This window comes from Anthropogastromicrobium aceti, assembly GCF_020687335.1.
GTDB classification, from domain to species: domain Bacteria; phylum Bacillota; class Clostridia; order Lachnospirales; family Lachnospiraceae; genus Anthropogastromicrobium; species Anthropogastromicrobium aceti.
Map to the genome: position 1 here is coordinate 1 of NZ_JAJEQN010000028.1, position 53,430 is coordinate 53,430.

A 53,430-nucleotide genomic window follows, 5' to 3' on the forward strand; every position below is an offset into this window, starting at 1 on the left:
ACAGGTCGGTGCTTTCTTTTCTACCTTTTTAAGGGCATGGCCGTTTGCATTTATCTCTACTGGGTTAATGATTTCATGTGTTCCGGCTTCATCTGAAAACAGCTTTGCACAGTTCTTGCACCTCCAGTATGCTTCATATCCGTTTTTTGTACATGTAGGAGCTTGTGCGGCATGATACAAATTTTCATGCTTCTTAAAGTCTTTTTCACCATATTCCATTCCGCATTCTGTGCAAACTGCCTTCTTAGTACAAGTCGCGGTTCCTCCTGTATGATTGCAACTATATTGGCACACGCTACAAATTCCATTTTCCCACTCATGCGTTTTTTTTACAACTGTCACTACTCCACAATTATTACACTTCTTTTTATGTGTCTGTGCTGTCTGAATCCATTTCTCTGCTCCTGTATGCTTACAAATATATCCACACTCGCTGCAGATTCCATTTTCCCACTCATGATCTTCTTCTGCAACCGTCACTAAATCACAGCAACTCCACTTCTTTTTATGTGTCTGTGCTGTCTGAGTCCATTCCTCTACTCCTGTATGCTTACAAATATATCCACACACGCTACAAATTCCATTTTCCCACTCATGCGTTTCTTCTACAACCGTCACTACTCCACAGTTATTACACTTCTTTTTATGTGTCTCTGCTGTCTGAATCCATTCCTCTGCTTCTGTATGCGTACAAATATATCCGCACACTCTGCATTTTCCATTTTCCCAATCGTGCAAAGCATAGCTATCTTGTGCTTGTGGTTCATCTTTTACAGGACATTCCTCATCTGTACACTGATGCCAATGATACGTATCATTATTCGACCAAGCAGTCCCAGGCAAATGCTCATGAAATTTTACATTATTTAATAATGCATCGTTGCCATTTCCAATATTCTTATTATTCCATTGTTCAGTATTTCCAAGATAAATAACACTTGTAAGACAAAAACAGTCATGAAATGCATTTTTTCCAATACTTATTACATTATTTGGAATTGTTATACTTTTTAGACGAGTACAGCTTTCGAATGCACTTTCTGCAATACTTGTTACACTATTCGAAATCGTTATACTTGCGAGCATACTACATCCACAAAATGCATATTTTTCAATATTTGTTACACTATTTGGAATCGTTATACTTGTTAGACTACTACAGTAATAAAATGCTAGTTCTCCAATACTTGATATACTATTTGGTAACGTTATGCTAGCCAAACTGCTACAGTTATTAAACGCAGCAATTCCAATACTTGATATACTATTCGGCAGCTTTATGCTAGCCAAACTGCTACAGTCAAAAAACGCATACTTTCCAATACTTGTCACACCATCTTCAATCATCACTGATTCTATTTTATCTTTGTTTGCATACCATGGCGAGCCCCTCCTATTCCAATTCGCCATCGCGCCTGTACCGCTTATGGTGAGCACACCTTCATCATCCAGTATCCAGGTCAGGTTATCCCCGTTATTTCCTTCTGCTCCGCAGGTTCCACTATCCACAATATTGCTACTGTATAATACAATACCATTATCCACACAATCAACCATGACATAGATCTCTGGCAAAATTGCTTCTTCTGACAGAATATAGTAGTTGCCATTTTCGTCGGTTTCTGGGATAGTTGGCGTGTATATATAAACTGCACCAGCAGACTCTTCACTGCTGTCAAATTCTGTAAGTGAGCTTTTCTCTGCATCTAATTTCCATGTAATATGTTCGATAGTCCACTCTTCGCCTTCTTGACTATCTTCTGCACCGTTGCCTTCACCTGCGTTGTAGGTAATATGTTCCTCTGCCGCATATACTTCCACCGGTGTAAAGAGACCTTTGATGCTATCTATCAGAGAAGCCACAATACTACTTTCCTCTTCTGTAGTATCAGACTCTAGCTGTTCGGTAGATTCTGTCTCAGATTCTGATACTGTTGTCTCTGGTACTTGTGTTTGAGGTTCTGATGCCGCTGTTGTCTCAGGTACCTCTGTTTCTGTCATCGGTACTTCCGTTTCAGACTCACTTTCCAAAGTTTCGTTTTCTACTTCTGTCTGTAACTCTGATTCTATCTCAGTCTGTGACTCAACTTCCGTCTGCGGCTTAACTTCCGTCTCGGTCCCTGATTCCACCTCTGATTCTGCTTCAGTCTGGGATTCTGCCTCTGTCTGAGATTCCAGAACTTTTGAAGTCGTTTCCTCCTCCGCTTCTGTACTAGCTTCCTCTTCAACTACTTCTGTACTCGATTCCTCTTCATCTGCTTCTGTACTTGGTTCCTCTTCAACCTGACGAATCACTTTTACCTTTAATGTATCAGGAAAGTTGATTTCGCTTTCTTCTGCACCGATTGACAGCGCTTGATACGCAATCTCTTCGTTCAACTCATCAAATGAAGTAACCATATAAGTTGGATGCATGTTCTCTGTCTGAACCTCTTCTGCATGCAGCATCATTGGAAGATTGCATGTAGAACCTGCCATAATGCATGACATACCAATCGACACCATTTGCTTTATTTTATTCAAACTTCTCTTCTTCATACACAATACCTCTCTTTTTTTGAATTTTCTTAATACTATTCTTATATCTTTTCGCTTTCTTTTCATCTTCTTTAATATAATTATAGCACAAACAGCTGTACTGCATAACCGCCATTTCGACACAAAAAAGGCGGAACCGCACAGCACTTTTTGCGATTCCGCCAAACTTTTTTCTTTAATTTTTAAGCCTCAAAATCATGAAAACAGGGCTAAATGTCAACCAATACTATTAAAATAATGGTTGAAGGCCATATTTTTCACTTTTAATGGTTTATTTTACTTATATTGTTTCTTTTGTGTATAAATTCTTATTTTCCTATTATGCCTATTTTTCTTTTCCAAGTTTGGAAAAAGCCTCTCCTATTGATTCGAGTGTCCTTATTAGGCATTTTCTTGGCGTTGCCATGCACACGCGAGTAAACAGCGGACTGTCGTAGTCACTTCCCTCACCTAGGCACACATGAGCTTTTTTAACTAGAAATTCGTTTAATTCGTCACCACTTGAAAAATATGCTGACCAGTCGATCCACAAAATATAGGCGCCTTCGCCGCCGCACACTCTTGCTTTTGGCAGGTGCTTTGCAAAATAGTCGCGAAGCACACACATATTTTCCCAGACATACGCATTTGACGCATCGACCCATGCCTTGCCATCCCTTGTATAAGCAGAGAGTACACACTCATACACACACGGATCAAGACTTCCGTAGTGGTCACGAGTCCGCCTGTCTGTAAAGCGCGCGCGAAGCTCATCATCTGTGATTATAATGTTTGCATGGTTTACTCCTGTAAATCCAAATGATTTTCCCAGTCCTGTCGCGACAATCGCATGTGACTTTGCACCTTTAATATCAAGGTAGCACGGACATGTCAGTCCCTGATAGCAGTTATCTGCAAAAATCTCATCCGAGTAAACAATAACACCGTAGCGATTTGCTAACTCTGCCAGACGCACCAGATCTTTTTCTTTCCAGATCTGACCAATTGGGTTATGAGGATTGCAAAGCACAAACAGCTTATTATTTGGATTTGCCATAGCTGACTTGATTGCGTCAAAATCCATTTGATAACGGCCACTCACACTGTCGTATAGAAGCGGACATTCCACTGTCCTTTTATTAAGGCGATCAGCCGCCTGACGATAGCGATTATAAACAGGTGTTGTCACTATTATACCATCATCAGGATCCGTACATACAAGACGAATCGTAGTTGCAAGCGAATAAATAGTTCCGAGCGTTGTAACGATCCACTCTGGCTTAATTTGTGTTTTTCGGCTCATCTGCATCCATTTTGTTACTGCACTTTTGTAAGCTTCATCCGGCAGTGTAAAACCGTATAGTCCATTCTTTGCAAAACGAATGACTGCCTCCTCGATGACAGGCGCACTTTTAAAATCTGGCTCTGCACCATCCAGACTGATATTTCCTGCTTTGACGACTTCTGGCGGCGTCATCATCAGCTTTAAATTTGCGCCAGAGCGCTCCACAAGTGTTTCAAAATCAAATTCCATTACAAAGCTGCCCTTTCGTACACATATTTTGCGCTTGCCACATCCTCAATAGCAAGACCTAGTGCATCAAAGATGGTGATTTCATCATCAGCTGTTCTGCCTTGTGCTTTGCCTAAAAGCACTTCTCCGATAGATCCAACAATATGATCTTCTTTAATCAGCCCTTCTTTAAGCGGAATTAGATATTCGCCGCTCTCGCGCTTTGCTGCTTCTGTCTGATCGGAATAAAGACGCGCTGCTGCTACCAGATCAGAGGAAACCTCTCTTGTAGTTGGTGTAAAGGTACCCACTGCATTGATATGAGTTCCAGGCTTGACCATTTCTTTTGTCAAAAGTGGCTCTTTTGACGGTGTTACGGTGCAGATGATATCTGCATCTTTGACTGCTTCCTTTACGGTACTGCATACAACAACTGGAATCTTGTACTTTTCATGCATATCTTTTGCAAAAAGCTCTGCTGCCTGTGGGAACAGATCGTAGACTGTTACAGAAGTAATATCACGAATCTCGCGGATTGCAGCCAGATGCGAGCGCGCCTGTGCTCCGGCTCCAATCAGTGCCAATTTATGTGAATCCTTTCTGGCTAACAAATCTGTTGCGGCTGCACTGACGGCTCCAGTACGAATCTCGGTGATGCTTCCAGCCTCTATCATACCTGCTACAGTGCTGTGCGCTGACTCAAACAGCATAACATAACCTATATGAGACGGATATTTTGTTCCCATATTCGGTGCAAATGCAGAGATCACTTTTGCACCAAAATAGTCACCTACATATGCTGGCATGAAACCAAATTTTGCTGTATTCGGCATAACTGTGATCAGACGTGCCGGCTGAGCATACTCGCCGCTTTCAAGACCTTTTAATGCCTCTGCCATTAATTGAATGCAGTCCTTTGGCTGCAGAAGCTTTCTTACTTCTTCCTGCTCAATAATCTTCATATATATTAAAACCTGCCTTTCTGATTTTCCTAACCTTTTTTATCAGCCGCTAATTTTCAGTGATTTTACAAGCATCGCAGGGCCAGACACAGTATAACTGTCATACATAACAAGCGGATTGATAACTCGGTCACTTCCGACTTGCTCTACTCTGGCAAACAGCTCTGCCACATTTCCTGTCATCGTCAGTCCTTCCATAATGCCAACCGGCTTTCCTTCCTTAATGCGCACTGCCTTGCACGGGAATGAGAAATCGCCTGATACAACATTTAATGCATGAAACTGGTCATAATTTTCAAACACATACACACCATCATCGCAATCATGAATCAGTTGTTCTAAGCTTGCCGTTCCTGACTCGATAGTAAAGTTTTTCGGCATGATTGCCATATCAGTATGAATATTTCCGCTTAAAAGTGTCTTTCGGCCTGCATTTCCTGTAGAACGAACCCCGGCTGCTGCTGCACTTGAAAGATTATGCATCCAGCCCTTTAACACGCCATTTTCAACAAGTGTTAAGTCACGGCTTGGCACACCCTCGCAGTCCATTTTCCATGAAAAGCCACACTGTACGCTGTTCTTTGAATCAGCGCCGCCCTTGTAATCACGTATCGTAATGCAGTCTGAAAAGATCTTTTTGTTTTCCTTTCCAGCAAGTGGTGTCGCACCGCTTCTGGCACGCTTTGCGGTAAACATCTGCCACGCTGTAATCAAAATGTTATTTACTGCCTGTGATGAAAGCACAGCGCGGTACACACCAGGCTCAGCCAAAATTGTCGGCACATCTAAGAATCGACGATTTGAAAAATCATGAATAAAAGGCTCTGGTGAAAGCTCATCAAGCGTGAGTGCACACGCATAACCCTCATATCCATCTGCTGCTGCCTCTGCCGCAAAGCGACAAACTGAAGCTGTTTCTTCTATATTATTGGTGTTCACAATGCCCATAGTAAGGATTGTCTGAGAAAGATTAAGACGCACTTGACACCCAAAGCTTTCCTCTAACTGTCCGGCAAGTGTTTTTGCCTTATTCTTTAAGGTTTCGATAGAGACAAGTGTTTTTGCCTGATCATAATTTGAATCCTTTGCCTCATCCATTTCCCAGTAATCTGCTGCCGCCATCGGCTCTGCCTTTTTTGCAGCAGAATCCTCACTATTTGTAAGTGCCTGTGCAATCACATCACTTGCGTTTGCATCCAGCTTTTGCGTATAAACCATACCTGTCTTTTGACCTGATGCACGCACAAAGAGCTCCGTCTGTTCGCTGCAGCTCATAGGACCAGTCTGTGAACCTATCATCTCAACAGAAAGCTTTTCCTGCTTTTCTGCCTCGGCCTCAGCTGCCAGACATCCACTAGGAAGAAACTGCATAGCCGCCTTATATGCTTTTAGTTCTCTCATACATTCTTTCATATGTTTGCCTTTCCTCGTTATATGCTCTTTAACTCAAAATCACCCAATCGCCATATGGGAAATGCGCACCATTGGCTGCGGTGTTGTCGTTGGAATCAGACCTGAGCTTGCACCGCAGAAGCCGCCTTTTTCATATTTCATCTTTTTTCCAACGCGGTCAATGCGCTTAATCACATCAATTCCATTTCCCGTCAGCATAATGTTTTTTACCTGATGATCACGGTCGATCTGGCCATTTTTAATCCAGAAGCCTTCTTTTACTTCAAGAGAAAACTGCATACCGCCGAAGCCTCCTCCGATGCTCTCAACATACAGGCCATTGTCCACACTGCGCACAATCTCATCCTCATCGTCACTGCCCTCTGCCAGACATGTATTCGTCATTCTTGATACTGGCGCATATGTATAATTTTGTCTTCTTCCGCTTCCTGTACTTTCCATTCCAAGAAGCTTTCCGTAATAGCGGTCACACATGTAAGATTTTAAAACACCATTTTCAATTAAAATATTTCGCTGCATCGGATGACCCTCATCATCAATCGCAGCAGAACCATACTGACCTGGCAGCGTTCCATCATCTACAAGTGTAACCTTATCACTTGCTACCTTTTCTCCGATCTTATCCACAAATGCACTTGAACGGTGGGCAATCGCAATGGCCTCAAGTGAGTGGCCGCAGCTCTCATGCCACAGCGTTCCGCAACCGCCTGCCGCCAACACAACTGGAACTGTGCATGGTGAAATGCTTCCAGCCGTGCGGATGCGATCGGCTCGCTTTACCATATCCTTTGCAAAGCTCGTATAAGAAAGCTCATCATCATAAGCCTCAAAGCCGGAAGCCTTTGTATAATCGTCCCATGTGCCATATGCACTGTCACCATCTGCGACAACTGCCTGCATGCGCATTCTCGTTGTGACACGGCGGTCTGTCGTGTAAAGGCCTTCGGTGTTTGCGATCAGCACGCGCTGATCCGTATCAAAATAGTTTACATTTAATGAACGCACATTGACGCCTGCACTTCTTGCGGCTTTATCTGCCTCCAAAAGCACATTGATTTTGTCCTGATTACTAATCTGTGACGGGTACTTTACAACAGGGCAGGGATTATGGTAGGACTTCTCTGTTAAAACAATTCCAGCGGCAGCTGCTCTAGCTTTTATCTCAAGCATTTCTGCTCCCTTTTTAACTAAATCAAGAAGTGCTTCCTTTGTCACCTGATTTGTATAAAGATAGACATTTGAAAGTCCTTGTATAAGATAGAGACCTGCTCCGCATATGCGAAGACTCTTCACGCCTTGGATCACAGTTTCTATGCAGGGAATGTTCGTCTCCTCTCTATCTTCAAAAAACAGCTCGGCAAACTCGATTCCAAGCGCCTTTGCAGACTCTAATACTTGTCTGATCTCGTCCTTTTGAATCATCACTTTCTCCCTTCTTTTACAGCGTATTCTTCTTTATCTCACCGCCGATCATTACGAGGCGCACATGATCTGCGTTTGCAAGCAACATGATATCCTCTGACGGATCACCATCTACTACAACAAGATCAGCCAGCTTTCCTGCCTCTAGGCTTCCGAACTTATCATCAGACTTCATCAAATACGCACCGTTAATAGTTCCTGCTTTGATGGCTTCCATATTGGTATATCCGCAGCGCGTCAGGCTGTAAAATTCTTTTCCGATTTCATGAAACGGTGTATTTGGTGAGTTGGAATAATCTGTTCCAAGTGCAACTCGAATGCCATATTGATGTGCAAGTGCAAATGAATGCTTTGATGCATCGCCAAGTGCTTTTGCTTTTTTCGTCATAAAATCTGGCAGCCCCTTCATATCAGCAAGGCCAAGTGATACAGAAAGCGTGGTAACAAGCGGAATGTTCTTTTCTGCCATCATCTGTACGCACTCCTCATCTAGTAGAACACCATGCTCAATACATTTAACACCGTTTTTAATAGCCTGCTTTGTGCCCTCTGTTCCTGTGCAGTGTGCAGTAACGTATGTATTGTGACGCGCTGCCTCTTCCACGATTACACGAATTTCCTCTGGTGAAAATTCAATATCATTAAAATCATCGACTGCCGATGATACACCGCCAGTTGCACAAATTTTGATAAACTGTGCACCCTCACGAAACTGCTGTCTTGTCTTTCTATAACAATCCTCCGGACCATCCACCAGGCAGCCAATAAGATCACGCTGATTCGATTCCTCTGGTGACAGCATCGGATTCATATCGCAGTGGCCTGAAGAAATGCTCATAACTCTTCCGCCCGGCATGATACGCGGTCCCTTGATCAATCCAGCTTCAATCGCACGCTTTAATGAAGCACCAAATGCGCTCATGTCACGCACACCTGTCACACCGGCATCCACCAGATCTTTAAGATCACAAACAGTCGTCAAAAGCAGATCATATGGTGTGTCACCAGTCTTATGAATGCTCTCGCTTCCACAAAGATGGGCGTGTGCATCAATAAATCCAGGCATAACAGTCTTTCCTTCTAAGTCAAAAATCTGTGCATCAGAGTCGGTGCTTTCACGCTTTTCTCCGACATACACAATATGGTCATCTTCAATCTCGACCATTCCATTTTCAATTGGTTCATCCGATACTGAATTGATAACTCTCGCGTAAATTACTGTTTTCATGTCATTCTCCTCCCTAATCTATTGAAATTTTCGCAGAAATCACTTACACTTGTCTGACAAGGAGGTTTACTTTATGACTACTGCAAAAGATTTATTATCGCTGCCTTCTCTCTCCCACATGAAGCTGATTGGCGGAGCTGCGGGACTGTCTAGGACTGTCACTTGGCCTTACGTGATTTTATGTCCTCCAATCGGTGAATGGGTAAGCGGCGGTGAATTTTTAATTTATTATGGTGCCAACGCTGTTGTTGAAAAGGTGGAGCTTGCTCAGCTGATTCGCGATGCGGCACAAAACGATGCCGCTGGCATTTTATTTCTTGTCGGCCACCATTACATTCTTGAAGAAAATCTTGATGATGAGATCCGACAGCTTGCTGATGAGCTTAAGCTTCCAGTCTTCTCTCATACAAGTCTTGCCTATGTAAACTCCATCACAAAAGACATCATAAATCTGATTCAAGATCGCGAAAAGGACGTAGCAATCGCTAATACCTTCTGGTACTCACTCTTTTTCCAGAATACAAATGTAGATGATATCGCAACACTCAATCAGGCATTATTTCTGGGATATCTGCCAAGCTATAACTACTGTGTGTACATATTTGAGATGATGAATGCATCTGCTTATTTTCAAAAGCTTGAAGCGATGCACGGACCTTCCTTTACAGAGACACCATCTGAATTTTTCCGTATGCTTGCGACAAAGCTTAGCTATATCACGCAAAAAGAAACTGGAAGCACATGGCATGTTGCAAGAAACAGCGCTAACGTATTTGTACTTCCCATAAATACCAACTCACAGGAGCAATCAGCTGATCATTTCTTTGAATCACTGACGATACGTATGGAACAACAATATCCCGGCACAAAATTTTGTGTTGGAAAAGGCAATGTACGTTCACGTCTTTTTGGCATTCGCGAATCATATATTCAGGCAAAACGAAGCTTGCTTTCATGGAAACTTCTTGGTGACAATCGTCACTTAATCTCTTACAGTGATCTAGGCTTTTATCAGCTTCTTTTTGAAATTCCGACGGCCTCTGTTATGCGCGAATATACTGCTCGTTTTCTTGATCCGATCCGCGAATATGACAAAACACACGATGCACATTTATATGAAACTCTATGCACGTGGCTCGACTGCCGCTGCAATAAGGTACAGACTGCAAAAGCACTCTTTCTTCACCGAAATACACTTTTGATGCGCTTAGAAAAGCTTGAAAAGCTCCTTGGTGTATCGCTCGATGATGCCGACATCACCTTCCAACTGCAGGCCGCCGTCAAGATCGATAAATTCCTGTCGGAGACATAAGATATCGTGCTCGTTAACGTAGTGGGCGTTGAGGTGAACTACTTTACGAGGCGATTCCCGTGTGGAGCGGGCTTTCAAAATACACTATATTTAGAAATAATGTAAAAGGCGCCGCGAGAACAAGGGTCGCCGACAAAGTTTCACCGAAGCGCCCTTCGTAAACTCAACCGCACGATCAAGAAACTTACATCTCCTCCGCACGATGACACGCCGTAAAATGTCCAGGCTCGATCTCGCGAAGCTGCGGTTTTCTCTCCTTGCAAAGCTGTGTCGCATATGGACAGCGATTGCAGAAATTGCAGCCCTGCGGCAGATTGACCGGGCTTGGCACATCACCTTGAAGAAGTATTCTTTTTCGCTCACGCTCAATTGTCGGATCGGCAATCGGAATAGCAGAAAGAAGTGCTTTCGTGTATGGATGACGGTTTTTAATATAAATATCCTCGCTGTCTGCAATCTCAACAAGTGAACCCAAATACATTACGGCAATACGGTTTGATATCTGGCGCACCATTGACAGATCGTGTGTGATAAACAAATAAGATAATCCCATCTGCTGCTGAAGACGCTTAAGTAAATTTACGACCTGTGCCTGAATAGAAACATCCAGTGCAGAGATCGGCTCATCACATACGATCAGCTTTGGTTCAAGCGAGAGCGCTCTGGCAATTCCGATACGTTGACGCTGTCCGCCTGAGAATTCGTGCGGAAACCTGTTTGCATGATCCTTATTTAAGCCGACCATTTTAAGAAGCTCCAATACACGCTCCTCTAATTCTGGTCCTTTATACATCTTGTGGATCTTCATGCCCTCTGCAACAATATCACTTACTACACTAAGAGGATCAAGACAAGCATACGGGTCCTGAAAGATCATCTGCACATTTTTGGTGTACTCTTTCTTTTCCTTTTTGTTGTAGCGCCAGATATCTTGTCCCTCAAACATTACCTGTCCTTCATCTGGGCGATATAATCGCATAATTGTTTTTCCAAGCGTACTTTTTCCACATCCTGACTCACCAACAAGTCCTACTGTCTCGCCCTTATAAATAGTTAGATCTACACCATTTACAGCCTTTAAAATACCCTTTGGCACCTTGAAGGTTGTTTTTACATTTTTCAATTCGAGGATTGGTTCTTTTGTCGTTCCCATCATTCCTCCTCCTTTATGTTCTGTGCTTCAACAGGACTCTTTGGTGCGCCATTTTTCTTAATGCACGCTGGATGATTGAGCCAGCAGTATGCATAATGGTCTGGTTCTGAAAAATCAATACACGGCGGCTGACTTGTGCGGCATATGTTCATTGCATATTTGCATCTGGCAGCAAACGCACATCCGACAGGCGGTGCCAACAAATCCGGCGGTGTTCCCGGAATTGAATAGAGGTCTTCGCTTACTCTTTTATCAAGACGCGGCACACTGCTTAAAAGTCCCCATGTGTACGGATGCTTTGGATGATGAAAGATAGTATCGCAGTCGCCATGCTCTACGATTTGACCAGCATACATAACGTAGATTCGGTCTGCCATATTTGCAACAACGCCCATATCATGTGTGATTAAAACAATTGACGTATCAATCTTATCCTTCAAATCATTCATTAGTTCAATGATCTGTGCCTGAATCGTCACATCAAGCGCTGTAGTTGGCTCGTCAGCAAATAATACCTTTGGATTACAGATGAGTGCCATTGCAATCATGATACGCTGGCGCATACCGCCTGAAAGCTGATGCGGATAGCGCTTCATATTTTCCTCTGGTGACGGAAGTGAAATCATCTTTAAGATCTCGACTGCCTTTTTTCTTGCTTCTTCTCTGGAAACCTTGTAGTGCTGCATGTATGGCTCCATGATCTGCTCCCCAACTGTCATTGTCGGATTTAAAAATGTAAATGGATCCTGAAAAATTATTGAGAGCTGATTGCCCTGCAACTTTCTCATCTGTTTAGGTGTCAGATCAAGCAGATTTTCTTTGTTAAAAAGGACCTCTCCGCCCTTAATACTGCCGTTTTTCTTTGGATTTAATCCGATAACTGTCTGAATTGTAACTGTTTTTCCACAGCCAGACTCACCTACGATTGCAATCGTTTCTTTTTTATTTAAATGCCAGGAAACGCCGCGCACTGCCTGAACGCTTCCCTGAAAGGTCTGAAAGGATACTTTTAAATCCTTTACCTCTAAGATTTTTTCCTTTTCCATGATTCCTCTCATTCTGCCGAAATACAAAAATACTGCGGCTCTGCTCGTTTCACTTTTTCTATGACGAATGCATTATCTATTTACGCACGAAGCTTTGGATCAAGTGCATCTCTAAGTCCGTCTCCAATCAGGTTAAAGCAAAGCATTGTGATGCTAACGCACAGACACGGAATGATAAATTGGTATGGATAATAACGGAAGGTCTCTCCTGCTGCCTTTATTAACTGACCCCAGCTTGGCTGCGGCGGTGTCACGCCAAGTCCGATATAGCTTAAAAATGCTTCGTAGAAAATGACGCTTGGAAGCGACATTGTAATGCTGACTACGCGAATGCCGAGTGTGTTGGGAATCAAACGTCTTGCAATGATCCATCCAGACGATGCACCAAGCGTCTCTGATGCTACTACAAACTCACGAGTCTTTAGCTGTAAAACAAGACCTCTTGTACTTCTTGCGGCACCCATCCAGCCGGTAATACTCATTGCAATTACAAGCGTTGCAATATTTCCGCTTCCCATTACAACCATCAAAAGAATCATGTAGATTAAGCTTGGAATTCCCATTAACACATCGATTGTGCGCATAATTACTGTATCTGCCCAGCCGCCAAGATAACCCGAGATGCCGCCTACTGCCATTCCAATAATCTCTGGAATAAGCGTAGCTAAAATCGCAATAATAAGGGATACTCTTCCTCCTGCCCACACGCGTGTCCAAAGATCACGTCCAAGATTATCTGTTCCAAACCAGTGAACGGCATTTGGTCCTTGATTTGAACAGCTGTAATCATTAGAATAATAATCAAATTTTGTCATCATCGGTCCAAACAGGACAAAAAATATCATGATGGCAATAACCACTAAGCTGATTACCGCCGGCTTATTCTTTTTGAAATTTCTCCATACATCCTTAAAATAGGTTGTCTTTTTCCTTGCAATCTGATCCTGATCAAGTGCTCCCTCTGGAAGTGGAGAAAACGCATCATCTGCAAATGTTACCTCTGCAGCTTGCACTTTTTTTGTTGTATCAGTATTCATCTTTTCTCCTTTACTTTACGCGGATTCGCGGATCGATTAATCCATACAGTACATCAACTATTAGATTCATTGTAACTAGAAATGCACCATAAAATACTGTAAGACCCATGATCAGCGGGTAATCAAGATTAGTGACTGAATCGACAAAATATCGTCCCAGTCCAGGAATTAAAAACATGCTCTCTACGACAAATGAGCCCATCAAAACGCCTGCGATCTGCACACCAAGATTTGGAATGATTGGAACAAGTGAGTTTTTAAACTGATGCTTTAATACGACGCGAATTGGCGAAAGACCTTTCGCTCTTGCCGTCTTTACATAATCCTGCGTTGTTATGGCTAACATGCTCGCTCTCATATTTCTTGTATTTCCTGCAACTGTTCCAAGACCAAGAACAAGTGCCGGGAGTATAATCTGATTTGGTTTTCCCCATCCTGTTACCGGAAGGATGCCAAGCTTTACACCAAAAATCATACGAAGAATCGGACCTAACACCATACTTGGAAGGGCAATTCCTAAAACTGCCACTACCATCAACAGATAATCTGGCCATTTTCCTCGAAACTGAGCACATAAAATACCAAAGAAAAGACCAACTGCTTCTGCAAAAAGTAATGAAATCAAACCAAGCTTTGCAGACACAGGGAAGGCTTCCTTAATGATATCCACTACTGTTTTTCCTGTCTTTTTGATGGAATAACCAAGATCTCCATGCAGCAAGTTATTCATATAAGTCAGGTATTGCTGCGGTACTGGCTTATCAAGACCATAAAACGCTCTTTGCTTATCCTGCACGGCCACCGGGATCTTATCATTTAAGAATGGATCACCCGGAATCAGCTTCATTAAAAAGAATGTTGCCGTTGCCAACACAAAGACTGTCGCGATTGCAATCAATACTTTTTTTCCTATATATTTGAGCATATTTCCTCCTAAAAAAATAGACGCCTCTCTTTGGAGTTTCCGCAGATCGGCGTCTTTTATTTTATAGCTGTCTCTTTAATTACTCAGCAAAGTCCAGATAAGTAAAATCAGTCTCAACGGTATTGTAGAAACCTGTGTAGCCGCTCTTATACTGGAAACCACCGTCTGTCCATCCAAGGATCAGATTCAGTGTATTATCACAGAAGAATTTTTCAACCTCGAAGTAGTTTGCCTTTCTATCCTCAATAGTTGGGGAAGCAATTGCCTCATCATACAGCTTATCATATTCCTCATTTGAATAGCCTCTAAGTGCAGACTGCATTGCGCTCGTGTATCCACTTAAAAAGCCAGTCAATGCATCCGGAATCTCAAGACTGTTTCCGCCATACCAGAAATCGTAGTCACCGCTCATTGCATTTGATACCATCACCTGAATTGTCTGAGAGTTGATAGTTGTCTCAATGCCAAGATTTTTCTTTAACATATCCTGAACAGCTGCCAATACATCGATGCTTCCCTGTGACTCATAGCAAAGAAGCTCGAATGTTGGAATCTCATCAGCTGTCTTTCCAAGCTCATCAAGTGCTGCATTTAAGTATTCCTGTGCCTTCTCTACATCTGCACTTGCCGGCCATCCCTCGTATTCAAACTCCTCGTCAAAGGTACCATTTACACCTGCCTCTGACGGTGCTGTCAGACGATTTGCCGGCTCATCACTTGTCATAACAGATGCGCAAAGTGCTGTACGGTCGATTGCATAGCTGACTGCCTTTCTAAAGTTTGCATTGCCAAGGAATAATCCTGTTTCCTCTGTCTTTCCTGCATGGTTGATGTTCAGGCAGCGATAAGAGGTGGTGTACTTGCTGCTCTCAAAGCCTGCATCTGTCAGTGTCTGCTGCTGCATAGCACTTCCAGTCGGAACAAAATCAAGCTCATCTGCAAGCATCATATCTACGCCAGTATCACCTGTTACGTTAAATTTAAAATCCATCTCGTCCATATTGATACTGTCTGCATCCCAGTAGTTCTCATTCTTTACAAGTGTCATGGTAGAATCAGATACCCAGTCTGACACGATGAACGGTCCATTTGTCAAAATTTTATCTGCTGAAGAACCATACTCTGTTCCAAGTGAATCAACAAAGGACTCCTCAAGTGGTGCAAATAAGCTTGTGGATGTAAATGTGCTCTCATACTGCGGATTCTTGAAGGTATACTCGATTGTCAGATCATCTACTGCCTTTATACCAACCTCGTCCCACTCACACTCTCCTGCGTAATATTCCTCGCCATTCTCCAGAATATATCCGCTCTCTGCATTATAGTGACCTGCCTCTGGATCCATCAGACGCTTTGCTGCATAAACAAAATCCTCGGATGTAATCGGTGTCTCTCCATCACTGTATGTTAAGCCTTCCTTCAGTTTAAATGTCCAGGTCTTTCCATCCTCGCTTGTCTCCCAGCTCTCTGCTGCTCCTCCAATGTACTCACCCTGCTTACTGCGAATCAGGGTATCGCTGATTAAAGTATCAATATATGTTGCCGGATCTACATTTAATTCTGCGTAATCCATAGTAACCGGATCATATGGTGCTCCAATTCTTACACTCTTTACATCTGCCTCGTCTGCCAGTACGGCTGCCGGAAATGATGCTGCTGCCAGCACTGCTGTAAGTCCCATTGCTGCATATTTTCTCATATCTGATTCCTCCATTTCACCATTGTGCTGTTTTGCTTTAATTCATTAAAGTATTTTGACTATAGAAATAGATCGGCAGGGAAATGTTCCTCATCGAACTTTGCTTTCCTTTAAATGCCTCTCTTTCCTCTGTCAATCTTGAATGTAGTTTATCATAAAATCAGTATTGTATCAATGTGCACACTGTACCTATATTAGATATTTTCAGTGTGCACATTGTAATGTTATAATTTATTTCGTCAGCATTGTCCTGCAGCTTCCCGTCTTTTCCATCTGCACAATACCCTCTATGCCACAGCGCACCATGCTCTCTACTGCTTCTTTTGTGTAGAATGCCATGTGCTGTGTCATGATGACATTGCGAAACTGATGAAGATAAAACCAGTTGCGGTTGGAGATGATATCTGTTCTTCTGTCTTCATGCACAATACCTTCTTCGCCCTCTACGGTATCCATGCCAAGCGCACCAATCTTCTCTGATTCAACACCATCTACCAATGCATCAATGTCAGTCAGTCCACCTCTTGCGCAGTTAATTAAAATTACGCCATCTTTCATCTTTGCGATTGTCTCATGATTAATAATGTGATACGTAGAATCAAACAGCGGCATATGAAGGCTTATGACATCGCATTCCTTATAGATTGTATCCTGATCTACATATGTCGCAATTTTCTCTGCCTCTGGATTTTTATAAACATCATAGGCAAGCAGACGACAGCCAAAGCCTGATAAGTTTTTTAATACTTGAAGGCCAATTCGTCCAGTACCCATGACACCTATTGTAAGTTCATTCATATCACGCCCCTGCAGTCCCTGCAAGGAAAAGTCATTGACCTGGCCTCTCCATAGTGCCTGCTTATACTGGCGAAGGCACATTAAAATCATCATTACCGTAAAGTCTGCAACACCGTTTGGCGGGTAGGCTGCATTGCAGACTTTAATTCCAAGCTCTTTTGCTGCCACCAAATCAATGTGGTTATAACCGATAGTTCTTGTAGAGAGAAAACGCACACCATTCTCGCTGTAGCGACTTAATAAATCCCTGTCAATATTTCCCATGCCAAGCGCTGTAACACCCTCATATCCCTTTACAAGATCGGCATTCTCAAGTGATGGTGTCTCATCTGAAAGCGTAACCTCTACACCACACTGATCAGAAATCTGCTCAAATGCCTGTTTTTCATCATCTCTCACTCCAAATGCATAAATTTTCATAATTCTTGCCTTTCTTTTTACAAGTATTTTTCAAACCACAAAATCATCTCGTGATAATAATGCTTTAATAGTCTTGGGTCAGTTGGTTGCTCGTGGCCTGTATGCGGATACGCTACCATCTTAACCGGCAGATCTGGATGCAGATCCTTTATAGCCACATAAAACTGGTGCGCTCCCTCAATTGGTGTGCGGTAATCGTCCATTCCATGAAGAATCAAAATTGGCTTGTCCACACGCTCTGCATACGATACAGCTGACTCTTTAAGCTTAGCCACCATGAAATCCTCATAGCTTTTATAGTCTGTACTCTTGCCCTGCATATCAGAATTAGCATACATGATTAATTCATTCGAGATGCTTCGCTGCGTGACATATGCCTTGAAACGCTTTGCATGAGTCGCAATATAATTTGTCATATAACCGCCGTAACTTCCGCCTGTGACACCAATTCGCTGTTCATCAATCATATCAAAACGTCTGCATGCTTCATCAACAAATTGGAGAAGGTCATAGTAAGCAGATCCATCAATACTTCTTTGATAATTTTCATGTGTCCAGCCGTAGCCGCTGCTGCCTCTTGGATTGCAATAAAGAACTGCAAAGCCCTTTGCTGCTAACATCTGAAACTCCATTGTCAAACCATATGTGTAAAACGGATGCGGACCTCCGTGGATGTAAAGAATCGCCGGATATTTTTCACCTTTTTTTGCATCATGCGGCATCATGACAAAGCCATGAACATGACTCTCACCATCAAGTGTTGAAAAGAAGAAATCCTCTGGCTCGCTTAATTTTACCTCATCCAAAAGTTTCTGTGCTGACTGCACCGCAATATCAAGTAATTCTCCTGTCTTTGCATCAAGAACTGCATAAAATTCCGGCACTGTCGATTTTGCTGCCGCCGCCATGATACGTCCATTTTGTACCTTACTTATTCCATGGCAAACCTGCTTGCCGCCCCAGAAAAGCTTTGCATGACCATCACCCTCTAAATCTAGTCGGTACAAATTTCCCTGACCCTTAAATCCACTAATAAAGTATACGTAACGTCCGCTCTCATCAATCTGAAGCTTATCCATGCCTCGTCCACAGCCTGCATTGTACGGAAACTGTACACACTGATAGCAATTATCATCCTGAATAAATATTGGTGTTGCTTTGCCATCACAAACATCAAAGCGGTAAAGATAACCCTCTGGGTAGCCCATCTCTGACTCATCATCGGCATATTCTGGATTTAAGACTACAGCGATGACTGATTTTCCATCTGGCGTAAATACTGGGCGCACTGGATTTGGATAAGAAACAAGCCAATATCCTTCTGTCAGTCTGCGAAGCTTTCCGGGCTCCTTGTCCACATCAATCAGCAGAAGATCATAGCCAATTACTTCCTGTCTTTTGCGGAAACGGTTGCTTACGCAGACGATCTTTTTGCTGTCTGGCGCCCATGCGGCATGAAGATAATCATACTCGCCGTCTGTTAACTGAGTCTCACTTGTGCCGTCAGCAGATGCAGCAAACAAATGCCAGTGTGTATCTGGACGAATAAATCCCATACCATCAAATTTGTAGCCAAAATCCTCAGTAGCAACAGCATCGTCGTCATGAACAAACTGCTCCTGCGTTGCAGATGCAGCAGACGATGAAGCGCTTACAGCATTGGACGCATCCGATGCATTCTGTGATGCTCCGGAGGTGATCACGGAAAACAACACCTTTGTTCCATCCGGTGACCACTGCGGCTCCATGACGGCACCTTTTACATGAGTAATCTGTGTTATACTCTTGCTCTTAATCTCATAAACAAATGCCTGACGTCCCACACCTTTCTTTGATGAGACAAATAAAATTTTATCTCCATCTGGAGAGAAGGACGGACCTCCCTCACCTGTGCCGCCTGCTGTCACTGTCACACTCTCATTTGTCTTTAAATTTTTTATCACAATACCGTTTGTGTGGTTGGAGGCATAGCAGACAAGCTCCTTTTGTGGAAAATAATCGCCTCCATTTAACTGCTCAAGATCACGGCAATCCTCAAATTCAGGTAAACGCATCATCCCTTCACCTCCTGTGTTTTCATAAAATCAGTATCTTTCTCACTCTTTTCATCTGCTTTTGTCTTCCAGTCAGGCTCTTCTATCAGATATTTAACAAACCAGTTAGTCATCTCCTGCAGATGGCGAACCTGATGATACAGCTTTCCGTTTCTTGTCATTCCATGATTTTCATTTGGAAACATGACCATGCGGCATGGAATCTCCGGATTTCTCTCTTTCATTGGAATAAATACCTGTTCTGCCTGTTCAAATCCGCAGCGATAATCCTGATAGGCATGAAGTATGAGAAGCGGCACCTTAAAATGATCAACATAGGAAATGATATTTCCTCTTGCGCGGTCTTCTAAATAATCAAGCATATGAAAATGTTTCGGAATCTGACGCGATGAGACAAAGCCCATGTCGCCTGTACCGTAGGAAGTTGCAGTGTTTGCAAGACAGCGCTGCGTGACAGCTGCCGCAAAGACATTTGTTCTTCCGATCAACTTGTTTGTCATGTAGCCGCCGTAGCTGCCTCCTGTGACACCCACTCTCTTTTCATCAATAAATCCCTTTGATATGGCATCCTCCACAAACTGCACAAGATCATCCATCGCCTCATTTCCCCAGCAGACGCCTCCGGCACAATATGCACGTCCAAAGCCTGTGCTGCCTCTTGGATTTCCAAAAATAACTGCCATCCCCAAAGAAGCAAGTGCCTGAAACTCATGCCAGAAGGTCAGTCCATACATGGTTGTAGGGCCACCCTTTATATCAAGTACTGCAGGATACTGCTTATTTTTTTCAAAGCTGACTGGCTTCACAAGAAAATATTGAAGATCTGCCTTGCCGTCCTTACTCTTTACCCAATGTTCTTCAACATCAGCAAGCGCATATTCAGACAGCCACGGATTGCTGTCTGTCAGCTTCTCTCCATTCATCCAAAGTTCAGCCGGATGAAGCCAATCTGCCTGAATTGTCACGATCTGACCATTTTCATTCATAGAAAATTCCTGAATGTCGGTCTGACCTTCTAGAACCATCTCAACTGGGCTTGGCTTGATCACTGAGTCCGTCACCGAAGATACTTCTGCTGTCTCTGACTTTGCCGCGTCAATTCTTACACGGCAAAGGGAAAATCGTCCGTGACGTCCTGTCTGGAAATATAGATACTTTCCATCCTTTGTGAGTCTGAAGTAAGGAGAATGATCACCGTACTCAAGAGAACCGGCGCGAAGCGGATGAACACCATGGCAGATGGATTCGTCCCACTCGTCGATCAAATATCGATACGTATTGTTTATTAAATCAAACAGCATTGGCAGCTGTACGCAGCTTCCATCTTCAAAATCACCAAACACCATCGTTACGATGCCAGTATCGTCTGCTGTAAAGGCCGGTGCATGATCTCCATAAATACCATTATCGCTACTTATTTGCTTCAGATTTTTTCCGTTCTCATCACATACAAACAATTCTACATCAAAGCCTTTTGCGCCTTCATACGGATATCCATAAAACGCAATTTTTTTGCCATCGTGAGACCAGGATGGATAAATTGCTTCCATCTTTTCCATGCAGTCTGATGTAAAAAGCTTTTGTTTTTTTGATGAAAGTTCTGCCGTACCTATATGTGAAAACTCACCTTTTCTCATACCGTGCCACTCATCAAGCTTATATGTCAGATTAGTAATCTCATATGGTCTCCAATCAAGATCCTCTTCCCACTGTGCCTTCTTTTCTGGCGTCATCTCTTCGAATGCAGTATTTTCCTGAATCTCCTCTGGCCAAAGCGTTGCCTCAAAAACAAGTTTTGTCTCATCATCTGACAGCTGATAGCGCAGTACACCATGACGAAGTGTTGTAATCTGACGTTTTTCGTTTGTCTTAAGATTTTTAATAAATACCTGAAACTCACCTGTCTCATTCGACAGATACGCCATATGAACGCCATCTGAAAGAAAAACTGGCTGTTTTTCTTTCACTCCATCTGGTGTCAAAACAGATTCTTTTCGAGCTGCGTCCATACCCTCTGCGCCTGTCGCATTTTGTAATAAATTTTCCATCAGATGAATCTTTGAAGAAAACAGGCCACTTTTCATGTCGCCCTTCCAATCAACCCATGCAGCTTTGTCCCCTGCTGGTGCAAGTGTCGGCCATGTGACATAAACGATTTCTTTCATCGTCTCTGGTGTAAATTTCTTGAGCTGTGTCGTATTGTTTTCCATTTCTATTTGCCTCCTCTCGCTTGAGCGCTCATATTATTTTCCTTTTTTCGTCTCTTGTTTGATCCATGTCCAGGAACGCACTTTTTTTCCTGTATCTGCTTCATCGATCTCTTTTTCCACTACGGCAAAATGACCGTCAAAGCCTCCGCTTAACGGAATAATTTCCTTTCCTGTATGCATATCTTCCCATTCACTTCGCACATCAAGACCACTAATTTTCTTTACAGACGTTAAAAATACTTCGTTTCCAAGCTGTATTCCTGCGCGATCTTTCTGTAAAATATCAAGCACAACATCATCTATGCTGTGTGCGCCATTTGTTGCCTTGCGAATCATAATATCAGTATTGATTACAAAAATCATTCCTCTGCCATAAACCAGTCGCTGCGCCCTGCGGTCTTTCCAGCAAATGGCGGCAGCCTCCTCATCTCCAAGTGCTCTTGTCGGATTTGAATAATATGCATCTGTGCGCTTTTGAAGCTCCAAAATAGCCTCATCATCTGTCATAAGACCAAGTCTAAGCGGTAAAAGCACGCTGTAATACTCTGCCGTGCCTTCCGAATACCATGTTGTGACACCATATGGATTATCATTTAGCTGCGGCCAGTTATGTACCATCTCATGTGCGAGAATAGCCTTTTTATCTTCAAGGCTGCATGGCTGAGTTGTATTCCAGCCAAAAAGATAGGAACGATAAAGCGCCGTTCCTCCGCTTGTCAAAAATGGATCCTTTCTCACGAAAATACGGTAGACCTTTTCGGTATCCTTGAAGAATTTCTGCATCTGACCAAAAAGTTTTTTTGTATACTCAGCAACCTCTTTCACGTCAAATGGCGGCTGACTCATCCAGTAAAATCCAAAATCACCCTCTTCAATAGCATTTAATTGTCCCATAGCAAAATAACATTCACGAAGCCTATCAAGTGTCTTCGCCTTTACTTTATGCTCCCCTAATGTGCAAACACCGCGGCTTTTCTCTGGCATCGCACTCATATCCCATGAAAGCTCGCATTCTTCTGCCTTTTCAATATCCATTAAAAAAGAAAAGCCTGCACTGTTTGCACCTCCCTTTTCTGCACGAAAGTCAAAATATGGACCGCAAATATCTGTTGGCTTTATCTCTCGCGGATATACTGTATAATTAATCTTTACATTTCCCTCTGTGCCGCGCTGCACGTTCCATCTGCGCCAATGATACGGATATGGTGTTTCTTCTGACTCCTTCACTAAAACCGCACCGCTTTCATCACAAATCTGTAAAGCATTTGGCTCACATCCTGGTATTGTCACGGTGCTTAGCTGCATACTGCACAGCCGCTCCCCTTCTTTATAAGACAGTCCTGTGATCTTTATTGTCACATCCATTCTGTCTATTGTATTTTCATCCCAATATGGCTTTAGGTTTATTTGTGTCAAACTCATCTGATGTCTCCCTTCCTTGCCATGTTCTTTTAAACACATAACTCAACAGTATAGCATCTTTTCCTGTTTGTCAAGCTTGACATCTCTCTTTATTTTTGCTATTCTATGTTAGTACTAAAACCGGATTCCGGCCGTGGACTTTTCATAAAGACTAATTAAATTAAGATATCTTTATTTTTCGCCACACAACAATACTGCGTTCCCGTATTTGTTGTGCGGTATTTTTTTTGCGCAGCAAAACCAATAAATGTTTTCGTGAGAACGCTTTAAAGCAGAAAGGAGTTCTTTTTTTATGGATCAAACTTACATGAAGCAAAAACCAGTGCTGCCGCTTGTAGTTTCTATGGCACTGCCTATGACGCTGTCTATGCTCGTTAATTCTTTGTATAATATTGTTGACAGCATCTTTATCGCAAAAATAAGCGACAATGCCATGACGGCACTCTCTCTTGTTTATCCAATTCAAAACTTGATTACGGCAATCACCGTTGGCTTTGCAATTGGAACAAATGCTGTTATTTCCATCCACCTTGGTGCTGGAAATAAAAAAGAAGCCGACCGTGCTGCCTCGCTTGGCACATTATTAAATGCATTTCACGGACTGCTTCTTATGATTGTCTGTCTAACATTTATTCGCCCTTTTTTGGAGCTGTTTACAACTGATCAGGACGTTATATCTTTAGGTATTCGTTATGCAAGAATCACCCTTAGTTTCTCAATTCCGATTGGAATTTCAATATCTCTTGAAAAAATTTTTCAGGCAACTGGACGCATGAAGGTTTCGATGGTTGCCATGATGGCGGGCTGTATCGGAAACATCATTCTGGATCCACTTATGATCTTTGGCATCGGACCTTTTCCAGCAATGGGAATTGAAGGTGCTGCAATTGCAACTGCCATTGGACAAATGCTGTCTCTTGTAATTTACCTTGTTTTCTGCGTGGTTCGTCCACTGCCTGTAACATTTTCTCTTTCCTGCTGCAAGCCAAGCAAGCAACTATTACTTCGCCTTTATACTGTCGGCATTCCTGCCACATTAAATTTGGCGCTTCCTTCACTGCTTGTCTCTACATTAAATGGAATTTTGGCTGCATATTCCCAGTCATATGTACTTGTTCTTGGTGCCTACTATAAGCTCCAAACCTTCCTTTATCTGACTGGAAATGGTGTTGTTCAGGGAATGCGTCCGCTGATTGGCTACAATTATGGTGCAGGTGAACATGCCCGTGTAAGGCAGATTTTCTTTGATTCTCTGATTCTTATATCTGGTGTCATGGTAATCGGTACTGCACTTTGTCTTGCTATTCCAAGCTCCTTGATCGGACTTTTCACCTCTAATGCAGAAACGATTCGCCTTGGCGCTTCTGCTCTTCGCATTATTAGCATTGGCTTTATCATCTCTTCGATTTCTGTTACCGTTTCCGGTGCACTCGAAGGACTCGGAAAAGGTGCTCCATCACTTGTGATCTCACTGATGCGCTATATAGTTGTCATCATTCCAGCTGCGCTTATTTTAACTAAATTTTTTGATGCAAATGGTGTATGGCATGCTATGTGGTTGACGGAGTTTATTACTGCCGCTGCTTCATGCGTAATCTATCTGAAATTTATAAGAAAGTGACCAAAGGGACAGGGACAGTGGCCGAATTAGTGTCCCTGTCCCCATGGCTTTAATACTTTACGGCGCGAAAACGTATTCTCACGTAATCAATGTACCAGCTGCCGTCATGATATAATTTTTCTTTTGATTCTGCTTCGGCTTCTGCAATGATCTCATCTTTTAATGCTTCATCCATTCCTTCAAACGGTGCCTTATCAAACATATTTACCCAGTCTTTAAAGCCATCTTCTGTTTTCTGCTTTGTTGGACGGTCAAAAAGTACCGCATATTCAACGCGAAAACCTGCTTCTTCTAAGAGTGGTGCATATTCTCCAATAGTTGGAAAATAAAAGACTCTTGGATAGACTAGGCCTCTCTTTGCAAATGCGCGCTCTAACGCAGCGTGAACGGTCTCTGCACAGCCATTTCCGCCAAACTCACATACAAGCTCACCGCCTGTCTTTAACTGTCCAGCGAGATGACACAACATATGAGGGTGCATCGAAGCATCAATCCAATGGAACACTGCATTGGAAAAGATCGCATCCAATGGTTCCTTAAGATGAAAGCTGCATGCATCGCCTTGCAAAAATGTCATATGCGGATATTGTGCTTTTGCAATTTCAAGCATTGCCTCTGATGCATCCATTCCAATTACCTTATAGCCTTTTTCCAAAAGTTTTACACTTAATGCTCCATTTCCACAGCCTAAATCAAGCACAGCAGCTCCCTTTGGACTCTTTAACAGACTGACAACATCCTCGCCATATTCATGTACAAATGAAAAATTTTCCTTATAGCCTTTTGCATCCCAGTTTATATTCATGGTACACCTCTCTTTTTGTATTTCTTTGTTTTGTTTGTGCCTGCCTCCCCTTTTATTTATTATATCGCTTTTCCACATTACGGCAAGATGCAGATTTCTCGAAAGTACAGCTTATGTCGAATCCTGCGTTCTATTTTTCTTGCTTCTTGGCCTTTTTTCTGGTATTACTGTAAATACGACAAGAAAGCAAAAGAAACGGAGACAAAACAAATGCGGGATATTCCAAAATTTGACTCCAGAGAAATCGGTCAGAACCTGCGCTCATTGATGAAGCAGCACGATATGACTGTAAAAGACCTTCAGAAAATATTAGGACTTTCCTGTCCGCAAACAATTTACCACTGGTTGAACGGTGATTCTGTTCCCACTATTGATAATCTCTACAATTTAAGCCATCACTTTGATATTTGCATTAATGAATTGCTTATGGGACACTGCCCGAAAGTTTGATTTTTTTGTTGCAAATCAGTAAGACTATGCTATACTTAAAAATGGCTTGTCTGTACTGCAGATGGGTACTCTATTCAATACAAAAGGATTTTTTTATGAGCGCAATTTTTACAAAAGACTTTTTTACTCACATGTACCGAAGAAAAAATTTCATTCCCCGTCTGCTTCTGGTGCTTTTCGCTGTTATCCTTATGGGATTTTGCCTGTCCTGGCTTGTTTTATGTGACATGGGCACCGACCCTTGTACAATGATGAATCTGGCAATATCAGATAAGCTTGGTATGGCAATCGGTGACTGGCAGGCATTGATGAACATTGTTCTTCTGATTTTTGTTATCATTTTTGGCGGACGAAACTTAGGCTTTGGAACACTTGCCAACATGTTTCTTGTTGGTTACTCTCTGCAGTTTTTCTCTTGGCTTTGGGGAATTGTTCTTCCGGCTGGTGTTGTCACAGATGGCGTTTTCACTTCCATGACAGTGCGCATCTGTGTACTGTTTCCTTCACTGATCTGCTTTATTTTCGCGGCTGCACTCTATATGGATGTTGATCTTGGAACTGCGCCGTATGATGCTGTTCCGTATATCATCTGGAACGCACTGAAAAAGAAAGCTTCTTCTATTCCATTTCGCTTTGTGCGCATGGGCTTCGACATCTTTGTCGTAATAATCGCATTGATTTTTGGCGGCAAGCTTGGAGTGGTCACAGTACTCATGGCTTTTGTACTTGGACCAGTCATTGAATTTGTCGGAAACCTTCTTCAAAAAGTTATCGAGATTGATGAATAAAACGTCATTAAAAATGGGTACCCACAGGTTTCATTTTCCTGTGGATACCCATTTTGTTGTATAATAATCTTTTAATTTGCCTGTCCTTCTGCCGGCATTTTCTTAAATTGCCTAAGCACAAGTATGATAGCAAGCACACCTGCAACACCATCCGAGATCGGGCCGGCAAACATGACACCTTCGATTCCAAATGCAAGCGGCAATAACAGTACAAGTGGGATCAAGAAGATGATCTGTCTTGTCATGGAAATGAAAATTCCCATCGGTGCCTTTCCGATTGAAGTGAAGAAGTTTGCTGTCAGCGGCTGAATACCATTTAAGAACGTACAGAACATGAAAACACGGAAGTATGATACTGCAAATTGCTCATACAGCTCATCACCGCTTCCAAACAGCGCCGTAATCTGACGCGGAAATAGCTGAAATCCTGCAAACGCAATGACGGCAATTATGGTTGCCACTGTTGCTGCCAAACGATATGTTTTCTTTACACGGCTGTACTGAGCTGCACCGTAGTTAAATCCAATGATTGGCTGTGCACCCTGTGAAATACCTATGACGATTGACAAGAACACCATGTTTACCTTAGAGCCGACGCCAACTACTGCAAGCGGAATATCGCTTCCATAGATAGACAGCGCACCGTAGTAACGAAGCACGTTGTTCATAACAATCTGAGTCACAAAGATCGCCAGCTGATTAAAGCAGGCTGCCATACCTAGCGCCATAACCATCTTAAGGAAACGCGACTTTGGCATAAAATCATGCATTGAAAGCTTCACGGTGTGAAACTTTGGTAAATATCCGAGCACCATAAGCGCTGAAAAAATCTGTCCGATGATCGTCGCCCATGCTGCACCAGCGATACCCCACTTGAATACAAAAATGAACAGTGGGTCAAGAATCGTGTTAATGACTGCACCTGCCAGTGCCGACAGCATAGAATACGTTGGCTTTCCGTCGGCACGAATCAGATGAGTTCCGCCTGTTGTCAGTACAAAGAACGGCATTCCAAGCGATGTGATTCCTACGTATGTCATTGCATAATCCATAACATACTCTGTCGCACCAAACACCGTGATCAGCGGACGAAGAAAAATTCTTGCCACAATACAAATGATCACACCGGCAATTACCAGACTTCCAAACGCGGTTCCTGCGATTTTTTTCGCATTCTCCTCATGCTTTCGTCCCATTTCAAGATTAAAATTAGATGCTCCACCGATTCCAAGCATCAGACCGACAGCTGTGGCAAGTGTTGTCAGCGGAAATGCAACATTTGTTGCCGCATTTCCATACATACCAACGCCCTGACCGATAAAGATCTGGTCTACGATGTTATACAGTGCTGATACCAGCATACTAATGATCGACGGAACAGCAAATTTCACAAGCAGCTTGCCAAGCGGCGCACTGCCAAGTGGATTTTGTCTTACTTCCATTTCTTTGCCTTTCCTGTCTTCTTATCAATATCGTTCTTTTTGAAAGTGCGCTCCTTTCCAAACAAGCCCTTTGATTTCTTCTCAGACTTGTCTGATCTTTTTCTGTCACTTCCCTTTTTTTCAAATTTCTTATCCGATTTTTTATCTGACTTTTTATCAAATGCCTTGTCAGACTTGCGCTTTCCTGGACGGTGTTCACGCATCATATCAAGAACGTCTTCGTCAGTTTGTCTGCGGCGGCGGCCTTTGCCTTCGCGCCTGTCATCATCACCGCGTCTGTCGTCTCTTCTGCCGCTTCTTCCGCCCTTTCTCTCAGCACGCTTCTTTCTCATCTCTTCGATATAATTTTCTGCTGGAATTTCTTCCATGTCATCTCCAAGATGAAGCTTTAAGAAACCTGCACAAAGCTCCATTGCCGTGATATTCTCCTCTTCGATCTTGTCCTCTACCTTCTTTTGAAGTGATGACAGATCATTATTAGAAATCACTTCCATAACCTGATCAAAGATCTGGCTTGCCTTTGCCTGTGTGATATCTGCAACAGACGGAACCATTCTAGGCTTGATCTGTGTATTGCAGATACGCTCAATATCTCGGATACGGTAGATCTCTCTTCCGACAACAAGAGTGAAGGAACGTCCCTTTCTTCCTGCACGTCCTGTACGTCCAATACGATGAACATAGTACTCTACATCCTGCGGAATATCAAAGTTAAATACAGCTTCAACATCATCCACATCGAGACCTCTTGCTGCAACATCTGTTGCAATAAGAATTTCTGTCGTGCCATTTCTAAAGCTGTTCATAACCTTATCGCGCATCATCTGGCTCAAATCACCATGAAGTGCATCAGCAAAATAGCCTCTTCCCTTTAAGTTCTCGCAAAGAACATCTGCCATATGCTTTGTGTTACAGAAAATCAAAGAACGCTTTGGATTGTAATAATCAAGCAAACGGCATACTACCTCTTCCTTGTTCTGTCTTTGTACCTCATAATAGTACTGCTTGACAAGTGGAATAGTCAGTTCCTTTCTCTCGATCTGAATCATCTGTGCATCCTTCTGGTAACGGCCAGTGATACGAAGAATCTCATCCGGCATTGTTGCTGAAAACAATGCCGTCTGATGATTCTCTGGTACACCTGCAAGGATAGTCTCAATATCCTCTACAAAGCCCATATTTAACATCTCGTCAGCTTCATCCAGCACAACCATGCGGATGCCCTCAAGCTTTAACGTATGTCTTCTCATATGATCCATAACTCTTCCCGGTGTTCCAACAACAATGGACACCTTTCCGCGAAGAGAACGGATCTGTTTTTCAATATCCTGTCCTCCGTACACCGGAAGCACTTTTACACCCGGCAGATATTTTGCGTAGCGGCGCAGCTCATCTGCTGCCTGGATGGCCAGTTCTCTGGTCGGGCAAAGCACGATTGCCTGCACGCGCTCATCTTCCGGGTCGATCATCTGAACAAGCGGAATACCAAATGCCGCTGTTTTTCCAGTTCCGGTCTGTGCCTGTCCAATGATGTCACGTCCTTCAAGCAGTGCCGGAATAGCAGACTGCTGAATTGGTGTCATCTCCTCATATCCGATCTCTGTTACGGCGCGGATAATCCTCTCATCAATTTCAGAATTCTCGTATCGAATTGCTTCCATTCTAATAACCTTTTTTGCTGCCTCTTGACAGCTAATCCTCTCTAATTAAAATATCTTACTTTGCGTTAAATACATATTTATCCAGACGATCCATTGCTTCCTTTACTAACGCATGCGGAACTGCAAGATTCATACGGATCGTATTTGGATTCATAAACGGTCTTCCGTCCTGCCATACAACGCCAACTGCAATTCCGGCACGGATCAGATCATCCATAGTCATCTCAGGATGTTCCTTAAGCCAGCCGCTGCAGTCCAAATATAGCATGTAGGTTCCCTGTGCCTTTGCCACAGAAACACCATCAAAATGTGTTGTGATATATGTATATGCATAATCAACGTTTTGTGTCAGAACTTCGCGAAGTTCATCAACCCACTCAGCACCTTCCTTTGTATAAGCACCCATCAGTGCACTGATAGAAAGAACATTTGCACTATTGTAATGACTGCACTTTTCTGCTTCCATCAAACGGTCACGCAGATAGCTATTGTATACAATGTGGTAGGATCCTACAAGACCTGCCAGATTAAATGTCTTTGACGGCGCGTAGAAAGCAAAGGTATGTTCATGAGCATACTCATTCACGCTTTGTGTCGGGATATGCTTATGACCCTCTAAGGTCAGATCAGACCAGATCTCATCTGAAATGACAAGACACTTATTCTTTTCATAAACTTCCATTGCCTTCTCAATCTCTTCACACTCCCATACACGGCCACACGGGTTGTGAGGAGTGCAAAAGATTGCCAGATGAATATGATTTTCCTTAAGCTTCTTATCCATATCCTCATAATCCATGCGCCATACACCCTGCTCGTCCTTCTTTAATGGACTGTAAACGATCTTTCGTCCCATGTTAGTGATGGTTCCGATAAATCCAATGTATGCTGGTGAATGAAGAAGAATTGCCTCACCTGGTGCTGTAAATGCCTGCAATACAGAAGACACACCGCCAAGCACACCATTTTCATAGTCAATAGCTTCCTTTGGAATATCTGTTACACCATTTCTAGTTTTCTGCCACTCTATAATAGATTCACTATAAGCATCCTTGATATCAAAATAGCCGAAAACCGGATGTGCCAGACGATTCTGTATTGCCTCAATAACGCTCGGTGCTGTTGCATAATTCATATCTGCAACCCACATCGGAATCTTAGAAAAACCTTCTTTAATTTCGGCGTTGTCAAAAGGAATCTTGCTGACTGCAATTGCTCCTGTTCCTTCGCGGTTTAAAATTGTTGTAAAATCATACTTCATGCTCATCTTTTTGTCTCTCCATTCTTTCTCTTTTTTCCTCAAATAATCCCAATTTGCACATTCCCTGCTTTTTTACTCAAAAGCCCCTCATGTTTTCTGCCTACAACTTACTCAAATCTTGGGCGCATCGTTTCTTTCATTACGCGAAGCACGTTGCCTGATGCAATCTTGTCAATCTGGCGCGGTGTGATTCCTGCTTTTTCAAGCGCTTCAAATAAAAGTGTAAGCTGTCCTGGCTCTCCGACCTCGAGATTTCCCCCGATACCATCGAAATCGGTGCCAATTCCAACGCAGTCCTCTCCGCCAATTTCGATAAAGTGTTTTACATGACGCACCATATCGCTTATGCGGCTTGTATTGTTTCCCTGCGTATCATCCAGAAATGCCGGTGCAAAATTGATTCCTGAAACGCCGCCTTTTTGGGCAAGCAGACGGATCATATCATCCGTCAAATTTCTTGGATGCGCTGCAAGTGCGCGGCAGTCTGAATGAGTGGCAACAAATGGCTTTTTTGAAATCTTTGCGACATCGTAAAAGCCTCCGTCTGACAGATGAGATACATCTACCAAAATGCCAAGCTCATTCATGGCTTCTATGGCTTCCTTACCAAATGTGCTAAGACCCTTAGACATAATCTTTGGATCACGCGAGTTTGGCGCACCAAAACAGTTTTCAAAGTTCCATGTAAGCGCAATTGCGCGTACACCAGTCTTTGCCAACTGTTCAAGACGGTCAAAGCTGCCGTTTACCATACGGCCATCCTCAACTGTAAGCACACCAGAGATCAGGCCCTGCTCCTTATTTTTCATCACGTCGTCAAAACAATATGCCTGACGAATAACATCCTTGTGAGCCGCAAAGGAATCCTTCATCAGACTGACAGCATTTGAAAACAATTCCTCATCCGGCGGCATCTCTGGACGACCCGCCTGTAATCGTTTTTCGCGCTCCTGTGGTGTGAGCATTTCTGGACGCGGTGGAAAAAATACAGCAAAGAACTGGCACAGCACATTTGCCTCTGCCATTCTTTTGATGTCCAGCATGGCATCTGGCATGTCATATATGTCATTTACGCCTTTTCCCAAGCCATGAAGCAATGTGTCACAATGCATATCCGCATATTGGTAATGTAAGCTCATATTAAACCTGCCTTTCTTTTATGTTGCCCGGTAGTTAATTATTTATTTACTCTTCCGCAGCACTTCTTATATTTCTTGCCGCTTCCGCACGGACAAAGATCATTTGGATAAATCTTCTTTCCGCCGATGCGGTTCTTTACGATTGGCATAGAAGAAGTTACAATCTCAGAAGCACTTGCAATCTTCTTCTGACGTGATGGATCTGCCTTCTGTGCCTCTACGGTTGTAAAGCCTCTTGTCTCTGGCATTCTTGTATTATTATACATATCCATCATAACAGTGATGAAATCGCTCATCAGCTCCTCATTTTCCTCTGTCAGTCCAAAGCGCTCCATCTCAGCAAAGATGTCTTTTGGCATTGCACCATGGCGCATGATTAATTGGATATGAGAACCGATCACTGCTGCCTCGTTTTCCGGACGGCCAAGACGAACCTGAATGAAACGGCAGAATGCAGCGTAAGATGGTGTCTTTTCTACATAGTACGGATCTGCATAGCGAAGCAGTTCGCTCTTTGCCGGAATGTAATAGCTCATTGCACCCTGACGCTCTAAAAGCTGATGATAATCAACAACCTCGCCTTCCTTCTTTGTGCGATACTCCTCGCTTAAAATATATCCGCCCTCAAAAAAGTACATCTGCTGTCCGCGAACTGCTTCACGATCCTTTAACCAGCTCTCAAGCTCTGGTCTTTTTGCATTCATTCCTGTCTGACCATTTACGATAGACAAGAATGTTGTGATATCAATTGCACGATACAGGTTTACACATGCCATCAAATACTCATCAAACACATTGATACGTGATCTCTTCTGTGCATACTCACTGTCTGATTTAATCTCATTATATACTGCAGCAGTTTCAGACGGTACTACAACAACACCATCACCTGTTACAAATACAACTGGAAGATTTCTCCAATAATAGAAGCGGCCAGACTCCTCTGCAATAACAACGTCTTCTGCCATTGCAAGCTCTAATTCCTCAATCTCCTGCTTTCCTGCTGCAAGAAGCCATGCAGTAAGAAGCTCCTTATCTAACAGCTTTGCAGACAAAGCATCGATAATTTCCTGCTTCTTCGCCTTGGATAATACTTTTACCTCAAGTACCTGTGTCATCTGCTTTAACTCTGCAATGGTGTGCTTTCCAAGCACCTCTGCCAATGTATATACCTTGTTTTCACTCTGGTTCTTCATAATACTTTAACTCCATTCGATTTTTTACTTTTGTCGCTCAGCGAAAAATCATACCGCTTGCGCGCTCCTCTAACTCGCATACGGTAAGCACCTGCCCTTTTACGTGGAAACGCACGTCAAATCCGGCGAAGTCTACGCCGTAACGTCTTGTCTCGTCGCGCTGGTAGGCCGGGCGTGGATCCTGCTTTAACACATAGATCACTGCCTCCCTCTTCTCTTCTGGAAAATGTGCCAGAAGATGAGCTGGGAATGAAACTTCAAGCTCATAATCCTTCACTGCATCAGAAAAGCCGCCCTTTGCGTCTGGGTGACTGTCCGTAAATGGGATATACGGCTTGATATCGTAGATTGGTGTCTGATCCATCAGATCGACGCCTGCTACATAGAGCATCGGTCCATTCTTCTCATCGAGGACAACTCGCTCTAATTTTACACAGGAAAGACCAATATCGTTTGGACGAAACGGAGATCTCGTTGCAAAAACTCCCATTCTCTTGTTGCCGCCAAGTCTCGGTGGCTTTACGGTAGCCGACCAGCCTTCTCTGTGATTCTCACTAAATGACCACAAAAGCCAGATGTAGCTGTACCCGTCCAATCCGTACACACCTTGAGGATTGCGATACTTCGGCTCAAATGTAATAACACCCTTTAAGGACTCTACAAGTCCGCTCTGTCTGGGTATTCCGAATTTCGTTGGAAAATCGGTCTGTATTTTTGCTATAATCTCCATCTACTTTATTCCTCACTGATACCCACGAATTGCTCCATGATGATACAACTCTGGTATTCTATCAATTATCCTGCATTTTTATCTCTACCAAAAATAAGCTGCCGCATAAAACGGCAGCTTACTTTATTATATGGCGAAAGTATGGTTTTTGTCAATCGGTTTCACTAGTTAAATACTCTCCAGTTATACAAAAGAAACAAGCCCAGAATTCCTCCAAACATATAGATTACAGGTTCGCTTTTCTTTATTTCCACACACTTTGTTCCCGCATTACGAAATATAAGCGAAAATACCTTCCAACAGCAGTATCCAACCAAAGTTCCCAGTGTATTCATCAGTAAATCATCAATATCTGTTGTCCTTATATTGAATAGCTGACAGATTTCTATCGCCAACGACATCAAAAATCCCATCAAAACTACTTTTTTTGCATTTCTGAAATTTTTCCAGATAAGCGGCAGTAAAAATCCAAACGGCATAAACATAATAATATTTAAGATATATGTCATTGCACCTTCGGAAGAAATTGGAATCAGATTAATACTGTTATCCAGCTTGCCATAAGCAATCAAATCCCAAATTGTTCCAATTCCTGCGGCTTCCTGCACTGTAAGATACCCGTAAAACAGATAAATATAAATCCAGATAATATGTCGTACCTTGTACGCTTTATCTGCTATCATTCCTTTATTCCAAATCAGCCATACCGTCCCCGGCAATAAAAAACAAACTAGTGAATATATATAATATTGCATTCTCATTTCCTCCTGTTTGCTTTTTATTATATTGTTTTACTCATTAAGATTCAATTCGGTAACGGATTAAGATTTCATTAAGAACATTTAAAAAGACTCCTTAAGCATGAATACCGCGATTCTCATCACCCTTCTCATTCATTCCAAACTCATAATCATTGCCTGGAAGAATTGCATTCAGAACAATACCTGCGATTGCTGCAATTGCAAGACCTGTAAGCGTAATGGAAGCTCCACCGATTGTAAATGTAAGTCCACTTGAAAATCCCAGTCCACTTACTAAAATCACAGCTGCGATAATCAAATTTCTTGACTTTGTAAGGTCTACTTTATTTTCAACAACATTTCTGACACCTATTGCAGAAATCATACCATACAGCATAAATGAAACTCCACCGATAATCGCAGATGGGATGGATGCAATAATCTCTGATACCTTCGGGATAAAGCTTAAGATTACTGCAAAAATAGCTGCAATACGGATAACGCGCGGATCATATACCTTGGAAAGTTCAAGTACACCAGTATTTTCTCCGTATGTTGTGTTAGCCGGACCTCCAACAAGTGCAGACAGAGACGTTGCAAGACCATCACCTACAAGAGTGCGGTGCAGACCCGGATCTTCGATAAAGTTTTCTCCAACAGTTGCAGAAATAGCAGACATATCTCCTATATGCTCCATCATTGATGCAATTGCAATCGGTGCCATTACAAGAATAGCAGTCAGGTCAAATTTGCATAACTGAAATGGCGGCAAACCTACCCATGAAGCCTTAGATACCTCAGTGAAAGTTAAAATAGCAGATCCGTCTGGATTTTTTACGCCAAGTGCATTTAAAATCAGCGCAAATACATAGGAACCTACAACGCCGAGAAGAATCGGAATGATCTTAATCATTCCCTTACCCCAGATGTTTGCAATAATAATAATTGCAAGTGCAACAATTGCTAAAAGCCAATTCTGTGATGCGTTAGTAACAGCACTTCCTGCCAGTGAAAGACCAATTAAAATGATCATTGGTCCTGTAACAACAGGAGGCAAAAATCTCATTACTTTTCTTACACCGACGATCTTTACGATCAGTGCAAGAATTAAATATAAAAGTCCTGCAACAACAATTCCTCCACACGCATACGGAAGCTTCTCACCCATCGTCATGTCAGCAAAAATGCCTGTATCAAGCGCTGCAACAGCTGAAAATCCACCCAAAAATGCAAACGACGAACCTAAAAATGCAGGAACCTTCATTTTGGAGCACAGATGGAAAAACAGCGTTCCAAGACCTGCACAGATCAGCGTTACCTGAACCGAAAGTCCCTCTCCCTCAAAATAAACATTTGTCAGGATCGGAACAAGAATCGTTGCTCCAAACATTGCAAACATGTGCTGTATTCCAAGCAGCAGCATTTTCGGGATTCCGAGCGTTCTGGCGTCTCTGATTCCCGTAGTTTTTTGTGATTGCTCACTCATACCAAGTACCCTCTTCCTTCTTTATTTAGCTAAGGACTCCTCGAACGCATCGAGCTCGGAACTAGCCTGCTCCCATACTTCCATCAGTCCATTGAGCTCCTCTTCTTTAGCGTCGACCTTCTTTTGTGCCTCCTGCAGCTTACTGTAGCTTGCTGCAATTGCAGGATCATTTAATTCATCCTGTAACTTTGAAAGTGCCTCCTCACAAGCTTCAACTGCTGCCTCGGCCTTTTTGACCTTTGCAGATAAACGTGAGCGCTCCTTTCCTGGATTAGCATAAAGAGTCTTTGATGACGCAGATGCAGCTGTCTTATTTTTTTCCTGCTCTATAGCAAGCTTTGCTGCCGGTGAAACGGCTGTATATTTGCCAAAGCTTACCTGATCGTCCTTGTCAGCTGTCGCCTCCTCGTACTGTTCATAGCCAAACGGATAATATGTCGTTACACCGCCGTCAAAGCTTAAAATCTTATCTGCCACCTGACGAACAAAATAACGGTCATGGGATACGAATACAAGTGTTCCCTGATAGCCCTTTAGCATCTGCTCTAGTGCTTCTTTTCCGACAATATCCATATGGTTTGTCGGCTCATCGAGGATCAAAAGATTTGGTTTTTTCTTTAAGATCTTACAAAGTGCCAGTCTCACGCGCTCTCCTCCGGAAAGCATGCTGACCTGCTTAAACACATCATCACCAGTAAAAAGGAATGCACCAAGAGCATTTCGCACCTCTGTCTGCGTCAAGTTCGGATATTCTGCCCAGTAGTCATCCATGACAGTGGCATCACTAGTATAATGTGCCATCTGCTGATCGAAATATCCAATCTGCACACGAATGCCATATTGATACTCGCCGCCAAGAGGCTGAATCATCCCCATCATTGTCTTTAAAAACGTAGATTTACCAAGGCCATTTCCTCCAACAATACCAAGCTTTTGACCTCTCTCAAGTGTAAGATTCACCTCTGAAAGAACACGGTCATATCCAATCTGAAGATTTCTGGCAGTAAATACTTCCTTTCCTGTCTCAACCTCAGGCTGGAAATTAGCATGAAATGCCTTTAGATCATAGCGCTGCGGCGGTGCAATCTTTTCCATATGCTCAATCTGTTTTAGCTTTGAGCGTGTCATTGCAACCTTTGTAGGCTTATTTTTAAATTTTTCTACAATCTCCATCAGACGCGCAATTTCCTTTTGCTGTGCCTGATAATCCTTTTCCTGCTTATCCCAGGCTGCTTTTTTCTGCTCCACAAAGGAGGTATAATTTCCACTGTAGCGATGTGTGATTCCATACTCAATCTCATATACTGTATCGACAATACGATCCAAAAATAATCTATCATGAGATACGATAACAACAGCCCTATTATACGCCTTTAAATAATTCTCAAGCCATTCAATTGTCTCGATATCAAGGTGGTTAGTCGGCTCGTCCAAAAGAAGAATATCAGGCTTTGAAAGAAGCATCTTGATAAATCCAAGCTTTGTCTGCTGTCCACCTGAAAATTCTCTAAGCGGCTTTTTCTTGTCAGCTTCAGTAAAACCAAATTTGCGAAGCATTGTCTCATACTCTTTTTCATAGTAGTAGCCGCCCATATCAGTAAACTGCTCCTGCATCTGGGTATAGATTCTGATATTTAACTCAGATGGATCTGATTCCATGATCTGGCGCTGTGCTTCTAGCTCACGCTGCTTTTCGCGGTATGGCTCAAACACCTTTCGCACCTCAGTCTCCATAGAAATTGTCTCATCTGCAAACGCGATCTGCTTTAAATAACCGATCACCGGATTTCCGCTCTTTGCGATATAAATATCCTCATCGCTGTCTCGCTTCTCAAGTTCAACCTCACCCTCAATCAGCTTTAAAAGAGTTGTCTTTCCGCAGCCGTTTCTTCCAACGACGGCAATTTTCTGTCCGGCGTTGATTTCAAAATTAATATTCGTTAAGATGGTGTTCGCCCCGTAGGAGACGGCACCATGATTAATCATGTATAACATTGCAAAACCTTTCCTGTACAACGTCTGTTTTTATTATTGGCGGATTCTAAGAATGGTCAATGAATATGGCTCAAACGTGCGCGTAAATGTGCCGTCTGGAATAGTTTCCTCGCTCACAGCCGGAACGACACATTTTTTATTTTCCATTGTATTTTCATCAGACAATGCTGCAGCCATCTTCTCTACAAGCACGTTATGTGTACCATTTACACCATCAAGTGCAAGCTGCGCTGTCTGTGAATTTCCAGTAATGTTTACCGCCTTTACAATCACATCACCAGTTACCTCATCAAGCGCTGCAGATACATACAGTGGCTTTGGCACAGGAATCTTGTCAATTGTATCAAGGTATTCCTCGCCATCCACATATATCTTCATCGTGCGATCCTTTACAACAAGCATCAGCTCATACTCATGATCCTTCTCTGCCGAGAACATTGCCTCACTTAAGCATGCTCCCTTGCCGTTTTTAAAATGCTCCATGCTTATATCCAGATTCTGCCAGCCGCCAAGCGTCCAGAGCATATGATCAGATGCTTCTCCAAGATAAACAAGAAATCCCTTTTTGCCTTCGGTCTCTTTTGCCTTCATGGTAAGCGTATAATTTGTCCAATCCTTTGGAATTACACCAGTCTCGACTGCATTTTCATAGGAAGCAGCACGATTTTCACTCTCAGTTCCGCACACACAGTCTGTAAAACGATGCAGCTTTCCTGTATCATGATTTTTCACTGTCACCTCAAAGAACACACCCTGTCCCTCGTTGACTAACACACGAATTGGACCGCTTATAGTCTTTGCGCTTTCGCGGATTTTTTGTTCTGCCAAAAGGCGCGCTGTCTGCTCAAGTTCTGGCTCTGTAACAGTAAAATCTAAGCGATGAGTTCCCTGATGGCGCATAAACATACTCTGAACATAATAATTAACAGAGCCATACACCTGATGATTATCAAACCAGATCATATCAGGACGCCAATTTACATAATCCACATTTGCAAACATCGGCGCATAGCATGCCAGTCCAACTGCATGCACATTTTTCTCAAGACCTGTCATAAAGGCAGCCTCAGCAAGACCATTCTCCCACTGATTGCCCCATGATGCATACTCACCCAAAAATACCTTGGGATCAGATGATAGGAAATTATCATAGCGATCTACATTTGCTATCATCCAGTCGGTATTCATATAGTAATGCTCATCGATCAGATCACAGCCACATTCTCTTGCACTTGCCCATCCGCGCTCATACTCACCGCCTGCGGCAAATGGACTTGCTGAACCAATCAGCTTAATATCAGGATATTTTTCACGGATTGCCTTATGAAAATATGGATAGCGCTCAGTAAAGCCCTCGCCAACCTCCTCATTTCCAATTGCCAGATAATGTAATCCAAATGGCTTTGGATGACCCATATCGGCACGCTTCTTTCCCCAAACAGTTGTCTCATCGCCATTTGCAAACTCAATAAGATCAAGTGCATCGTCAATCCAAGGACCAAGTTCATCAAGTGGGACCTTTCTTTGATGATGCGGATCGTATGCTGCCGGAAGTACTGGAAGAGGCTCTGCACCTATATCCTCTGCCAGCTGGAAATATTCATAATAGCCAAGACCAAGTGTCTGATTATATCCCCAGTTATTTCGTCTCGCTGGGCGCTCCTCCACAGGTCCAATCGTATTTTTCCAGCGATACATCGAATCTCTTGCATTCTCATCAAGCTGTCCGTCATGTACAAGACAGCCTCCCGGAAAACGTATGAACTTCGGATGCATTGCTTCGAGCATCTCGCATAAATCTTTTCTAAGACCATTTGGGCGGTTCTTATATGTGTGCGCTGGAAATAGTGATACAAAATCCACTTCCACACTGCCCGGTGTCATGCAGACAAGCGCCAGATTTGCATCTGTGCAGCTTGTGCCTTCTGCAATTTTAAGATCTGCCGTATACTTTTTCCAATCAGAAGCATCTGCTGTAAGCTCACATGATGCATAGATTTGTCCTTCTTTTCCAATCAGACAGGCCTTAACTGTCACTGGCTCGTCTATTTTTCTTAAATAGCAGGAAAAATGATATGTTTCCCCACCTTCAAGTGCAATTCCACTGTTAAAGCCAAGGTTTTTTACACCTGCTGCTGCCGAATTTGCCGTTATACGAAGATAGTGTGGGTTCTTCTTCGTATAAGGACTATCTGTCAGAATGGTAAGTGAAACATCAGCTGCGTCTGTCTGTCCATTTTTTTCATCTAACTGACAAGGCATCCACGCATACAGTGCATGATACTTTTTATTGTCAATCGGATCAAATTCAAATGCACGGTTCTGGATCAGCTCTGCATAAAGTCCGCCATCTGCCGCATGATTAATGTCTTCAAAAAAAATTCCGAAGAGATCGCCTGTTGCTTCTCTTTTTTCCTTTGTGTTAATCTGAAATGTCTGCATGGCTCACTATTTCCTTTCCTTATAATAGACTTAATAAACCATACCACATTCTCACGAAAGCATCAACATTTTTAATTAAATTTGTGCAAAAAAGGCAGTTTCAGGAAATATTCCCAAAACTGCCTTTTTCATTATTTTTTATCTGTAGTAATAAAAAATTAGTTTGCTGCGCTTGCGCTCTCAGCCTCAGAAGATGCCTCCTCAGATGCTGCCTCGCTGGAAGCTGCCTCAGACTTAGCCTCGGTCTTAGCCTCAGTTGCCTTCTCGGTAGCCTTTTCAGTTGCCTTCTCGGTAGCCTTCTCAGTCTTAGCTTCGGTCTTAGCCTCAGTCTGTACCTCTGCCTTTGTGCTAGCTGCGGTAGTAGTCTTCTTATCAGCGCTTCCGCATCCTGTCATCATTGCTGCTGCCATAGCGATTACTGCGATAGATGTAATAAACTTTCTCATGATTTTTGTTCCTCCTATTTATAACTATTAAATATGCTTAACAGTTAATGTCCTTTGCTGCAAAAGTGATCTCCTCTTACCACTTCTGCTGACAATTGCTATACTAGTCCTTTTTTTTAATAGTGTCAATAGGTAATGTAAAATTTTTGAGAAATTTAAGTAAGCCTTAAAGATTTAATGCCATTATTGTCCAGACATTGTTGGCTGATTAGCCTGTTGTGCAATTGAATTAAGTGTAATTTCCTCTTGTGTCTGCGCATCAGTCAGCTTCATTGCCTGAGTTTCTTCATCTACACTAACCGTAAAGGTACGAACCTGGTCAATATTTGCCTCATCCATTCCCTTCCACTCCATCGTAAAGGTACCATCATCCTCACCCGGCTTGCAGCTGTAACGAAAATGAGTATCAATTCCTGCATCTGGTGATACAAGTGACTGAACAGTTAAGATTCTGCTGTAGTTATCAAACTGATATGAAGCACTTTCTGTCATCCAGATATCTTTGATGGATTCTGAAAGCTCACGCTCCTCTACGCTCTCATATACATTTATGTAGCGTCCATCTGTAATCTTTTCACTAGAGCGAACCTGCGCTGCAATTCCATAGTCATTGTCAGATTCACTAAGAAGTACAGTCACAGCACCATCCATCATGCCTGTTGGAGCATCATAGGAATCAAAGAAGGTATAGCCGCTTCCATTTTGTCCCTTTGGAAGATAGCCCTTTGTAAGTGTTTCTGCAAATGAAACTTCATTAATGTAATACCATCCATCTGCATAATAAACATCCTCAACACCTGTATTTGCCGGACAATAATCCTGCATCCAGATACCCGTAAGATTCAAAATAGCTCTTCTTGTGCTAAGCTCAGGTATACGAATCCATCCTTCTTGAGCCTGTTCTGACACAATGCCAAGCAAGCTGGCTGCCTCACCGCCTGCCTTTGCACTAACGCCAAGACGTCCAATGATGCCAGAATACAAAGTGTTGTTTGCCTCTGATGCATTAAAATCAGGAACAAGCTTACAGATCATCTGTAAAAATGCTGCCTTTTGCTCATCATTTACTGCACCTCCTGTAAATGTAAGTGAACCAAGGCCGCTGCCCCAATCAGCTACCCATCCAGAAGCCAGCTTACTCATATATGTTGTACGGCTAAATGCACACACAATTGATGGTGATGATCCATCTGCAAATGCCTGACTTCCCATTTTTCTAACATCTGCCGTGATAGTAAGTGATGTAAGACGCATACAGCCTGCAAATGCACGACTTCCTATTGTACGAAGAGCTGGTGGAAGCACAAGACCCTCGCCAACGCCGCTTCCCTCAAATGCATTGTCGCAGATCGTTAGAAGTGACTGTGCAAAATCAACTGTCTGAAGTGATACGTCATTTTGGAATGCAGCCGCACCAATATAGCGAATGCCTTCTGGAATCGTGATCTGCTTTAATTCGGTACAATTTCTAAAAGTGCGATCTCTCACTGCCTCGATTGCTGCTGGAAGTTCTACTGTTGTCAGCTTCGTACAACCAGAAAATGCACCTGCTCCAATGAAGCTTACGCTCTGTGGCAAAGACGCATAGCCAATCGCAGAACCAGAAAAGCTCTCTGCACCAATTGAAGTCAGTGTCTGTGGGAAGGTAAATACACTAAGAGCACTCGTTCCTGCAAAGGCACGACTTCCAATAGACGTGAGCGCATTTGAAACCTGCACAGTTGCAAGAGCCGTACAATTTTCAAACAAACTTGAACTTACTCTTGTCATTTTCTGCGGCAAAATTGCTGAATTCAGTGTACTACAACCTGCAAAGGCAGCCGCTCCAAGATAGCTTACATTCTGAGGAATCACAATACTTCCGAGCGCTGTACAATTTTGGAAAGAACCGCCCTCAATAAATGTCACACTCTCTGGCAATGTAATCTGTCGCAATGCCGTACAATTCTGGAATGCACCATAACGAATACTTGTCAATGTAGATGGAAGTTGAACTGTTTCAACCGATGTATTGGCAAATGCAAGTGTACAAATGGTTGTGATGCCTTCTTTTACTGTTGCATTTACAATCGGCACATACTCGGTCTGAGGTTTGCTTTCCTGCACTTCGCCTGTTGGTGTTGTCGGATCTACAGTCGATGCTGCCACCTCAGCTGGGGCGCGATACAACAGATCATTGATGTAGATCATCTCATGCTTTCGCTCTTCATACCACTTCGTTCCATCAAACGCATTGGCAACGATATCGCGCACACTTGTTGGAATCTCAATCTGGCTGAGTGCACTACAATTTTTAAATGCATTCGATCCAATATAACTTACACCATCCGGCACAACGATTGCCACCAAATTCACGCGGTTGATAAAGGCTTCCTCTGCAATCACGGTTGTTCCCTGTCTGATTGCAACTGTCGTGGCATCACTCTGACAGCGATACAAAATGCTATTGATATAAACAACCTCTCCTGTCAGCGTGGAATCATACGGTGTTCCCTCAAACAGATTCGCACCTACCTGAGTTACAGTTGTCGGAATCTGTACATGTACCAGTGCGCTGCAGCCTGCGAACGCTTCTCTTCCTATATAAGTAACACCCTCCGGAATGATCACATCAGTAATCATTGTCTGACCACGAAATGCACCAGTTGCAATTGAAGTTACCTTTGCACCGCTATAAGTTTGCGGAATCTCTACTATACTTCTCGATCCATCAAAACCAGTAACGCTCACGGTCTGTCCATCCTCACTAAATGAGAACGTTAATCCCTTTGTGTCCTCGGTTGGTGCCTGCTCTGACCACTCAGGCGCTTCGGTTGTTGTCTCCTCCGGTGTTGTCTCCTGCGTCGTCGGTTCCTCAGTGGAAGCCTCCTCACTCGTTTGCTCCTCGGTACTTTCTTCCTCTGTACTTTCATCCTGAGAGGAAGTTGGCTCTACACTTTCAGTTGACGTTTCTGAAGGCTGTGCTGAACTTTCTGGAATACTTTCAGACGGTGTTTCTGAAGGCTGAGCCGAAGTTTCTGGAACACTCTCTGTTGGTGCCTGCGTAGATGTCTCCGGAATACCCTCCGATGTTGCTTGTGTAGTCGTCTCCGGAATACTTTCTGGTGTTGTATTTTCCGATAACACTTGTGTTTGAGACGTTGTTTCCGCTAAAGTTTCATTCTCAGACAAAGTTTGTGGCTGAGATGTCGTTTCCATAGGTGTTTCCTGCATCAAGGTTTCTGTCTGCATTTCCGCAAGCGGATCTGTCTGTGTTTCCATGACGGTACCTGACTGTGTCGTCTCCTCTGCTGATACGTACTGCGGTATGTAAGAAACGGTCATCGCAGCAGCCATCGTCCATACGGACGCCTTCTTCTTCCATGATCTTTTCATAGTGTTCCCTTCCTTTCTCTTAAACAAAAAGAGCCGGTTTTTAACCGGCTCCCATAAATAATCCGGCAATAACTCTTTTCTAAGTTTATATTACCAGAGATTATGTCAAATAAGTACTTTCAATGTCCTTACATCTCTTAAGAATCTCTTACGATGCCTGGTCAAACTGGCTGTTGTACAGATCAGCGTAAAAGCCCTTCTTTGCCAAAAGTTCTTCGTGCGTTCCGCTTTCAATTACATCTCCATCCTTTAACACAAGGATAAGATCGGCATTTTTGATTGTGGAAAGACGATGTGCAATAACAAAAGAAGTACGATTCTTCATCAGCTCGTCCATTGCATTTTGGATTTGAAGCTCTGTTCTTGTATCGACAGAGCTTGTTGCCTCATCGAGAATCAACATAGGCTTGTCAGCGATCATTGCACGGGCAATTGTTAACTGCTGCTTCTGACCTTGTGACAGATTAACCTGATCATTAAGCACTGTATCATAGCCATTCTGCAGTGTTCTCACAAAATGGTCAAGACCAACAGCGCGGCATGCCTCCTTCATGCGCTCATCAGAGACATTTGGCGTACAATATACAAGATTTTCTCTAACAGTACCCTCAAACAGCCATGTGTCCTGAAGAACCATACAAAACTGAGAATGAACCATTTCACGTTTTACCTGATTAGTCGGAATGCCATCAATGCAGATTTTTCCGCCCTGAATCTCATAAAAACGCATAAGCAGATTGACAAGTGTTGTCTTTCCCGCTCCCGTTGGACCGACAATGGCAATTTTTTGTCCAGCCTTTGCCTGTGCAGAAAAATCATGGATAATCACGCGATCTTCATCATAGCCAAACTTTACATGTTCAAATGATACATCACCCTTTACATTGTCAAGCGTCTTTGTCTTATTGCTCTCGTCATCCATCTCCTTTGCCTCAAGAAACTCAAAGACACGCTCACCTGCTGCTGCCGCTGACTGTAAAGACTGTGCCGCCTGTGCGATCTGAGATAACGGCTGTGTAAAATAACGCACATACATCATAAATGCAACGATTACTTCAAAGCCAATAGTTCCCTTCATAGTCAGCACTGCACCTGCCACACAGACTGCCACATAGCCTAAGTTTCCGATAAATGTCATAATAGGCGGCATGAGTCCGGCAAGGCACTGTGCACGAAATGCACTTTCTCTTAAATTATTATTCATGCGCTCAAATTCTGCTGTTGCCTGCGCTTCTCCATTATATGCCTTTACAACTGTATGACCTGTGTAAATTTCCTCAATGTGACCGTTGATCTCACCAAGGCAGCGCTGCTGGCGCACGAAATATCTGCTGGAGCGCTTTGCAATAACTGTCATAAGTACAAAGCCAATCAATGTTGCCACAATTGCAGTGATCGTCATAATCACATCTGTTTTAAACATCATAAAAAGTGAACCGACAAAAAGCGTAACTGCGGAGACAAGATTTCCGATGCTTTGATTCATAGACTGTGATATCGTATCAACATCATTTGTGACACGTGAGAGGATATCACCTGTCGTAGAGCGGCTGTAATAGCTCATCGGCAGACGGTTAATTTTTCCTGAAATATCACCTCTAAGCTTTTTTGAAATATTTTGTGTCACTGTTGCCATAATCCACTGCTGACCAAATGACAGCAAAGCACCGCACACATAAAATGCAATTAATGTAAATCCAATCTTAGAAACAGCGTCCATATCAACGCCTGTTACAAGACCTTTTCCAATTTCCTTTGTCATCTCTGACAGCTTATCTGGTCCAAGAAGCGTCAAAACCGTGCCTCCTGCCGCGCAGATAAGTGCAATGATCACAACCGGAAGATAGCTTTTGCAATACGAAATCAGATTTGACCATGTTCCTTTAAAATCAGATGCCTTCTCAGCAGGACCTCTTCCCATGCCAGGTCCACGCATACCGCCTCTTCTGCCCGGGCGGTTCTGTCCAGGGGTATATTCTTTATTTTCCATTATGCAAGCTCCTCCTTTGACAGCTGTGAATATGCGATCTGACGGTATACCTCGCAAGTTTCCATCAGCTCATTGTGCTTGCCCATTCCGGCAATCTTTCCATCATCAAGCACAATAATCTTGTCCGCATCGCGTATAGTACCAATTCGCTGTGCCACAATGAAACGCGTTGCATCTGCACAAGTTTTTCTTAATGTATCGCGAAGAACACGATCTGTCTTGTAGTCAAGTGCTGAAAATGAATCATCAAAAATTAAAATCTCCGGGTGACGGCATATAGCACGTGCAATTGACAGACGCTGCTTTTGTCCTCCTGAAAAATTAGATCCTCCCTGTGCCACAAAAGCATCTACGCCGCCATCTGTCTTATCAACAAATTCCTTTGCCTGCGCAGTCTCAATTGCCTGCTTAACAACATCATCAGTAAAGCCTTTTGTACCATTATCTCCATAGGCAACGTTGCTTTTAATGCTTCCTGTAAATAAAACAGCCTTCTGTGAAACATATCCAATCTTATTTCTAAGTGCCTTCTGTGTATATTCCTTTACGTTAACGCCATCGACAAGCACCTCTCCCTTTGTCGCATCGTAAAAACGCGGAATCATGTTGATCACAGTACTCTTTCCACAGCCGGTTGAACCAATAAAGGCAATTGTCTCACCCTTATGAGCAGTAAAGGAAATGTCCTCAATGACATCCTTCTCTGCATCTGGATAACAAAAAGATACATTGCGAAACTCAACTTCACCCTTTTTGCCGTCAATTCCATTCTCTTTTGTACCATCCTTAATTGAGAGCGGCATATCAAGCACTTCATTGATACGCTTTGCTGATACGCTCGCACGCGGAAGAAGCACGAAAATCATGACAAGCATCATAAAGGACATAACGACCTGCATAGCATACTGAGTAAATACGATCATATCTGAGAAGATAGTCAGCTTATCAAACATCTGAGCATTGCTGATCAAATAAGCGCCGATCCAATAAATTGCTAACATCAATCCATTCATTACCATCTGGATTCCCGGCATCATAGTTCCCATAGTGCGGTTTGCAAACAGCTGCGTTTTCGTCAGCTCATCATTTGCATCATTAAATTTCTTCTGCTGATAACCTTCTGCATTGTAAGCACGAACTACATTTAAGCCTGTCAAATTTTCTCTAGTGACACGGTTTAAATTATCTGTCAGACTCTGCAGCTTTTTAAACTTTGGAAGCGCAACAGCCACGCAAACACAAACAAAGCTAAGCAGTACAACAACAGCCACACCAGTTGAAGCAGTCCACTGCCAGTTCTTTGTAGAAATCTTGCACAGTGCCCACACTGCCATTATAGGAGCCTTAAGTAAAACCTCCAGGCCCATAACAATCAGCATCTGTACCTGTGTAATATCATTTGTAGAACGTGTAATTAAACTTGCAGTAGAGAAATTTCCAATTTCTTCCATTGAAAAGGACTGCACCTTATGAAAAACCTGTCCTCTTAAATTGGCAGAAAAATTAGATGAAATTTTTGATGCACATATTGATGTACATACTGCCGCAAGCAAACTTCCTAGTGCACATGCAAGCATCTTGCCTCCTGCTATCAAAATATCATTCATCTTACTGCCCTTAGTCTGGACAAGCTTTGTAATTTCAGACATATAATCTGGCATTGTCAGACTAAGCCACACCTGCACGATAATAAACACAAATGCAACTGCCGCCAGAATAAAATCTTTCCATGTAAGCTTCTTTAACAACTTAACCATTATCTGCTGCTCCCTTCTTTTTAGATAAAAACTATTATAGCGTTCAAAATAGAACAGTCAATACAATTTATATAAAATTTAGATTGTTTATAAAAAAAACGAAAAGAGGCAGACTCTTCATCTGCCCCTTTTTTGCTCTAATTTAATTCACACCTGCTCATGCACACCTGTAACAGAAAATACAACCCACTCTGCGATATTTGTCGCATGATCTCCGATTCGCTCAAAATACTTTGCAATCATCAAAAGATCAAGTGCATACTCGCCGTCCTTTGGATTTGCTGAGATCATTTGAATAAGCGACTCCTTTACCTTTAAGAAAAGATCATCGACCACATCATCGTGCTGAATTGTTGCCTCTGCCATTGCTACATCACGCTTTACATAAGCCTCAACACTCTCTGTCACCATACGCATTGCAGCTACTGCCATCTGACAAATATACTGTGCATCCGTTCCGATTCTTCCATTTAAGAATCCAATAATCTCTGCAATGTCGGATGCCTGATCACCGATACGTTCCATATCTGTAATCATCTTAAGTGCTGCTGAGATCTGTCTTAAATCTCTCGCAACTGGCTGCTGCTGTAGCAAAAGCTTTAAACAAAGCGACTCGATAGTGCGCTCCATCTGGTCAATCTCACTGTCTATCGGTGCTATCTTTGCTGCTGTCTGTCCATCTGCATTTGCCAGTGCCTTTGCCGCTAATGCTAACGCCTCCTCACAAAGCGATCCCATCTTTGTCAGATCACGATTCAAAAGCGCTAGCTGCTCGTCAAACTTGCTTCTCATGTCTTCACCTCACTTTTTTTATTTCCATTAGCCAAAACGTCCTGTAATATAATCCTCAGTTCTCTTATCCTTTGGCTGCTCGAAGATCTTCTGTGTCTCACCATACTCTATCAGATCACCAAGCAGGAAAAATGCGGTGTAATCAGAAATACGCACGGCCTGCTGCATGTTATGCGTAACCATAACAATTGTGTACTGTGATTTTAATTCACTTGCCAGCTCTTCTATCTTTGATGTAGAAATCGGGTCAAGCGCACTTGTTGGCTCATCCATCAAAAGTACATCTGGTTCAACAGCAAGTGCTCGTGCAATACAAAGTCTTTGCTGCTGTCCTCCTGATAAGCTAAGTGCCGATTTTTTCAAGTTATCCTTTACTTCATTCCAGATAGCTGCGCCCTTCAAGGAATTTTCCACGATCTCATCAAGCTTTGCACGGCTTGTAATTCCATGGGTGCGCGGTCCGTATGCGATATTGTCATAGATGCTCATTGGAAATGGATTTGGCTTTTGGAATACCATTCCGATATTTCTGCGAAGCTCATTGACATTTAACTTTGGATCAAAAATGTCCTCGCCGCGATAACGAAGATCGCCTGTAATCTTCACACCAGGCACCAGATCATTCATTCTGTTTAACGACTTTAAGAATGTGGATTTACCACAGCCAGAAGGACCAATCAGCGCCGTAATACTCTTCTCCTCAATATTGATATTAATATTTTTTAATGCCTGCACCTGTCCATACCACAGACACATATCCTTTACAGTAATTACGCTGCTCACTGACTCTTCCTCCTCTGAAAATACTTACCTAACAAAGTTGCAGTTAAATTGATAAACACGGTTAATACCATTAAGATTGCTGCAATAGCAAATGCAACACCAAACTCACCCTGCTCCTTAGCATACATGTAAAGCGCAACTGTAAGTGTTGCACCTGCACTGTGAAGACCATCTATCATTCCATTTACTGCATGTGCAAGACCTGCGGTGAAAAGAAGCGCTGCTGACTCACCGATAATTCTTCCGACAGAAAGAATACATCCTGTCACTACACCATCAATACATCCTGGAAGTACAACGGTACGAATAACTCTCCACTTTCCTGCGCCAAGTCCAAATGCACCCTCACGGTAGCTTTGCGGAACTGTCTTTAAGCTCTCCTGTGTGGTACGCATGATAGTTGGAAGATTCATGATCACAAGAGTAAGCGCACCTGCTAAAAGAGATGTCTGCAAGCTTAAAAACTGACAGAAAAACAGCATTCCGACAAGACCATATATAATAGAAGGAATACCTGAAAGTGTCTCTGCTGCATACTCGATCATGCCAACTATTTTTTTGTTTGTGGCATACTCAGTCAGATATATTGCAGCACCAACACCAAGCGGAAGTACAATTACAAGTGTTGCAATTACAATATAAAGTGTATTTAAAATATCAGGCAAAATACCAATGTTGTCATCGAGGTAGCTTGGAGATGTGGACACCAGCTTCCAGCTTATATTCGGAACACCTCTATATAATACATATCCGATCATAAACAATACAAGTCCACATGTAATTGTTATGGAAATCCCCATCAAAAACTTCATCAGACCTATATAAAGCTTGCGCTTTACCCCTGGTCCATTCTTTGCAGTGGCACGCACTGTCATTACCGATTTTACATTTGCTGTCTGCGACGCCCCTATTGCTTCCTGTTTTGTCATCTTACTCACTCCTTTTATGAATCCGTTTTTCAGGCTTTCTCATGCTTTAAGAAAAAATTCAGTGTTGCATTGATCAGCATGATGAACAAAAACAGCACTAACGCAATTGAAAACAGCGCCTGTCTTTGCAGTCCTGCTGAATATGACATCTCACTGGCAACAGCAGTCGTCAAAAAACGAACACTCTGGAACAATGACGGCATATTTGGAACATTTCCAGAAACCATCATAACTGCCATTGCCTCGCCAATTGCACGGCCCACACCTAATACAACTGCTGCTGCGATACCACTTCTTGCAGCCGGAACTGACACCTTAAAATATGTCTCAATATCTGTCGCACCAAGTGCAAGTGATGCGTCCTCATATTCCTTTGGCACTGCCTCAAGCGCATTCAGTGAAACCTTAATGATAGACGGCAAAATCATGATTGCAAGTACGATAATCGCTGCCAGAAGGCTTGCACCATCTGGCACATTAAACAATTTGCGGATACCAGGCACAAGAATCAGCATACCGACAAGACCATAAACAACAGACGGAATACCTGCTAAAAGGCTGACAGCTGTCTCAATAACACCTCTTACCTTTGGTGATGCAATCTTTGCCAGGTAGACAGATGTGAAAAATCCGACTGGAACACCAAGCAAAATTGCACCTCCTGTTCCGTAAATACTTGTCATGATAAACGGTAAGATTCCAAATGATGGCTCAGAGGCGGTCGATGCCCATTTTGTGCCAAATAAAAACTGAAACAGACCAATTTTTGCGATTGCCGGCACACCGGAAATTACCAGATAAACTGTAATTAACAATACACATCCGACCGTAATCAGTCCGAGAATCAAAAATATGCCATGTACTACTGTCTCTAACAGACTCTCTTTGCTCTTCATAAATCCTCGCACCCTTCCAATTGTGATTATTCTGCTACCGCAACAGCACCTGCTGCCAAGATAATATCTGCTGCATCCTTTGAAGTTACATAATCGAAGAATGCCTGTGCTGCCTCTGATAATTCAGTACCATCCTTTGTAACAAGAACGAATGGACGCTGTACCTTATAAGAACCATCCTTTACTGTTTCCTCAGTTGCCTCAACACCATCTACTGATACCTTCTTTACAGTATCCTTTACTGCTGCTAAAGATGCATATCCGATTGCACCTGGATTGCTGGAAACAGTTGTGATAACATCACCTGTAGATGTAAGCTCCTGACGATACTTGCAGGAATCAGATGTACCTGTAATAGACTCGAAACCATCTCTTGTACCACTTCCTGCCTCACGGCCAATCAGAACGATATCAGCATCCTCTCCGCCAACTTCACTCCAATTTGTGATCTCGCCAGTGTAAATCTTTGCGATATCATCAAGAGAAAGATCCTCTACTGTATTCTCCTTATTAACAATGATTGCAATACCATCAAGTGCCAGTGTAGTTTCTACTAAGCCCTGGCTCTTCTCCTCATCCTTTAATGCACGGCTGGAAAGACCGATATCGCAGCGTCCCTCAGATACAGCAGTGATTCCAGAACCAGAACCAGTTGGGTTGTAAGTAAAGGTAGCATCTGGATTTGCCTTTGTAAATGCCTCACCAAGAGCACCGATTACCTTCTCCATAGAAGTAGAACCATCAGTTGCAACGCTTCCAGATACAGGAGTCTGGGCATCTGCCTTAGACTCAGCTGCTGCAGCAGATGTATCCTTAGCCTCTGCCTTGGCCTCAGTCTTAGCTTCTGTAGAAGCGGTAGTTGCTGCTGTTGATGCTGTTGACGCGGTGGTTGCTGCTGTTGACGCTGTAGTCTCCTTTTTATCTGTCTTTCCGCATGCGGTCAATGTTGAAATTGCAAGAGCTGCGGTTACTGCCATTGTGATCATCTTTCTCATAATAAAAACTTCCTTTCTGTTTCTACCCATTTTGTTGTGTTTGTTTTGTTTTCTCTTAACGCCACTAATCTTATTGTTTCTTTGTAAAATCAGAAAGCAGTGATATGTCAAATCTATGTAAAAAAATAAAAAGAGCCACCAGGGACACGTAATGTCCCCGATAGCTCCTAACTATCGTCAGGCTTTATCATACTCTCTTAATTGAATATCCAGATGAATAACATCATATTGATTCAAATGCTTTTTAAAATCAGACGCCTCGCTGATTTTCAACCCCGCAAACAAATCTTGTGAATCACACCCTTTGCTGTAATATGCTGTGAGCATATTTGCGGTTATTGATTTGCCAAATCGACGCGGACGGCTATTACAGATATATCCCTGCAAAGTATTCATTACCTTATTTGTATACTCCAGCATTTCAGTCTTATCAACTTGACATACTCCCACGGTTAAAACCGTGGGATTCCTTAGATTCTTGTAGCGTCATCCAGCCCTATAGGCTGAAATATAGCCACAGTATTCAGGATTTATGCTGATGGGATTTCATACGTCGTGTACTACTTTCTCAGCAAAAGAC

40 protein-coding genes are annotated in these 53,430 nt (G+C 42.8%); 4 read left to right on the forward strand and 36 right to left on the reverse strand.

The window, feature by feature from the left end; all coding sequences use genetic code 11:
* From LKD48_RS10890 to LKD48_RS10915, 6 genes are all read right to left on the reverse strand, one after another.
* Positions 1–2,538, reverse strand: a 2,538-nt coding sequence (locus tag LKD48_RS10890) for a leucine-rich repeat protein (RefSeq protein WP_308732040.1), incomplete at its 3' end; no start/stop codon positions are given.
* Positions 2,539–2,863: 325 nt separating this feature from the next.
* A complete protein-coding gene (locus LKD48_RS10895; protein WP_308732041.1) occupies positions 2,864–4,051 on the reverse strand; it encodes a MalY/PatB family protein in 1,188 nt (395 codons plus the stop codon).
* Positions 4,051–4,992, reverse strand: a complete 942-nt coding sequence (locus tag LKD48_RS10900) for an ornithine cyclodeaminase family protein (RefSeq protein WP_308732042.1) — start codon at positions 4,990–4,992, stop codon at positions 4,051–4,053. The genes LKD48_RS10895 and LKD48_RS10900 overlap by 1 nt, the downstream gene beginning before the upstream one ends.
* 42 nt (positions 4,993–5,034) lie before the next feature.
* Complete coding sequence (locus LKD48_RS10905; protein ID WP_066560570.1) at positions 5,035–6,405, reverse strand: metallopeptidase TldD-related protein; 1,371 nt, start codon at positions 6,403–6,405, stop codon at positions 5,035–5,037.
* A gap of 39 nt (positions 6,406–6,444) precedes the next feature.
* The gene (locus tag LKD48_RS10910) at positions 6,445–7,827 is read right to left on the reverse strand and encodes a TldD/PmbA family protein (protein ID WP_227102123.1); all 1,383 of its coding nucleotides are present in this window, start codon (positions 7,825–7,827) and stop codon (positions 6,445–6,447) included.
* A gap of 16 nt (positions 7,828–7,843) precedes the next feature.
* Positions 7,844–9,055 carry a metal-dependent hydrolase family protein gene (locus tag LKD48_RS10915; RefSeq protein WP_227102122.1) on the reverse strand — a complete coding sequence of 404 codons (1,212 nt, stop codon included), beginning with the start codon at positions 9,053–9,055 and terminating at the stop codon, positions 7,844–7,846.
* 73 nt (positions 9,056–9,128) lie between these two features.
* Between LKD48_RS10915 and LKD48_RS10920 the strand changes: the two genes are divergently transcribed.
* Positions 9,129–10,367 (forward strand): PucR family transcriptional regulator, encoded by a 1,239-nt coding sequence (locus LKD48_RS10920; protein ID WP_227102121.1) that lies wholly within the window; start codon positions 9,129–9,131, stop codon positions 10,365–10,367.
* 184 nt (positions 10,368–10,551) lie between these two features.
* Here the strand turns inward: LKD48_RS10920 and LKD48_RS10925 are convergent, their stop codons facing one another.
* The 9 genes from LKD48_RS10925 to LKD48_RS10965 form a co-directional block, all read right to left on the reverse strand.
* A complete protein-coding gene (locus LKD48_RS10925) occupies positions 10,552–11,523 on the reverse strand; it encodes an ABC transporter ATP-binding protein (protein ID WP_331466842.1) in 972 nt (323 codons plus the stop codon).
* A complete protein-coding gene (locus LKD48_RS10930) occupies positions 11,520–12,566 on the reverse strand; it encodes an ABC transporter ATP-binding protein (RefSeq protein ID WP_308732043.1) in 1,047 nt (348 codons plus the stop codon). Before LKD48_RS10930 ends, LKD48_RS10925 begins: the two co-directional genes overlap by 4 nt.
* Positions 12,567–12,646: 80 nt before the next feature.
* Positions 12,647–13,603 carry an ABC transporter permease gene (locus LKD48_RS10935; RefSeq protein WP_227102119.1) on the reverse strand — a complete coding sequence of 319 codons (957 nt, stop codon included), beginning with the start codon at positions 13,601–13,603 and terminating at the stop codon, positions 12,647–12,649.
* A gap of 10 nt (positions 13,604–13,613) precedes the next feature.
* Positions 13,614–14,528: an ABC transporter permease gene (locus tag LKD48_RS10940; protein WP_066560591.1), complete on the reverse strand. Its 915-nt coding sequence runs from the start codon at positions 14,526–14,528 to the stop codon at positions 13,614–13,616.
* Between the two features lie 79 nt (positions 14,529–14,607).
* Positions 14,608–16,227, reverse strand: a complete 1,620-nt coding sequence (locus LKD48_RS10945; protein ID WP_308732044.1) for a peptide ABC transporter substrate-binding protein — start codon at positions 16,225–16,227, stop codon at positions 14,608–14,610.
* A gap of 231 nt (positions 16,228–16,458) precedes the next feature.
* The gene (locus LKD48_RS10950; RefSeq protein ID WP_308732045.1) at positions 16,459–17,445 is read right to left on the reverse strand and encodes a D-isomer specific 2-hydroxyacid dehydrogenase family protein; all 987 of its coding nucleotides are present in this window, start codon (positions 17,443–17,445) and stop codon (positions 16,459–16,461) included.
* A gap of 17 nt (positions 17,446–17,462) precedes the next feature.
* Complete coding sequence (locus tag LKD48_RS10955) at positions 17,463–19,502, reverse strand: S9 family peptidase (RefSeq protein ID WP_308732046.1); 2,040 nt, start codon at positions 19,500–19,502, stop codon at positions 17,463–17,465.
* The gene (locus LKD48_RS10960; RefSeq protein WP_308732047.1) at positions 19,499–21,709 is read right to left on the reverse strand and encodes a S9 family peptidase; all 2,211 of its coding nucleotides are present in this window, start codon (positions 21,707–21,709) and stop codon (positions 19,499–19,501) included. Before LKD48_RS10960 ends, LKD48_RS10955 begins: the two co-directional genes overlap by 4 nt.
* A 33-nt stretch (positions 21,710–21,742) precedes the next feature.
* Entirely contained in the window at positions 21,743–23,131 is a 1,389-nt protein-coding gene (locus LKD48_RS10965; protein ID WP_227102113.1) for a M61 family metallopeptidase, read from the reverse strand.
* 292 nt (positions 23,132–23,423) lie between these two features.
* Here LKD48_RS10965 and LKD48_RS10970 point away from each other — a divergent pair, with 292 nt between their 5' ends.
* A complete protein-coding gene (locus tag LKD48_RS10970; RefSeq protein WP_227102112.1) occupies positions 23,424–24,752 on the forward strand; it encodes an MATE family efflux transporter in 1,329 nt (442 codons plus the stop codon).
* Between the two features lie 49 nt (positions 24,753–24,801).
* Here the strand turns inward: LKD48_RS10970 and LKD48_RS10975 are convergent, their stop codons facing one another.
* Positions 24,802–25,557 carry a class I SAM-dependent methyltransferase gene (locus tag LKD48_RS10975; protein WP_227102111.1) on the reverse strand — a complete coding sequence of 252 codons (756 nt, stop codon included), beginning with the start codon at positions 25,555–25,557 and terminating at the stop codon, positions 24,802–24,804.
* 210 nt (positions 25,558–25,767) lie between these two features.
* On the opposite strand from LKD48_RS10975, the gene LKD48_RS10980 reads away from it, so the two are divergent.
* Both LKD48_RS10980 and LKD48_RS10985 read left to right on the forward strand, forming a co-directional pair.
* Positions 25,768–26,007, forward strand: coding sequence for a helix-turn-helix transcriptional regulator (locus tag LKD48_RS10980; RefSeq protein ID WP_066560762.1), 240 nt, complete (start codon positions 25,768–25,770; stop codon positions 26,005–26,007).
* A 95-nt stretch (positions 26,008–26,102) separates the two neighbouring features.
* Positions 26,103–26,795, forward strand: a complete 693-nt coding sequence (locus LKD48_RS10985; RefSeq protein ID WP_262538567.1) for a YczE/YyaS/YitT family protein — start codon at positions 26,103–26,105, stop codon at positions 26,793–26,795.
* Positions 26,796–26,866: 71 nt separating this feature from the next.
* Here the strand turns inward: LKD48_RS10985 and LKD48_RS10990 are convergent, their stop codons facing one another.
* The 20 genes from LKD48_RS10990 to LKD48_RS11085 all read right to left on the reverse strand — a co-directional run bounded on the left by LKD48_RS10990 (position 26,867) and on the right by LKD48_RS11085 (position 53,300).
* Positions 26,867–28,237, reverse strand: a complete 1,371-nt coding sequence (locus tag LKD48_RS10990) for an MATE family efflux transporter (RefSeq protein ID WP_308732048.1) — start codon at positions 28,235–28,237, stop codon at positions 26,867–26,869.
* Positions 28,228–29,898, reverse strand: a complete 1,671-nt coding sequence (locus tag LKD48_RS10995) for a DEAD/DEAH box helicase (RefSeq protein WP_066560618.1) — start codon at positions 29,896–29,898, stop codon at positions 28,228–28,230. Before LKD48_RS10995 ends, LKD48_RS10990 begins: the two co-directional genes overlap by 10 nt.
* A gap of 55 nt (positions 29,899–29,953) precedes the next feature.
* Positions 29,954–31,159, reverse strand: coding sequence for a MalY/PatB family protein (locus LKD48_RS11000; protein WP_262538584.1), 1,206 nt, complete (start codon positions 31,157–31,159; stop codon positions 29,954–29,956).
* A 107-nt stretch (positions 31,160–31,266) separates the two neighbouring features.
* Positions 31,267–32,298, reverse strand: a complete 1,032-nt coding sequence (locus tag LKD48_RS11005) for a dipeptidase (RefSeq protein ID WP_262538568.1) — start codon at positions 32,296–32,298, stop codon at positions 31,267–31,269.
* A gap of 38 nt (positions 32,299–32,336) precedes the next feature.
* Positions 32,337–33,494 carry a YecA family protein gene (locus LKD48_RS11010; protein ID WP_227101036.1) on the reverse strand — a complete coding sequence of 386 codons (1,158 nt, stop codon included), beginning with the start codon at positions 33,492–33,494 and terminating at the stop codon, positions 32,337–32,339.
* A 37-nt stretch (positions 33,495–33,531) separates the two neighbouring features.
* A complete protein-coding gene (tsaA, locus tag LKD48_RS11015) occupies positions 33,532–34,224 on the reverse strand; it encodes a tRNA (N6-threonylcarbamoyladenosine(37)-N6)-methyltransferase TrmO (RefSeq protein ID WP_227101035.1) in 693 nt (230 codons plus the stop codon).
* Between the two features lie 164 nt (positions 34,225–34,388).
* The gene (locus LKD48_RS11020; protein ID WP_227101012.1) at positions 34,389–34,979 is read right to left on the reverse strand and encodes a VanZ family protein; all 591 of its coding nucleotides are present in this window, start codon (positions 34,977–34,979) and stop codon (positions 34,389–34,391) included.
* A 100-nt stretch (positions 34,980–35,079) separates the two neighbouring features.
* A complete protein-coding gene (locus tag LKD48_RS11025) occupies positions 35,080–36,450 on the reverse strand; it encodes a uracil-xanthine permease family protein (protein ID WP_066560630.1) in 1,371 nt (456 codons plus the stop codon).
* Between the two features lie 21 nt (positions 36,451–36,471).
* On the reverse strand, positions 36,472–38,445 hold the full coding sequence (locus tag LKD48_RS11030; RefSeq protein WP_227101008.1) for an ABC-F family ATP-binding cassette domain-containing protein: 1,974 nt from the start codon (positions 38,443–38,445) through the stop codon (positions 36,472–36,474).
* A gap of 33 nt (positions 38,446–38,478) precedes the next feature.
* On the reverse strand, positions 38,479–40,887 hold the full coding sequence (locus LKD48_RS11035) for an alpha-L-arabinofuranosidase family protein (protein WP_262538573.1): 2,409 nt from the start codon (positions 40,885–40,887) through the stop codon (positions 38,479–38,481).
* Positions 40,888–41,045: 158 nt separating this feature from the next.
* Complete coding sequence (locus LKD48_RS11040; protein WP_066560637.1) at positions 41,046–41,333, reverse strand: hypothetical protein; 288 nt, start codon at positions 41,331–41,333, stop codon at positions 41,046–41,048.
* A 183-nt stretch (positions 41,334–41,516) separates the two neighbouring features.
* A complete protein-coding gene (locus LKD48_RS11045; RefSeq protein WP_262538577.1) occupies positions 41,517–44,708 on the reverse strand; it encodes a leucine-rich repeat domain-containing protein in 3,192 nt (1,063 codons plus the stop codon).
* A gap of 148 nt (positions 44,709–44,856) precedes the next feature.
* Complete coding sequence (locus LKD48_RS11050) at positions 44,857–46,698, reverse strand: ABC transporter ATP-binding protein (RefSeq protein ID WP_331466844.1); 1,842 nt, start codon at positions 46,696–46,698, stop codon at positions 44,857–44,859.
* Complete coding sequence (locus LKD48_RS11055) at positions 46,698–48,455, reverse strand: ABC transporter ATP-binding protein (protein ID WP_308732049.1); 1,758 nt, start codon at positions 48,453–48,455, stop codon at positions 46,698–46,700. Before LKD48_RS11055 ends, LKD48_RS11050 begins: the two co-directional genes overlap by 1 nt.
* Before the next feature lie 147 nt (positions 48,456–48,602).
* Positions 48,603–49,247 carry a phosphate signaling complex protein PhoU gene (gene phoU / locus LKD48_RS11060; RefSeq protein WP_308732050.1) on the reverse strand — a complete coding sequence of 215 codons (645 nt, stop codon included), beginning with the start codon at positions 49,245–49,247 and terminating at the stop codon, positions 48,603–48,605.
* A gap of 27 nt (positions 49,248–49,274) precedes the next feature.
* Complete coding sequence (gene pstB / locus LKD48_RS11065; protein ID WP_082868591.1) at positions 49,275–50,030, reverse strand: phosphate ABC transporter ATP-binding protein PstB; 756 nt, start codon at positions 50,028–50,030, stop codon at positions 49,275–49,277.
* Complete coding sequence (pstA, locus tag LKD48_RS11070; RefSeq protein WP_331466845.1) at positions 50,027–50,959, reverse strand: phosphate ABC transporter permease PstA; 933 nt, start codon at positions 50,957–50,959, stop codon at positions 50,027–50,029. The genes pstB and pstA overlap by 4 nt, the downstream gene beginning before the upstream one ends.
* 29 nt (positions 50,960–50,988) lie before the next feature.
* Positions 50,989–51,855, reverse strand: coding sequence for a phosphate ABC transporter permease subunit PstC (gene pstC, locus LKD48_RS11075; RefSeq protein WP_227100997.1), 867 nt, complete (start codon positions 51,853–51,855; stop codon positions 50,989–50,991).
* A 26-nt stretch (positions 51,856–51,881) separates the two neighbouring features.
* On the reverse strand, positions 51,882–52,850 hold the full coding sequence (locus tag LKD48_RS11080) for a phosphate ABC transporter substrate-binding protein (RefSeq protein ID WP_262538581.1): 969 nt from the start codon (positions 52,848–52,850) through the stop codon (positions 51,882–51,884).
* A 177-nt stretch (positions 52,851–53,027) separates the two neighbouring features.
* Positions 53,028–53,300, reverse strand: a complete 273-nt coding sequence (locus tag LKD48_RS11085) for an AAA family ATPase (protein WP_308732051.1) — start codon at positions 53,298–53,300, stop codon at positions 53,028–53,030.
* Positions 53,301–53,430: the final 130 nt, after the last annotated feature.

What these genes read in the sequence shown, in the direction of transcription:
- LKD48_RS10895 (WP_308732041.1), bottom strand. Translation starts at nt 4,051, where the DNA reads ATGGAATTTGATTTTGAAACACTTGTGGAGCGCTCTGGCGCAAATTTA.
- LKD48_RS10900 (WP_308732042.1), bottom strand. Translation starts at nt 4,992, where the DNA reads ATGAAGATTATTGAGCAGGAAGAAGTAAGAAAGCTTCTGCAGCCAAAG.
- LKD48_RS10905 (WP_066560570.1), bottom strand. Translation starts at nt 6,405, where the DNA reads ATGAAAGAATGTATGAGAGAACTAAAAGCATATAAGGCGGCTATGCAG.
- LKD48_RS10910 (WP_227102123.1), bottom strand. Translation starts at nt 7,827, where the DNA reads ATGATTCAAAAGGACGAGATCAGACAAGTATTAGAGTCTGCAAAGGCG.
- LKD48_RS10915 (WP_227102122.1), bottom strand. Translation starts at nt 9,055, where the DNA reads ATGAAAACAGTAATTTACGCGAGAGTTATCAATTCAGTATCGGATGAA.
- LKD48_RS10920 (WP_227102121.1), top strand. Translation starts at nt 9,129, where the DNA reads ATGACTACTGCAAAAGATTTATTATCGCTGCCTTCTCTCTCCCACATG.
- LKD48_RS10925 (WP_331466842.1), bottom strand. Translation starts at nt 11,523, where the DNA reads ATGATGGGAACGACAAAAGAACCAATCCTCGAATTGAAAAATGTAAAA.
- LKD48_RS10930 (WP_308732043.1), bottom strand. Translation starts at nt 12,566, where the DNA reads ATGGAAAAGGAAAAAATCTTAGAGGTAAAGGATTTAAAAGTATCCTTT.
- LKD48_RS10935 (WP_227102119.1), bottom strand. Translation starts at nt 13,603, where the DNA reads ATGAATACTGATACAACAAAAAAAGTGCAAGCTGCAGAGGTAACATTT.
- LKD48_RS10940 (WP_066560591.1), bottom strand. Translation starts at nt 14,528, where the DNA reads ATGCTCAAATATATAGGAAAAAAAGTATTGATTGCAATCGCGACAGTC.
- LKD48_RS10945 (WP_308732044.1), bottom strand. Translation starts at nt 16,227, where the DNA reads ATGAGAAAATATGCAGCAATGGGACTTACAGCAGTGCTGGCAGCAGCA.
- LKD48_RS10950 (WP_308732045.1), bottom strand. Translation starts at nt 17,445, where the DNA reads ATGAAAATTTATGCATTTGGAGTGAGAGATGATGAAAAACAGGCATTT.
- LKD48_RS10955 (WP_308732046.1), bottom strand. Translation starts at nt 19,502, where the DNA reads ATGATGCGTTTACCTGAATTTGAGGATTGCCGTGATCTTGAGCAGTTA.
- LKD48_RS10960 (WP_308732047.1), bottom strand. Translation starts at nt 21,709, where the DNA reads ATGGAAAACAATACGACACAGCTCAAGAAATTTACACCAGAGACGATG.
- LKD48_RS10965 (WP_227102113.1), bottom strand. Translation starts at nt 23,131, where the DNA reads ATGAGTTTGACACAAATAAACCTAAAGCCATATTGGGATGAAAATACA.
- LKD48_RS10970 (WP_227102112.1), top strand. Translation starts at nt 23,424, where the DNA reads ATGGATCAAACTTACATGAAGCAAAAACCAGTGCTGCCGCTTGTAGTT.
- LKD48_RS10975 (WP_227102111.1), bottom strand. Translation starts at nt 25,557, where the DNA reads ATGAATATAAACTGGGATGCAAAAGGCTATAAGGAAAATTTTTCATTT.
- LKD48_RS10980 (WP_066560762.1), top strand. Translation starts at nt 25,768, where the DNA reads ATGCGGGATATTCCAAAATTTGACTCCAGAGAAATCGGTCAGAACCTG.
- LKD48_RS10985 (WP_262538567.1), top strand. Translation starts at nt 26,103, where the DNA reads ATGAGCGCAATTTTTACAAAAGACTTTTTTACTCACATGTACCGAAGA.
- LKD48_RS10990 (WP_308732048.1), bottom strand. Translation starts at nt 28,237, where the DNA reads ATGGAAGTAAGACAAAATCCACTTGGCAGTGCGCCGCTTGGCAAGCTG.
- LKD48_RS10995 (WP_066560618.1), bottom strand. Translation starts at nt 29,898, where the DNA reads ATGGAAGCAATTCGATACGAGAATTCTGAAATTGATGAGAGGATTATC.
- LKD48_RS11000 (WP_262538584.1), bottom strand. Translation starts at nt 31,159, where the DNA reads ATGAAGTATGATTTTACAACAATTTTAAACCGCGAAGGAACAGGAGCA.
- LKD48_RS11005 (WP_262538568.1), bottom strand. Translation starts at nt 32,298, where the DNA reads ATGAGCTTACATTACCAATATGCGGATATGCATTGTGACACATTGCTT.
- LKD48_RS11010 (WP_227101036.1), bottom strand. Translation starts at nt 33,494, where the DNA reads ATGAAGAACCAGAGTGAAAACAAGGTATATACATTGGCAGAGGTGCTT.
- tsaA (WP_227101035.1), bottom strand. Translation starts at nt 34,224, where the DNA reads ATGGAGATTATAGCAAAAATACAGACCGATTTTCCAACGAAATTCGGA.
- LKD48_RS11020 (WP_227101012.1), bottom strand. Translation starts at nt 34,979, where the DNA reads ATGCAATATTATATATATTCACTAGTTTGTTTTTTATTGCCGGGGACG.
- LKD48_RS11025 (WP_066560630.1), bottom strand. Translation starts at nt 36,450, where the DNA reads ATGAGTGAGCAATCACAAAAAACTACGGGAATCAGAGACGCCAGAACG.
- LKD48_RS11030 (WP_227101008.1), bottom strand. Translation starts at nt 38,445, where the DNA reads ATGTTATACATGATTAATCATGGTGCCGTCTCCTACGGGGCGAACACC.
- LKD48_RS11035 (WP_262538573.1), bottom strand. Translation starts at nt 40,887, where the DNA reads ATGCAGACATTTCAGATTAACACAAAGGAAAAAAGAGAAGCAACAGGC.
- LKD48_RS11040 (WP_066560637.1), bottom strand. Translation starts at nt 41,333, where the DNA reads ATGAGAAAGTTTATTACATCTATCGCAGTAATCGCTATGGCAGCAGCA.
- LKD48_RS11045 (WP_262538577.1), bottom strand. Translation starts at nt 44,708, where the DNA reads ATGAAAAGATCATGGAAGAAGAAGGCGTCCGTATGGACGATGGCTGCT.
- LKD48_RS11050 (WP_331466844.1), bottom strand. Translation starts at nt 46,698, where the DNA reads ATGGAAAATAAAGAATATACCCCTGGACAGAACCGCCCGGGCAGAAGA.
- LKD48_RS11055 (WP_308732049.1), bottom strand. Translation starts at nt 48,455, where the DNA reads ATGGTTAAGTTGTTAAAGAAGCTTACATGGAAAGATTTTATTCTGGCG.
- phoU (WP_308732050.1), bottom strand. Translation starts at nt 49,247, where the DNA reads ATGAGAAGCAAGTTTGACGAGCAGCTAGCGCTTTTGAATCGTGATCTG.
- pstA (WP_331466845.1), bottom strand. Translation starts at nt 50,959, where the DNA reads ATGACAAAACAGGAAGCAATAGGGGCGTCGCAGACAGCAAATGTAAAA.
- pstC (WP_227100997.1), bottom strand. Translation starts at nt 51,855, where the DNA reads ATGAAGAGCAAAGAGAGTCTGTTAGAGACAGTAGTACATGGCATATTT.
- LKD48_RS11080 (WP_262538581.1), bottom strand. Translation starts at nt 52,850, where the DNA reads ATGAGAAAGATGATCACAATGGCAGTAACCGCAGCTCTTGCAATTTCA.